Source organism: Kordia sp., from assembly GCF_965283645.1.
Lineage (GTDB): Bacteria > Bacteroidota > Bacteroidia > Flavobacteriales > Flavobacteriaceae > Kordia.
Window position 1 is genome coordinate 4,967,231 of sequence record NZ_CBDIPG010000001.1, and the last position, 57,671, is coordinate 5,024,901.

At 32.7% G+C, this 57,671-nt stretch carries 59 protein-coding genes (2 of these 59 running past the window's edge); 26 read left to right on the forward strand and 33 right to left on the reverse strand.

Features of this window, described 5'->3' with window-relative positions:
• On the forward strand, positions 1-157 hold the 3' portion of the coding sequence (locus ACQ654_RS21775; RefSeq protein WP_430412455.1) for a hypothetical protein. The gene continues 800 nt to the left of window position 1, outside the view; 157 of the gene's 957 nt are visible here — the last part of the coding sequence; its start codon lies off the left edge, out of view; the stop codon is at positions 155-157.
• A 1-nt stretch (position 158) separates the two neighbouring features.
• On the opposite strand, the gene ACQ654_RS21780 is transcribed toward ACQ654_RS21775, so the two are convergent.
• The 3 genes from ACQ654_RS21780 to ACQ654_RS21790 form a co-directional block, all read right to left on the reverse strand.
• Positions 159-749, reverse strand: a complete 591-nt coding sequence (locus ACQ654_RS21780) for a hypothetical protein (protein WP_430412456.1) — start codon at positions 747-749, stop codon at positions 159-161.
• A gap of 215 nt (positions 750-964) precedes the next feature.
• Positions 965-2,035: a glycosyltransferase family 4 protein gene (locus ACQ654_RS21785; RefSeq protein ID WP_430412457.1), complete on the reverse strand. Its 1,071-nt coding sequence runs from the start codon at positions 2,033-2,035 to the stop codon at positions 965-967.
• A gap of 4 nt (positions 2,036-2,039) precedes the next feature.
• Positions 2,040-2,795 carry a glycosyltransferase family 2 protein gene (locus ACQ654_RS21790; protein WP_430412458.1) on the reverse strand — a complete coding sequence of 252 codons (756 nt, stop codon included), beginning with the start codon at positions 2,793-2,795 and terminating at the stop codon, positions 2,040-2,042.
• Between the two features lie 150 nt (positions 2,796-2,945).
• On the opposite strand from ACQ654_RS21790, the gene ACQ654_RS21795 reads away from it, so the two are divergent.
• Positions 2,946-3,668 (forward strand): polysaccharide deacetylase family protein, encoded by a 723-nt coding sequence (locus ACQ654_RS21795; protein WP_430412459.1) that lies wholly within the window; start codon positions 2,946-2,948, stop codon positions 3,666-3,668.
• A 188-nt stretch (positions 3,669-3,856) separates the two neighbouring features.
• Here ACQ654_RS21795 and ACQ654_RS21800 read toward each other — a convergent pair whose 3' ends face one another.
• Entirely contained in the window at positions 3,857-4,633 is a 777-nt protein-coding gene (locus ACQ654_RS21800; protein ID WP_430412460.1) for a glycosyltransferase family 2 protein, read from the reverse strand.
• 147 nt (positions 4,634-4,780) lie between these two features.
• Here ACQ654_RS21800 and ACQ654_RS21805 point away from each other — a divergent pair, with 147 nt between their 5' ends.
• Positions 4,781-5,614: a glycosyltransferase family 2 protein gene (locus tag ACQ654_RS21805; protein ID WP_430412461.1), complete on the forward strand. Its 834-nt coding sequence runs from the start codon at positions 4,781-4,783 to the stop codon at positions 5,612-5,614.
• A gap of 261 nt (positions 5,615-5,875) precedes the next feature.
• Here the strand turns inward: ACQ654_RS21805 and ACQ654_RS21810 are convergent, their stop codons facing one another.
• Both ACQ654_RS21810 and ACQ654_RS21815 read right to left on the reverse strand, forming a co-directional pair.
• On the reverse strand, positions 5,876-6,445 hold the full coding sequence (locus ACQ654_RS21810; RefSeq protein ID WP_430412462.1) for a class I SAM-dependent methyltransferase: 570 nt from the start codon (positions 6,443-6,445) through the stop codon (positions 5,876-5,878).
• A gap of 1 nt (position 6,446) precedes the next feature.
• Entirely contained in the window at positions 6,447-7,511 is a 1,065-nt protein-coding gene (locus ACQ654_RS21815) for a glycosyltransferase family 9 protein (RefSeq protein WP_430412463.1), read from the reverse strand.
• A gap of 156 nt (positions 7,512-7,667) precedes the next feature.
• On the opposite strand from ACQ654_RS21815, the gene ACQ654_RS21820 reads away from it, so the two are divergent.
• Complete coding sequence (locus ACQ654_RS21820) at positions 7,668-8,423, forward strand: lipopolysaccharide kinase InaA family protein (protein ID WP_430412464.1); 756 nt, start codon at positions 7,668-7,670, stop codon at positions 8,421-8,423.
• A 202-nt stretch (positions 8,424-8,625) separates the two neighbouring features.
• On the opposite strand, the gene ACQ654_RS21825 is transcribed toward ACQ654_RS21820, so the two are convergent.
• Positions 8,626-9,441, reverse strand: a complete 816-nt coding sequence (locus tag ACQ654_RS21825; RefSeq protein ID WP_430412465.1) for a 2,3,4,5-tetrahydropyridine-2,6-dicarboxylate N-succinyltransferase — start codon at positions 9,439-9,441, stop codon at positions 8,626-8,628.
• Positions 9,442-9,979: 538 nt separating this feature from the next.
• Here ACQ654_RS21825 and ACQ654_RS21830 point away from each other — a divergent pair.
• Complete coding sequence (locus ACQ654_RS21830; protein ID WP_430412466.1) at positions 9,980-10,195, forward strand: class I lanthipeptide; 216 nt, start codon at positions 9,980-9,982, stop codon at positions 10,193-10,195.
• A 201-nt stretch (positions 10,196-10,396) separates the two neighbouring features.
• Complete coding sequence (locus tag ACQ654_RS21835) at positions 10,397-10,624, forward strand: class I lanthipeptide (protein WP_430412467.1); 228 nt, start codon at positions 10,397-10,399, stop codon at positions 10,622-10,624.
• Between the two features lie 138 nt (positions 10,625-10,762).
• Here ACQ654_RS21835 and ACQ654_RS21840 read toward each other — a convergent pair whose 3' ends face one another.
• Positions 10,763-10,948 (reverse strand): hypothetical protein, encoded by a 186-nt coding sequence (locus ACQ654_RS21840; protein WP_430412468.1) that lies wholly within the window; start codon positions 10,946-10,948, stop codon positions 10,763-10,765.
• A gap of 86 nt (positions 10,949-11,034) precedes the next feature.
• Positions 11,035-12,207, reverse strand: coding sequence for an acyltransferase family protein (locus ACQ654_RS21845; protein WP_430412469.1), 1,173 nt, complete (start codon positions 12,205-12,207; stop codon positions 11,035-11,037).
• A gap of 202 nt (positions 12,208-12,409) precedes the next feature.
• On the opposite strand from ACQ654_RS21845, the gene ruvX reads away from it, so the two are divergent.
• The 3 genes from ruvX to ACQ654_RS21860 all read left to right on the forward strand — a co-directional run bounded on the left by ruvX (position 12,410) and on the right by ACQ654_RS21860 (position 13,915).
• Positions 12,410-12,817 carry a Holliday junction resolvase RuvX gene (gene ruvX / locus ACQ654_RS21850; RefSeq protein WP_430412470.1) on the forward strand — a complete coding sequence of 136 codons (408 nt, stop codon included), beginning with the start codon at positions 12,410-12,412 and terminating at the stop codon, positions 12,815-12,817.
• A 7-nt stretch (positions 12,818-12,824) separates the two neighbouring features.
• Positions 12,825-13,415 (forward strand): peptide deformylase, encoded by a 591-nt coding sequence (gene def / locus ACQ654_RS21855; RefSeq protein WP_430412471.1) that lies wholly within the window; start codon positions 12,825-12,827, stop codon positions 13,413-13,415.
• Between the two features lie 86 nt (positions 13,416-13,501).
• Positions 13,502-13,915 carry a DUF5606 domain-containing protein gene (locus ACQ654_RS21860; protein ID WP_430412472.1) on the forward strand — a complete coding sequence of 138 codons (414 nt, stop codon included), beginning with the start codon at positions 13,502-13,504 and terminating at the stop codon, positions 13,913-13,915.
• An 81-nt stretch (positions 13,916-13,996) separates the two neighbouring features.
• On the opposite strand, the gene ACQ654_RS21865 is transcribed toward ACQ654_RS21860, so the two are convergent.
• From ACQ654_RS21865 to ACQ654_RS21875, 3 genes are all read right to left on the reverse strand, one after another.
• Positions 13,997-14,476 (reverse strand): hypothetical protein, encoded by a 480-nt coding sequence (locus tag ACQ654_RS21865; protein WP_430412473.1) that lies wholly within the window; start codon positions 14,474-14,476, stop codon positions 13,997-13,999.
• Positions 14,477-14,674: 198 nt separating this feature from the next.
• Positions 14,675-15,118, reverse strand: a complete 444-nt coding sequence (locus tag ACQ654_RS21870; protein WP_430412474.1) for a DinB family protein — start codon at positions 15,116-15,118, stop codon at positions 14,675-14,677.
• A 47-nt stretch (positions 15,119-15,165) separates the two neighbouring features.
• A complete protein-coding gene (locus ACQ654_RS21875; protein WP_430412475.1) occupies positions 15,166-15,573 on the reverse strand; it encodes a hypothetical protein in 408 nt (135 codons plus the stop codon).
• Between the two features lie 176 nt (positions 15,574-15,749).
• On the opposite strand from ACQ654_RS21875, the gene mazG reads away from it, so the two are divergent.
• Complete coding sequence (mazG, locus tag ACQ654_RS21880) at positions 15,750-16,523, forward strand: nucleoside triphosphate pyrophosphohydrolase (RefSeq protein ID WP_430412476.1); 774 nt, start codon at positions 15,750-15,752, stop codon at positions 16,521-16,523.
• A 230-nt stretch (positions 16,524-16,753) separates the two neighbouring features.
• On the opposite strand, the gene ACQ654_RS21885 is transcribed toward mazG, so the two are convergent.
• From ACQ654_RS21885 to ACQ654_RS21915, 7 genes are all read right to left on the reverse strand, one after another.
• The gene (locus ACQ654_RS21885) at positions 16,754-18,829 is read right to left on the reverse strand and encodes a DUF349 domain-containing protein (RefSeq protein WP_430413042.1); all 2,076 of its coding nucleotides are present in this window, start codon (positions 18,827-18,829) and stop codon (positions 16,754-16,756) included.
• 123 nt (positions 18,830-18,952) lie between these two features.
• Positions 18,953-19,714, reverse strand: coding sequence for a shikimate dehydrogenase family protein (locus tag ACQ654_RS21890; RefSeq protein ID WP_430412477.1), 762 nt, complete (start codon positions 19,712-19,714; stop codon positions 18,953-18,955).
• The gene (locus tag ACQ654_RS21895) at positions 19,689-20,705 is read right to left on the reverse strand and encodes a DUF368 domain-containing protein (RefSeq protein ID WP_430412478.1); all 1,017 of its coding nucleotides are present in this window, start codon (positions 20,703-20,705) and stop codon (positions 19,689-19,691) included. The genes ACQ654_RS21890 and ACQ654_RS21895 overlap by 26 nt, the downstream gene beginning before the upstream one ends.
• Before the next feature lie 19 nt (positions 20,706-20,724).
• On the reverse strand, positions 20,725-21,666 hold the full coding sequence (locus tag ACQ654_RS21900; RefSeq protein ID WP_430412479.1) for a DUF368 domain-containing protein: 942 nt from the start codon (positions 21,664-21,666) through the stop codon (positions 20,725-20,727).
• A gap of 96 nt (positions 21,667-21,762) precedes the next feature.
• A complete protein-coding gene (locus tag ACQ654_RS21905; protein ID WP_430412480.1) occupies positions 21,763-23,163 on the reverse strand; it encodes a tetratricopeptide repeat protein in 1,401 nt (466 codons plus the stop codon).
• Between the two features lie 197 nt (positions 23,164-23,360).
• Positions 23,361-24,542, reverse strand: coding sequence for an aspartate aminotransferase family protein (locus ACQ654_RS21910; protein ID WP_430412481.1), 1,182 nt, complete (start codon positions 24,540-24,542; stop codon positions 23,361-23,363).
• Positions 24,543-25,055: 513 nt separating this feature from the next.
• The gene (locus tag ACQ654_RS21915) at positions 25,056-26,780 is read right to left on the reverse strand and encodes an OstA-like protein (protein WP_430412482.1); all 1,725 of its coding nucleotides are present in this window, start codon (positions 26,778-26,780) and stop codon (positions 25,056-25,058) included.
• Between the two features lie 277 nt (positions 26,781-27,057).
• On the opposite strand from ACQ654_RS21915, the gene ACQ654_RS21920 reads away from it, so the two are divergent.
• The 9 genes from ACQ654_RS21920 to ACQ654_RS21960 all read left to right on the forward strand — a co-directional run bounded on the left by ACQ654_RS21920 (position 27,058) and on the right by ACQ654_RS21960 (position 36,729).
• Positions 27,058-29,910: a M16 family metallopeptidase gene (locus ACQ654_RS21920; RefSeq protein ID WP_430412483.1), complete on the forward strand. Its 2,853-nt coding sequence runs from the start codon at positions 27,058-27,060 to the stop codon at positions 29,908-29,910.
• A gap of 301 nt (positions 29,911-30,211) precedes the next feature.
• On the forward strand, positions 30,212-30,982 hold the full coding sequence (locus ACQ654_RS21925; protein ID WP_430412484.1) for a ParA family protein: 771 nt from the start codon (positions 30,212-30,214) through the stop codon (positions 30,980-30,982).
• A 5-nt stretch (positions 30,983-30,987) separates the two neighbouring features.
• Complete coding sequence (locus ACQ654_RS21930; protein ID WP_430412485.1) at positions 30,988-31,893, forward strand: ParB/RepB/Spo0J family partition protein; 906 nt, start codon at positions 30,988-30,990, stop codon at positions 31,891-31,893.
• Complete coding sequence (locus tag ACQ654_RS21935; RefSeq protein WP_430412486.1) at positions 31,883-32,488, forward strand: DUF5683 domain-containing protein; 606 nt, start codon at positions 31,883-31,885, stop codon at positions 32,486-32,488. Before ACQ654_RS21930 ends, ACQ654_RS21935 begins: the two co-directional genes overlap by 11 nt.
• Before the next feature lie 32 nt (positions 32,489-32,520).
• On the forward strand, positions 32,521-33,222 hold the full coding sequence (gene dapB / locus ACQ654_RS21940; RefSeq protein ID WP_430412487.1) for a 4-hydroxy-tetrahydrodipicolinate reductase: 702 nt from the start codon (positions 32,521-32,523) through the stop codon (positions 33,220-33,222).
• Between the two features lie 96 nt (positions 33,223-33,318).
• Positions 33,319-34,884: a signal peptidase I gene (lepB, locus tag ACQ654_RS21945; protein WP_430412488.1), complete on the forward strand. Its 1,566-nt coding sequence runs from the start codon at positions 33,319-33,321 to the stop codon at positions 34,882-34,884.
• Positions 34,885-35,116: 232 nt separating this feature from the next.
• On the forward strand, positions 35,117-35,749 hold the full coding sequence (locus ACQ654_RS21950) for a WbqC family protein (RefSeq protein ID WP_430412489.1): 633 nt from the start codon (positions 35,117-35,119) through the stop codon (positions 35,747-35,749).
• Positions 35,750-35,751: 2 nt separating this feature from the next.
• Positions 35,752-36,060, forward strand: coding sequence for a DUF6122 family protein (locus ACQ654_RS21955; protein WP_430412490.1), 309 nt, complete (start codon positions 35,752-35,754; stop codon positions 36,058-36,060).
• Positions 36,061-36,120: 60 nt separating this feature from the next.
• Positions 36,121-36,729: a hypothetical protein gene (locus ACQ654_RS21960; protein WP_430412491.1), complete on the forward strand. Its 609-nt coding sequence runs from the start codon at positions 36,121-36,123 to the stop codon at positions 36,727-36,729.
• Between the two features lie 69 nt (positions 36,730-36,798).
• Here ACQ654_RS21960 and ACQ654_RS21965 read toward each other — a convergent pair whose 3' ends face one another.
• From ACQ654_RS21965 to ACQ654_RS22000, 8 genes are all read right to left on the reverse strand, one after another.
• Entirely contained in the window at positions 36,799-37,011 is a 213-nt protein-coding gene (locus ACQ654_RS21965) for a hypothetical protein (RefSeq protein ID WP_430412492.1), read from the reverse strand.
• A gap of 257 nt (positions 37,012-37,268) precedes the next feature.
• Positions 37,269-38,306, reverse strand: coding sequence for an endonuclease/exonuclease/phosphatase family protein (locus ACQ654_RS21970; RefSeq protein WP_430412493.1), 1,038 nt, complete (start codon positions 38,304-38,306; stop codon positions 37,269-37,271).
• 3 nt (positions 38,307-38,309) lie between these two features.
• On the reverse strand, positions 38,310-39,188 hold the full coding sequence (locus ACQ654_RS21975; RefSeq protein WP_430412494.1) for a rhomboid family intramembrane serine protease: 879 nt from the start codon (positions 39,186-39,188) through the stop codon (positions 38,310-38,312).
• 1 nt (position 39,189) lies between these two features.
• Complete coding sequence (locus ACQ654_RS21980; protein ID WP_430412495.1) at positions 39,190-39,984, reverse strand: rhomboid family intramembrane serine protease; 795 nt, start codon at positions 39,982-39,984, stop codon at positions 39,190-39,192.
• A gap of 3 nt (positions 39,985-39,987) precedes the next feature.
• Positions 39,988-41,853 carry a DNA mismatch repair endonuclease MutL gene (mutL, locus tag ACQ654_RS21985; protein WP_430412496.1) on the reverse strand — a complete coding sequence of 622 codons (1,866 nt, stop codon included), beginning with the start codon at positions 41,851-41,853 and terminating at the stop codon, positions 39,988-39,990.
• A 3-nt stretch (positions 41,854-41,856) separates the two neighbouring features.
• On the reverse strand, positions 41,857-42,156 hold the full coding sequence (locus ACQ654_RS21990; protein ID WP_430412497.1) for a hypothetical protein: 300 nt from the start codon (positions 42,154-42,156) through the stop codon (positions 41,857-41,859).
• 235 nt (positions 42,157-42,391) lie between these two features.
• Positions 42,392-43,663: an adenylosuccinate synthase gene (locus ACQ654_RS21995; protein ID WP_430412498.1), complete on the reverse strand. Its 1,272-nt coding sequence runs from the start codon at positions 43,661-43,663 to the stop codon at positions 42,392-42,394.
• Positions 43,664-43,690: 27 nt separating this feature from the next.
• On the reverse strand, positions 43,691-44,128 hold the full coding sequence (locus tag ACQ654_RS22000; RefSeq protein ID WP_430413043.1) for a Fur family transcriptional regulator: 438 nt from the start codon (positions 44,126-44,128) through the stop codon (positions 43,691-43,693).
• Positions 44,129-44,413: 285 nt separating this feature from the next.
• Here ACQ654_RS22000 and ACQ654_RS22005 point away from each other — a divergent pair, with 285 nt between their 5' ends.
• From ACQ654_RS22005 to ACQ654_RS22020, 4 genes are all read left to right on the forward strand, one after another.
• Entirely contained in the window at positions 44,414-44,665 is a 252-nt protein-coding gene (locus tag ACQ654_RS22005; protein WP_430412499.1) for a hypothetical protein, read from the forward strand.
• A 20-nt stretch (positions 44,666-44,685) separates the two neighbouring features.
• Positions 44,686-44,925 carry a hypothetical protein gene (locus tag ACQ654_RS22010; protein WP_430412500.1) on the forward strand — a complete coding sequence of 80 codons (240 nt, stop codon included), beginning with the start codon at positions 44,686-44,688 and terminating at the stop codon, positions 44,923-44,925.
• Between the two features lie 238 nt (positions 44,926-45,163).
• Positions 45,164-45,388: a hypothetical protein gene (locus ACQ654_RS22015; protein ID WP_430412501.1), complete on the forward strand. Its 225-nt coding sequence runs from the start codon at positions 45,164-45,166 to the stop codon at positions 45,386-45,388.
• Between the two features lie 22 nt (positions 45,389-45,410).
• Positions 45,411-45,617 (forward strand): hypothetical protein, encoded by a 207-nt coding sequence (locus ACQ654_RS22020; RefSeq protein ID WP_430412502.1) that lies wholly within the window; start codon positions 45,411-45,413, stop codon positions 45,615-45,617.
• Between the two features lie 182 nt (positions 45,618-45,799).
• Here the strand turns inward: ACQ654_RS22020 and ACQ654_RS22025 are convergent, their stop codons facing one another.
• Entirely contained in the window at positions 45,800-46,402 is a 603-nt protein-coding gene (locus tag ACQ654_RS22025; protein ID WP_430412503.1) for a hypothetical protein, read from the reverse strand.
• 341 nt (positions 46,403-46,743) lie between these two features.
• Positions 46,744-48,957, reverse strand: coding sequence for a RelA/SpoT family protein (locus ACQ654_RS22030; RefSeq protein WP_430412504.1), 2,214 nt, complete (start codon positions 48,955-48,957; stop codon positions 46,744-46,746).
• 171 nt (positions 48,958-49,128) lie between these two features.
• On the opposite strand from ACQ654_RS22030, the gene ACQ654_RS22035 reads away from it, so the two are divergent.
• Positions 49,129-49,308, forward strand: coding sequence for a hypothetical protein (locus tag ACQ654_RS22035; RefSeq protein ID WP_430412505.1), 180 nt, complete (start codon positions 49,129-49,131; stop codon positions 49,306-49,308).
• A 5-nt stretch (positions 49,309-49,313) separates the two neighbouring features.
• Here ACQ654_RS22035 and ACQ654_RS22040 read toward each other — a convergent pair whose 3' ends face one another.
• Entirely contained in the window at positions 49,314-50,120 is an 807-nt protein-coding gene (locus ACQ654_RS22040; protein ID WP_430412506.1) for a TrmH family RNA methyltransferase, read from the reverse strand.
• A gap of 275 nt (positions 50,121-50,395) precedes the next feature.
• On the opposite strand from ACQ654_RS22040, the gene ACQ654_RS22045 reads away from it, so the two are divergent.
• Complete coding sequence (locus ACQ654_RS22045; protein ID WP_430412507.1) at positions 50,396-54,370, forward strand: T9SS type A sorting domain-containing protein; 3,975 nt, start codon at positions 50,396-50,398, stop codon at positions 54,368-54,370.
• Between the two features lie 132 nt (positions 54,371-54,502).
• The gene (locus ACQ654_RS22050) at positions 54,503-55,306 is read left to right on the forward strand and encodes a DUF6503 family protein (RefSeq protein ID WP_430412508.1); all 804 of its coding nucleotides are present in this window, start codon (positions 54,503-54,505) and stop codon (positions 55,304-55,306) included.
• Positions 55,307-55,388: 82 nt separating this feature from the next.
• On the opposite strand, the gene ACQ654_RS22055 is transcribed toward ACQ654_RS22050, so the two are convergent.
• The 3 genes in view from ACQ654_RS22055 to ACQ654_RS22065 are tightly spaced (at most 48 nt apart) and all read right to left on the reverse strand, a layout consistent with a single transcriptional unit that may run on beyond the window.
• Positions 55,389-55,802 (reverse strand): hypothetical protein, encoded by a 414-nt coding sequence (locus ACQ654_RS22055; RefSeq protein ID WP_430412509.1) that lies wholly within the window; start codon positions 55,800-55,802, stop codon positions 55,389-55,391.
• A 48-nt stretch (positions 55,803-55,850) separates the two neighbouring features.
• On the reverse strand, positions 55,851-57,149 hold the full coding sequence (locus ACQ654_RS22060; RefSeq protein WP_430412510.1) for an amidohydrolase family protein: 1,299 nt from the start codon (positions 57,147-57,149) through the stop codon (positions 55,851-55,853).
• A gap of 11 nt (positions 57,150-57,160) precedes the next feature.
• On the reverse strand, positions 57,161-57,671 hold the final stretch of the coding sequence (locus ACQ654_RS22065; RefSeq protein ID WP_430412511.1) for an amidohydrolase family protein. The gene runs 2,462 nt beyond the window's last position; the window shows 511 of its 2,973 coding nt (coding positions 2,463-2,973); the start codon falls outside the window, past its right edge — the gene reads right to left on this strand; its stop codon occupies positions 57,161-57,163.

Below are 57,671 nucleotides of genomic sequence, written 5' to 3' on the forward strand. Positions count from 1 at the left end.
CTTTTACCATCCACAAAATATTTTGGTTGTAGACGAACACAATATTGAAATTCCAGCAGATTTTGTCATGTCGCCGTATTTAGAAATTGACGAAAAAATTCTATCGAAATACAAAATTGAACATTGGATACAACCTATATTTGGAATTGAGAACTAGTTTACTGTCTTGTATACGTAATGATCACATTGCTTTGAAAAACCGCTACAGTGCCATCAGCGTTTAATATATTATTGTTGTTAAAAAAGTAGTCTTCGTAGTCAAGGTTAAATGTAATTGTTTGTTCATCCGCAGCAAGTGTGGCAGTAAATGCTAATTCTCCTGAATAACAAAAAGAGATCACATTGCCATCTTGTGTATAATTAGGAAAAATTCCATCTCCAATTAGGCAATCAACGGTTTGTGAAAGATTTCCATTTCCATCATCATCAACATCAAGAAAAAAGTTATTAAACATTGGATTGTTAGCTGTAAAATCATCTCTAAATTGTAATACAGCTGTTCCGCAGGTCGATTCAACCATTAAATCATTTGAGAAAATTCCATCTCCATTTCCGTCTATATCATTTTCGATGATAACGGTCGTTCGTAACCAAGTTGTTCCTAAAACGGCAGGCGGATTACTTGTGTCAATGACACATTCTAAGTCTTCTGTCTGTAGATTAGTAGAATTTATCTCAATAGTTTCTTCTTCCACAGTACAAGCAGTTAAGAGTCCTGCTAAAATTGTAAATAGTATTATCTTTTTCATAGCAATTGGTTTTAGTTAATATATATACAGTAGATGTGTATTCACTAAAAAGGTTGCGTCAAAGAAATTTTAAATAATTTATTAGTAGTGGGATGTTAGTATTAAGAATTGAGATTTTTTTTAAAAAAATTATGAGTTTTGAGTCGAAAATCAAAAACTGAATTTTGAGAAAATAGAGTATAGAAAATAGATTTATAATAGCGCTTTGGCGCGATCTAAAACAACAAACTTCTATATACTTCTTCATACTGTTTTGCAGTGACATTCCAATCGAAACTTGTAGCACGTTTTATGTAGGCTTGCGTGTAGATTTCTTTGTTTGTTTCAAACGTATGCATGCCTTTTTCGAAAACGTCTGCCATATATTTCGGATCGTAATGTTCCCAAAAAAACGCATGTTCGCCACCAATTTCTGGCAACGATGTATTGTGCGATAAAAAGACAGGTTTTCCAAAACGCATGGCTTCAATTGGTGGAATTCCAAAACCTTCACGTAAGGATGGAAATACAAAAGCTGTACAATTTTGCAAATAATATTGTTTGTCTACATCATCAATTTTTCCTGTAATGATCACACGATCTTGCAAGTTGTGTTTTTGAATCGTTTCTGAAAGTTTCCCATGTGTATATTCAGTATTGTTATTTCCCGAAAGGATTAAATTGAAATCGGGTAATAAGGCTAACATTTCCACTAACGTGTGAAAGTTTTTACGTGGCGTAAATTCACCAATACTAAATAAAAATGGTTTGTTAGAAATTTGCTTCGGTTTGTGATTTTTAGGAAGTGTCACTTCACGAATTGGGTTTCCGTTGTAAATTACATATTCAGGAACATTTGGCACATCAAAATGCTTGTGCGTGGATGCTTTAGCGAAGTTTGAAATATAGGTAATTGCACTACTGCGAGCTAACTTTTCACGAAAACGCACATTGCGTTCATGATTCATGTCACTTGATTCTTCTTCAATGAAATTCACATCATGAACCGTCAGTAAATATGGAATATCATGATACGGTTCTATCTTTATATTTTGATTCAACGAATGCCATAAATCGTACTTTTTACGAATACGAAGCATTGGATAGCGACGAAATGATTGATATTTCTTATAGTCAAAATAAGTTCCAAATTCGCCTTGTAACTTGCTGAGGTTTTTCGCGTGAAGCGTCATTCTAAAGTCATCAATATTTGCTTGATGCAATCCTTTTATCAAATGATAATTGAACTGACCAAACCCAAAATGTAGGTTTTTAATATTATGTGATTCTAAAAAAACGTTTTTCATAAAATTATTCAATTTTCCGATACATCGTCCACAATTGTAAATAGCGTTTAAATACTGAAAACGCATGTACATAACACAAAATAAATCCTTCTTTTCCGTCTAAAAAACCCAAACGTAAAACGTACTGATGTAAAAAACGATAAAAAGGTCTAAAGATGAAATGATAGGCATTTGGACGCACATTTTTTTTGTACAAAGCTTCTGCTTGCAAACGACTGTAATGACTTAATTTTTGATTGTAATTATCAAAACTTTTATACGTTTGATGCGCCACAGGATGTTGCAATATGCCAATATTTTCAGTGGTTTCAATGGTTTCGTGTACAGGTTTTCCGTTGTAACGACAATATTGTTTATGAAACAATCGAACGGAAATATCTGTTTGAAAACCACTATATTTCATGCGTTTTCCCATAAAATGAAAATCGCGTTTTACATGATATGCTTTCTCAGGATTTGTAGCATTTACCGTTGCAACAATTTCGTCAGCGAGTACTTTTGGAACTTCTTCGTCTAAATCAAAAAAAGTAATCCAATCATTGTTGGCTTGATCAATAGCAAAGTTTTTTTGAGATGAAAAATCATCAAATTTGCGTTGAATCAAAGTGACGTTGTGTTTTTTGGCAAGTGCAACTGTTTTATCAGTACTAAACGAATCTACAATGATAATTTCGTCTGCAAACGAGAGCTGTTCAATATATTTTTCAATATGATCTTCCTCATTAAACGTAATCGCTAAAGCACTAATTTTTGTGTTCATATATAAATGAAGCTACTTTTTTGCTGTGAAAAGTTATACAGTTGCGACAAAAGTAATAATTTTATGAAGATTAAGAGATTTAAGAATTAAATCATTGAAAGATTGTTATTTTTGAATCGTTTAATTATTTAACTTTTCAATTATACAAACATGCCAAGTTTACCTATTTTAATGTATCATGGAGTTTCTAAAAACACTTCTGATAGCAAAGGATTAACGATTTCAACTGAAAATTTAGAAGCGCAATTTCGGTATTTAAAAGACAACGGATATGTAAGTTTGCATTTTTCAGAATTACAAGCATTAAAAACGGATGCAGATTACCCTAAAAAAACAGTCATAATTACGTTTGATGACGTATATGTAAATCAACTCGAATTGGCATATCCGCTGTTACAAAAATATGGTTTAAAAGCAAGTTTTTTTGCGCCTTTTCAATATATTGGTGGTGTTGATGAATGGAATACTGGCAATGAAAAATTGATGTCAGTCGCACAATTGAAAAGTATGGACGAAGCTACAATTGAACTTGGTTTACATTCGTTTTCTCACAAAAAATATCCAGAATTATCTCCTGAAGAAATTAACGAAGATTTTGAAAAGTGTAAACAATTCATCATTTCCAATCGATTGAATGTGAGCAATGTTTTGGCGTATCCGTATGGAAAATATCCTCGAAAGAATCCTGAGCAAGATGCTTTTTTCAATCAATTAGTAAAACATCAGGTTGCGTATGGCTTGCGTATTGGAAACAGCGTAAATCGCTTTCCGTTTAAAGATAATTATCAAGTACAACGTATTGACATTAAAGGAGAAGATTCGTTATCGAAATTCAAATTTAAACTGCGTTATGGGAAGTCATTATTTTTTTAATTGCTATCTATTATTAGAGGCAAAAGAGTTCTTAGGGAAGAACTCTTTTGGTAGTAAATAAAAAGGGGTAATGCATTTTTTCAAATACATTATTCAAAACTACTAGTAAATTGTTTTCGAATTTAATTTTTTAGATAAATGAAAGGGGTTTCGTAGACGAATAGTAATAAAAAGTTCTTGAATATAACTTATCGTATTCCTTTTTGAAGCAAGATCAGTTTTACATATCTTGAAAAAACACCATATGCATTGATGCCAGCTACGGCTAAACCAGGAACGCCGTCCATAAAACCACGTTTCACAATATATTCATGGAAAAAACGGTATAATGGTTTAAAAGCTAAATGAAAATAGGTTGCTTTTTTACCTTTTTCAAGCATACGTTCCGCCTGAAACCACGCGTAACTATCTTTTTTACTTATGTAATGCAACAAACCTTTATAGGTGTAATGAAGTACTTTGTTCTTAAGTTTTCCAACTGTTCCATCAACAATCAATTTTTCATGTACATTTCCTTCAAAATGACACTTTTCACGTTTAACCAATCGTGTGACATCATTATTATGAAAATACAAAAAGCGATTCATATAAAAGTGTGGAAAATTCAATTTATACGCCGTGTGTTTTTCGGAATTCATAGCGGTACTAATCTCTTTTTGAAGCTGATATGTAATGCGCTCATCACCATCTAAAAACAATACCCAATCGCACGTTGCAAATTGTAATGCATGATTTTTTTGATTCGAAAAATTATCAAACTTTCTAGAAATTACCTTACAACCATGCGCTTCTGCAATCGCGACAGTTTCGTCTGTACTGAGCGAATCTATCACAATAATTTCATCTGCAAATTGCACCGAATACAAGGCATCTTTAAGATACAAAGCTTCGTTATACGTAGGAATGATGACTGATAATGTTGGCATGATAAATTTAAAGCACAAAAGTACATATAATTTTTTCATTAAAAACGTTATGGAAAGCCAATGAAAAAAATATGTGCATTAATGAAATATTTCTTGATGCAAAGCTAAATTTTGTATTCTTTTTTTGTTTCAAAATTTAGCTCTTGCAGAAGAAACTTACTAAAAAACTTTATCTTTACAGTCTGTATGACAACAATAGACACTTCCATAATTATAAGTACGTACAACTCACCTGAGTGGTTGGCAAAAGTTTTACACGGTTACAACAATCAAACCTATCGTTTGTTTGAAATCGTTATTGCCGATGATGGTTCCAAACAAGAAACCATTGATTTGATTAAAGAAATCAGCAAAGAAGTCTTTTATCCAATTGTACATGTTTGGCATGAAGACAACGGTTTTCAGAAGTCTCAAATTCTCAACAAAGCCATTGTAAAATGCAGTTCACCGTATATCATTATGTCGGATGGCGATTGTATTCCACGTGCCGATTTTGTAGAACATCATGTAAAACATCGTGAAGAAGGTTTTTTCCTTTCGGGAGGATACTTTATGCTACCAATGAATATTTCGGAGCTTATTACAAAAGAAGATATTTACGACGGCAATTGTTTTGATGTTAAATGGTTGAAGCAGAACGGCTTAAAAACTTCCTTTAAGAATAATAAATTGACATCTGCTGGATTGAAATCACGCTTTTTAAACGCAATTACACCTACAAACGCAAGCTGGAACGGACATAATGCTTCTGGCTGGAAAAAAGATATTGTAGGCATTAACGGATTCGACGAACGTATGCAATACGGTGGACAAGATCGTGAATTGGGCGAACGTTTATTCAACTACGGACTAAAAAGTAAACAAATCCGCTACAGTGCTGTTTGCATACATTTAGATCATCCAAGAGGTTACAAAAACCAAGAATCTATTGATAAAAACCTTGCCATCAGAAAAACAACCAAAGACGAAAACAAAAAGTGGACGGATTTTGGAATTGTGAAAGGTAGTAGTGAGATGTGAGTATTGAGTAATGAGATGTTAGAATTGAGATATCAATTAGATAAAAGAACCAAGAATATAGAACATAGACAATTTTTAGAAACTTCAAAATTATAATTTCTAACGTCAAACTAAACAATAAGTTGAACTTTATTCAACTTCTCATTCAATCTTTGTGAGATTCTAAATCAAGTTTGGAATGACAAAGAAATAGCTTTCACGTTTCTAGTTTACCTCAAAACCATCTTAATTCTAGTAGCGAAGCGGTCTAACATCTAACATCTATTTTTTATACGCTCCAATTTTCCAATACGTTTTTTCTTCTTCTGTTTTTACAATAGTGTAATCGAGTTGCTGTAGTTTTTCAAAATATTCCCAACAACCAATTCCTTCTCGATAAATAGAAACGATCAAAATTCCATCATCATTTAAATGATTCAACATTCTGTCTAAAACGTGTTGCTTTTCAGAATCATGTACATAATAAAAGGCTTCATTAAAAATAATGACATCAAATTTTTGACTTGGCGTAAACGTATGAATATCAGCAGTAATGAATTCTGTTTTTGGAAATTTACGCATTTTAGCTTTTTCAATAGAAACCTCAGAAAAATCCATTCCTAAGAAATAACTAAACATTTCATCATCTAAATATTCATTCAAAACACCTTCTCCAGCACCTAAATCAAGAATGCTAGGATTCACTTTACCATGCGAATTTATAAACTTAAGAATTGTGTAATATCGTTCTGCTTCAATAGGTTTGCGCAAATTGTCCCAACGACCATTGCGGTATTGTTTATTCCAACGTAGCTTTCTGCGCCAATTATGAAATTTATCTATAATATTCATGCTATTTCTTTATGTGTAAAGCTAAAAATTGTTCCAACTTTGGAATGATCATTTCTGGCGTTAATTTTTTATATAAATCGTGTGGATTCTCCTCAATTTTTTTGCGTTCTTCAAACGTAAATGTATCAAATAAATCGGGTTTTTCTTCTAATAAATGTATAGATTCATGTTGTTTTCCATCTTCAAAACTTGCCCAATGATCTTTGTTCACATACGGTGAAAATATCGTAAACGTTGGCTTGTTGAGCGCTTTTGCAATATGAACAATGCCACCTTCATTCGCAACCATTACATCACATGCATACATAAGCCGTACAAATCCGCGAATACTATCTTCATAAATATCTAAAATGATACTTTCCTTGTTGGTACACATTTTATAAATTTTATCAGCTTCTGCCTGTTGATGCGGCGCATAATTAAACAAAATATGAACCTTATAATTTGACGTGATATAATCTACAATTTGAGCTATATATTCATACGGCATCGATTTTTGTGGCGTACTTCCTAAAATTCCCAACATTACTACAGGATGTTTGTAAGCGTCCAGTTTCGGATACACTTTTTCTTCTTCTTGTAACGTAATTTTTGGCTCATAATCAGGATTTTCTAACGGGAAAACAGAAGTAATTAAATTGATTCTATCTTCAATCGCTTTTCCACAAACTTGTGTTTTTTCATCTAATAAATTAATCGGATGTGAGTAAAAGGAAAGCGGTAATTTTTTATGTTTTCGTTTATTACCTATGCGATATGCCGCTTTAGAAAAATAACAAATTAAACGACTTTGTAATTTAGAATACGGATCAAAAATAATGTCATATTGTTCTTTTCGTACTTTACGAATCATTTTGATCAAATTTGGAATCTTTTTCAATTCCTTTTCACTAATTGGAATAATTGTATCAATATTTGGATTGTGTTGAATAACGCCTATCGTAAAGTCGTATGCCATAAAATCTACGCGACTTTCAGGATAGAGTTTTTTAATATTATTAGCAATTACAGAACTAATCAAAACATCTCCGATTCGTTTATTCTGTATAATTAATATTTTTTTCATGCAATCTTGTTATAAATACAGGCTCTTGTTGCAAAGTATTATTTTTTCGGGGTTTATTAAAATTTCAATTCATCTATTTGATTTTTTGTCTTCAAAAATTAAAAAAATATGTTATTTACGGTCATTTCACATATCTTTGAAAAATAATCACCATTTATGCAAATTGTACACATTCACCCTAGTTATGAAGCTAAAAGAGACGAATTACTTACTTTTATTGCGGCTTTTGATACCAAAGGTGAGTATGTGACGAAAGGTGAACGAAACGTGATTAAATCATTTGATTTAACTGGTGAAACCGTTAATATTAAATCGTTTCGTGTGCCGAAAGCTTTGAATGGATTTGTGTATAAATTTATACGACCTTCCAAAGCAAAACGTTCGTATGAATATGCAGAACGATTGACTGTAAATGCTATCAGAACGCCTGCGCCAATTGCGTATGTTGAAAATCATTCTATTTTAGGTTTAAAAGAAAGTTACTACATTAGTAAACACATTGAGTACGATTTTGATTTTCGTGCGTTAATTCATGATCCGTTATTTGAAGATCGAAGAATTATTTTAGAACAGTTTGCTGAATTTTGCTTTCAACTACATGAAAATAATGTCAATTTCTTAGATCATTCTCCAGGAAATACACTTATTGTAAAACGTGACAATCATTATGATTTTTATTTAATCGATTTAAATCGAATGCGTTTTGAATCGTTAAACCTTGATCAACGCATGGAAAACCTAAAACGATTGTGGTTATCCAAACAAATGATTCATATCATTAGCAAACGTTACGCTGAATTGGCAAATAAAGAATTACATGAAGTCCAAGATTTACTGTTAAAACACAGCACGGCATTCAAGCGAAAAATAAATCGTAAAAAGTATTTTAAGAAAAAGTATCTTAAGAAGTAGTTGGCTTTTTGATCGCTTCGCTTGGTTTTTAGCCACCGATTCGTCACTTCGCGTGAAATTTTAGAATAAAATTTTGTATCGAGAAGTATTCAAAAACGAAAAAAGCGGACTTCAAGTAATATCTCAGTCCGCAATTATGTCATTCCTGTAAAGACAGGAATCTATTTTATCTCTCTTAATACAACACTCCAAGAAGTTTAGATTAAACCGCTACATCATGTTCGCGCAAAGCGTCATTTAAGGATGTCTTTTTGTTGGTACTTTCTTTACGTTTTCCAATAATCAACGCACATGGAACTTGATATTCGCCCGCTGGAAATTTTTTCGTGTAACTTCCAGGGATCACAACTGATCGTGCAGGAACTCTTCCTTTCATTTCAATTGGTTCATCGCCTGTAATATCGATAATTTTTGTGGACGCAGTTAATACTACATTAGCGCCTAAAACAGCTTCAGTTTCTACTCTAACACCTTCAACCACAATACATCTCGATCCTATAAACGCGTTATCTTCAATAATAACTGGAGCCGCTTGTAATGGTTCCAACACGCCACCAATTCCAACACCGCCAGATAAATGTACATTTTTACCTATTTGCGCACAACTTCCAACAGTTGCCCACGTATCAACCATGGTGCCTTCTTCAACATATGCACCAATATTTACATAACTAGGCATCATAATCACACCTTTAGAAATGTACGCACCATGACGTGCAATTGCATGTGGCACTACACGAATTCCTTTTTCGGCATAACCGCGTTTTAACGGAATTTTATCATGAAATTCAAAAATACCAGCTTCCAACGTTTCCATTTTCTGAATTGGAAAGTATAAAACTACCGCTTTTTTAACCCATTCATTCACTTGCCAACCGTCTGTAGTTGGTTCGGCAACACGCAATTCTCCAACATCTAACAAATCAATTACTTTTCTAATAACAGCTTGTGTATCTTCATTTTTTAACAATTCTCGGTTTTCCCAAGCATTCTCAATAGTTTCTCGTAATGCAATCATGTTTTTATATTTTCTAAAATCGTATTCTACTAATTTTTTGGGTGTGCCCAGTTTTTACAAATGTTATGCTTTGTAAAAACTCGTCAGGCTATTCGCTATATCTTTTTAAAAAAAGCAGTCATTGCGAGAATTTTTAGATAATTCAAGGCAATCTGTTACAACATACAAACAGATTACTTCGTCGTTTCTCCTCGTAATGACGTTTCAAAGTTTTAAAAAGGATGCCGCTACTATCCTTCACACAAATTCTACGTCAATTGACAAGCACAAATATAAAATCTTCTAATGGATTTTTTACTAAAATTTACAGATCTAACAGAATTTTATAAATAAAACAAAAAACTATGTTTTATAACTATTTTAATGATAAGATGAATACTTGATTAAGGTTGTAAGTATTTGTTTTTAAGTTTATTAAGTAATCTGTAGTGTTGATTAAAAATGAAGAACAGATTTATAAATACAAAGAAGCATAAATTGTAAAACCGGATAAGGTTGCATACTATTGATCAATATTAAATTACAAAAACTTACTATTATGAAAAAAAGAGGTATCAAAAATTTAAACTTAAACAAAAGATCAATTTCGAACTTGAGCAACAAACAAGCTGGAAAAATTAAAGGCGGAACAATAACAACGGCAACAATCGTTTCTTGTTGGTCATGTCTTTCTTGTCCGACAATTGATTGTACAGAAGGAGAAATTTGCTCTTCTTTAAAGTGTTTAAAAGAAGTTCTGGAAGATGTACAATAATCTTAAACAGAATACTATACAAAAAGGGTACGTATATGCGATTCCTTTTTTTTAATCAAAAAAATAGAGTTAAAATATTGATTTACAATATTTTATATTTTAAAAGTAAACTCTAGATTTATAAAAACCGAGAATCATTCATTGGAAGATTAATAGGTATCATATATCTTGAAATACGTTTAACAACAAAAACTTAGTATCATGAAAAAAAGAAACATCAAAAACTTAAACTTAAACAAAAGATCAATTTCTAATTTAAGTAACAAGCAAGCAAAAGGAATTAAAGGTGGAACAGCTACAACATTTACGGCAATTTCATGTTGGTCATGTTTATCTTGTCCAACAATTGACTGTACGGATACATGTACAGATGGAGCTGTGTGTTCTTCATTAAAATGTATTAAAGACGTTTTGGAAGACGTGCAATAGTCATTCACATTCACATATGAAATTGAAAAAAGGTGAGTAAACATGCTTGCCTTTTTTTATGTCAACAAATGAAGTTTTAGTACGTTGCGAAAATTAGGAAGGGAAAGCAAAAAAGCGAACCGAAGTTCGCTTAGACTATTAGTTTGTAGTGAAGCTACAAAAAGATGCAAAAGTTTCGCAAATTCTTCCACCTCCATCAGTAAACCATTCATGCTCATCTGGCTGTGGTCCAGCATCATTAGAAGGCGTTCCAGGTAATGCACCTCCAAAAAGCGAAATAGAAACTTTGTTAAGCTTCAACGAATTTAAATTCTTTTTTTTCATGATATAAAATTTTATGATTTATACACTACTGTTAATGAAAGACAAGAATGTTACCCGAAAAAAAGAGAATATTTTCAAAATAGTTACTATTTCTGGCTTTTTGGATATTTTCTTCCGTTCAAAAATTTACCAATAGACGTATTCCGAACGAAAAAATGATACGTTACAAAACAAACAATTGTTGTTCCTAGTACGACCAATAAAAATTTTAAAATTGCGCCAATTGGCAGTTTCCATACCAGAATTGGAAATAATGCTGTTAGTGGTAAATGAATTAAATATACCCAATAGGAAGCATCTGAAATGTAACGCATTCGTTTTGAATAATGACTTCCATAACGAATAAAAAGTCCTGTAATTCCAAAAATAAGTAACCAAACAATAAGTGCGCTAAACGCAATTAATAGAGAAGAATTGCTAGTTGGTGTTAACTCAAGGTTTGAAAATTGAATTATAAACCCTTGAAGTATAACCAATAAAAACCCTAAAATAGTACAAAGCCAATCGTACTGCATAAGTGTTTGTAAGTGTTGTTTCGATTTGTATAAAATCCAACCTGTTAGATAGAAAAACACAAAATAAACAAAAGTGTTTGTATCAAGAATCAGAGAAGTTGAAGAAGCAACCATTGGTGTTTTTAGAATAGAAAGAACTATAAATGTAATTCCTGAAAAAAATAGAATTCTAACAACTGGTTTTTGAAAAATCCAGTTGAACAACATATTAATTTTGGAAGTTACTTTTGGAAATTTTTTCAATATAAGTGCAACAAGTACTGAAAACCCTGTGATATAAATTAAATAATATAAAAACCACAAATGTGAAGTGCTTTTTGGAATGTAAAAGTAAAATTCAGAAAATGGTTCTAAAGCATCAGCTAACGGATTTGGAAATTTACGTAATATAGCACCAGAATACGTAAAAGAAAACGAAAGAATAGGCGCAAGCACACATAAAAACACACCAAATGGAAATACAATTCTGGAAATTCTATTTCGAATCATTTTTAGAGGTTGTCGCTCATAAAACAGCATTGCTCCAAAAAAACCTGCGATTAAAAAGAAGATTGGCATTCGAAATGAATGAATTAATAATACTAAAAAATCAGTTGCAATATGTGTAGATTCAGGATCTTTTAAATTCCAAATATCACCATGATTTGTAACATTATATGTTAATGCGGAATGCAATACCAATCCAAGCATCATCATAATTGCGCGTAAAGAATCTAGGGAATGTATGCGTGTTGTTTTTTCCAATGAATTTAGCTTGAAATTTAAATTTTGTGTCAAGTTCTTATTTTTTCTTTACAATGAATAGTTTTAAGTAAAATTAATAGGAATATATAATTTCAATCTAAAAATAAATAACACAAACAACGTAAATCTCTATCATTACAGTAATAATTCCGCAAATTTTATTCACATTGAAATATAAATCTTATTTTTGCCAAAATTTTGTATGGCTCGCATTCTAGCAATTGATTATGGAAAGAAACGAACAGGTATTGCCGTTACGGACGAAATGCAATTAATTGCGTCTGGATTAACGACAGTTCGTACGCACGATTTAATCAATTTTTTGAAAGAATATGTTGCCAAAGAAAATGTAGAATTGTTTTTAGTTGGAGAACCAAAACAAATGAACTACGAACCTTCAGAAAGTGAAGTGTTAATTAAGGAGTTTATTCGGTTGTTAACGAAAGCAATTCCAACAATTCCAATAAAACGTGTAGACGAGCGTTTTACCTCAAAAATGGCGTTTCAAACCATGATTGATGGCGGATTGAAAAAGAAACAACGTCAAAATAAAAGTTTAATAGATGAAATAAGTGCAACTATCATTTTGCAATCTTATCTATACAAATAATACGAATATGATATTACCAATTGTCGCTTTTGGCGATCCAGTTTTACGAAAAGTAGCAGAAGATATTACACCTGAATATCCAAAATTAGATACGCTACTTGAAAATATGTTTGAAACTATGTACAATGCCTATGGCGTTGGTTTGGCGGCTCCACAAATAGGATTGCCAATTCGTTTGTTTATGGTAGATGCTACTGGATTTGCTGAAGATGAAGAACTTGACGAAGCACAAAGAAAACAACTTCAAGGTATGAAAAAAGTGTTTATCAATGCCAAAATTGTTGAACGCGACGGTGAACCTTGGGTTTTTAATGAAGGTTGTTTAAGTATTCCAGATATTCGAGAAGATGTATTTCGTCCAGAAAGTATTAAGATTGAATACATGGATGAAAACTTTGAAAAACAAGTAGAAGAATATGACGGGTTAGCGGCTAGAGTTATTCAACATGAGTACGATCATATTGAAGGAATTTTGTTTACAGACAAACTATCTCCACTAAAACGTCGTTTATTAAAAGGAAGATTGGCAAACATTTCACGCGGACGCATCAAAGTAGATTACAAAATGCGTTTTCCAGATGCCAAAAAAATACGATAATTAGAAAAAATAAAATAACGTTAAAAAAAGTGATGCAATATGTACAATATGTATATTTGCTATCCTAAAGTTATAAAAAATACACTATGAGTTTAGAAAAAATATTAGCGATCTCTGGGAAACCAGGACTTTATGAATTAAAGACACAAACCCGTAATGGTTTTGTTGCAGAATCTTTATCTGATGGAAAGAAAATTTCAGTAAGCTTACGTCACAATGTAAGTTTATTATCTGAAATTGCAATCTATACAAACACAGAAGAAATTCCGTTAGCAGAAGTACTAGAAAAGGTAAAAGCAAAAGAAAATGGTGCGGCAACGTCTGTAAACCATAAAGAATCGAAAGCGGTATTAGCAGATTACTTTGAAGAAGTATTACCTGATTACGATCAAGATAGAGTATATCCAAGTGATATTAAAAAAGTAATTCAGTGGTATAATTTATTACATTCAAAAGGAATGACCGATTTTACTGCGGAAGCTTCTAACGAAGAAGAATAGTATCAAAATAACAAGTTTAGTCATAAAAAAATCCAGCAATTTGCTGGATTTTTTAGTTCTATGAGGTAGTGTGTATTTTTACTACTTAATGATAGAGTTAGCGGCAGCTTTAATAGCATCAACATACTTTTTATCAGCACCTTCTTCTGCCATTCCGATAAACATAATACATGTGTTTTCGTCATATTTTACGCAGTAAATAGTATTGTTTAATGTAACGCCTTCCGCTTCACTTGTTCCTTCCATAAACAAAACGTTTACACCGTTAACTTTCTTTTCACCTTTTTTGGTAACCTTGAATTTGTCATTCATTTCGGTATCCATCTTCTTTTTTGAAGCTTCATACGTTTCAGGAACCATCATTGCCATAATTACAGCTTTCGGACTTTCAGAAACATAGGTGTTTGCTGTTACACCCATAAAAAGCTCTGTATCAACGGTCATCTCTACTTTCTTAGACATTAACTCCATTGCTCTCGCTTGCTTTTGTTCGTCTGTTTCTTGTGCTTGCACGTTAAATCCTATGCATAGAAAACAAAGTGCGATCAATAATTTTTTCATCGTTATTAAAGTTTTTTATAATATTTCAAAAATACGGAATTCTATGATAGCATTATCAAAAATCCGCGTTATCTATTCTCTATAGGCATAAAGCGTGCCATGTTTTTTTAGTAGTTTATGAGTTCTGAATTATGAATTATGAATTCTCAAACTAACAAAACACGAATTAACAAACTCCGTTTTCAAACACCCAACAATCTAGCTATCCAACAATCGTCTATGATAATTAATTTGTCCAACATGATAACTCAAATGCCAAAACAAATGCAGTAACATATATTCTGTGGTAACCGTTTCTCCGTTTTTTTCAATAGGATAGTTTTCTTGTAATTTTCCTTCCGGGAGATTTGTCAATGTTGTAATCACCATTTGTTTTGCTACGTCAATTTCTTGAAGTAAGATTGCTTTTGAAACATCTGTTGTGGAAAATTCAGCGTCTCGTTGCCGTACATAATCTGTGTTTCCTAAATGTTTTCCAATAAAATGATGCAGATTTCCAACAAGATGTAAACATAAACTTCCACTAGAATTAGAAATATTCATAGCCAGTTTCCAAAGAGAAACTTCGTGTTCATACAGTTCAATTTCTGAAGCAAATCGGTCTAATTCTCTTGTATATAATTGTAATAAAGAAGATTTCATGAGTTGTGTTAAATAGAATTATCAGTCAATTTAAAATGTAATTAAAATTACTTGTTTTTCGCTTTTACCAAGCGTATAAATACATATATAAAAAATATACAAAAAAGTAAATCGTTTACTCCGTAAATGGCGTAAAATATTCCTGCCATTGCGCTTTCTTCATACACTTCCGAAACACTCGAAGTTGTAATCCATTGAATCCAGTTATATCCGTAAATTAATTTTTCAATCGCAAAAACTAAAACGAGCCATCTCACTTTATCATATACTTTTTCAACTGAAATGTACGCCAATCCCCAAATTACAATCATTAATAATCCAAAATTTGACATTACATCTGGATCATATTTAGAAATGACTGGATTGGTAAAATAATTTGAAAAAATCAAAACACTCATATTCATGAGTCCTGCCAAGATGAATCCTCTAGAAATAAACTTGTGTGAAATAGTCATATGATAATTTTTTATGTGAAATAATACGCTTTGCGCGATCAAACTTAAATTCAATCTAAGGTAGCAAATAGATACTGAATCAACAGAAAATGTAAATAGTATTTACGTTCCACAATGAAAATAGGGGAGATTGCGACTGAAATTAGTAGTTTTGTCAATCTTGATACAAAACACCTATGAATTCCAGAAAAACACAACTAGAAGCCTTTGATCGTTTACTCACTATCATGGACGAATTGCGCGAGCAGTGTCCGTGGGACAGAAAACAAACACTGCAAAGTTTACGTCATTTAACAATTGAAGAAACCTATGAATTGGGTGATGCAATTTTGGAAAACGATTTGGATGAAGTCAAAAAAGAATTGGGCGATTTATTATTGCATATCGTATTTTACGCCAAAATAGGAAGTGAAACCAACGATTTTGATATGGCAGATGTTGCCAATGGAATTTGTGAAAAACTCATCAATCGTCATCCGCATATTTATGGTGATGTTGAGGTACATGATGAAGAAGATGTAAAACGAAACTGGGAAAACTTAAAATTAAAAGAAGGGAAAAAATCTGTGTTAGAAGGTGTTCCGAAAAGTTTGCCAGCGTTGGTAAAGGCAAATCGTATTCAAGATAAAGTTGCTGGTGTAGGTTTTGATTGGGAAGAACCACAACAAGTTTGGGAGAAATTACAAGAAGAATTAGAAGAGTTTCAGGTAGAAGTTGCAAAAGACGACAAAGAAGCGATGGAATCCGAATTTGGTGATGTATTATTTTCTATGATAAATTATGCACGTTTCCTCAAAATAAATCCTGAAAATGCTTTAGAACGTACCAACAAGAAGTTTATCAAACGTTTTCAATATTTGGAGCAAAAAGCTGCTGGACTTAACAAACCATTGGTGGATATGACACTTGCCGAAATGGACGTTTTTTGGGAAGAAGCGAAGAAGTTATAGATTTTCACTTCACTCATAGAATTTTAGAAACGCTTCGCTGTTAGCTATATTTCTATTTTCTTTATTCTCAGTTTGTAATTAAATAATAATTCAACATCCAAAACAACGAATCAACAAATTAACAAACACTCAAAAACAAAAAAGCCACTTAGTTTCCTAAATGGCTTTCATATATTATATGACACTTTTGAAATTTCTGAATACTAAAATCTCAATACTCATTTCTAGTTTTACAACGAACGCAATTGCTGTAATTTCGCTTTCCAAGTATCCAATGCTCTTTTGTGCTTTTCAATATCTTGGTGTACTTTTTTCAACATTGGACTGTTTGACGATGAGTTAGAGAAAAACTGTAAATTATTTTCTAACTGACGAATTTCAGCCTTAATATCATCAACTTTTCTGCGAATGAAAATTCGTTCCGAATTGATTTTATCCGCATCCAAATTATCCAAGCGGTTGCTGTATTTAATCAACTCCGATTCTTGCTTGTCAATATTCAATTTCTTGAACAATCCGTCAATTACTTTGTTGAACTTGTTATCGATATTTTTCTTGTTATAAGGAACTCTACCGATCGTTTTCCATTCGGCAATTTTTTCCTTAATCGTTTCAATATCTTGTTTTGTATCACCTGATAATTCAAATGCTTCCGTAGCTTCCAAAAAGGCTTCTTTTTTCTCTAAAGCTTCTAATTCGCCTTCGTTAGCTTTGTTTTTCTGTGCATGTAGTTTGTCAAAATAACTATTACAAGCATTCTTAAATTGTTTCCAAATCTTATCAGAAATTTTCTTTGGCACATGACCAATTTTCTTCCAATCAGCTTGTACTTTCTTCATTTTTGGAGTTGTGTTTGCCCAATCGTCACTATCTTTTAACGATTCAGCCAACTCAATTAATGCTAGTTTTTTTGCTAAATTATCTTGTTGTTCTTTCTTTAACGATTTGTAAAATGTGTTTTTATTTGCGTTAAATTCACGAACAGCTTGCTTAAACTTTGCCCACGTAGCTTCATTCACTTTTAGTGGCACTTTTCCAGCATTGAAAAACGCTTCACGCAACTTTTCAATCTCTTTAATTTTATTTTGCCATTGATTATGAACATTGTAAGTTCCTGCAGAAATTTCTTTTATTTTTTCAATAATTTCTTCTTTTACGACCAAATTTTGCTCGTAAACCTTATCTATATTTTTGAAATATTCCTGACGTCTGTCATGAATAAGTTTTGTAGCGGCACTAAATTGATTCCAAATGTCTTCACGTAATTCTTTTGCAACCGGACCAATATCTTCTTTCCAGATTCGGTGTAAATTTTGCAACTCACGAAACGCATGAATGACATCATCTTCTTGTGCCAATTCTTCCGCACGGGCTACAATTTTTTGCTTTTCAGCATAATTATGTTTGAAATCTAAATCGCGTAAATCTCTATTTAAATGCAAAAAGTCATAAAAACGTTCTACATGATGGTGATACGTACGCCAAACATTGTTGTATTGCGTTTTCGGAATTGAACCTGCACTACGCCATTCTTCCTGAATTTGCTTAAAGTGTTTGTAGGTTGTATTGATGTTTTCTTCAACATTTAACAAACCTTTGAGTTCTTCAATTAAGGACAAACGCTTTTCTAAGTTGGCATTTAAATCTCTTTCTAAACTCTTATAATAATCCGAACGTTTTGTACGATATGCATTGTACGCAACATTAAACTTTCCTTTTATTGGAAGTGAAAAATTGAAGTCAATACTATTTCCGCCTTCTGCTATAAATTCTTCTTTACGTTGCTCTAAAACTTCACTAAATTTTAAATTGAATTCAGTTTTAATACCGTCAACGTGATCTTTAATAGCTTGCACTTTTTCGTTCTGAACTAGTTTTTCTAATTCAGTTACAAGTGCTTCCATCGTCATTGTATGATAATCTAACACAGGAATTTCATGACGTTCATTCGAACTTTCATCTTCCGCATCTTCCGCAACATTTTCATGCACTTCGTTTACAGCTTCTTGATGTTCTGACATCGTCTGCTCTGAGTCATCTACAACTTCTTCAACATTTTCATCTGTTTCCAACACAGTTTCTTCTACAGTAGCTTCAACTTCAACAGCTTCTGTAGTATCTTCTTCAATTTCTTCTGAAGCAGTTTCTTCAACAGTGTTTGCAGTTTCTTCTACAACTTCTTCCGTAGCGTTCACTTCTGTTTCGGCTTCAGCTTCAATTTTAGTTTCAACTTCTTTCGCTGGAGTTGGTTGTGATTCTAAATTTCCTGCTGCATCTTGCAGTTCATCATTTTTGTCTTCTAACATCATAAAAATGTTTGGGTTCGTTCTTTTTCTAGCTTTAAAGTCCGAATATACTAACAAGAAATAAAAGAACAAAGTTTTACAGATGAGAAACTGTATTAAATAGACTAAAAAAGAGGTGTTTTTTTAAGAATTCCAGATTTTCCAAGCTTTTTCTGCTTGAAACTCTAACATTTTATAGCCATTTGCAATTTGTGCACCTTGCAATCGACCGAGTTTTAAAAAGGTAGTTTCTGACGGATTGTAGATTAAATCGAACAATAAAAAATCTTTAGACACATATTTATAGGGAATATCTGGACATTCTTCAATTTTCGGAAATGTTCCTAAAGGTGTGCAATTCACGATAATTGGATGCGATTTCATGAGCTTTTCGCTCAAATCTTGATACGAAATTGTGTGCTCATTTTTGGGTTTTCTGGAAACGAATTTATAATCAATATCCAATTCTTCAAAAGTGAAAGCAATGGCTTTTGATGCGCCACCAGTTCCAAGAATTAGTGCTTTTTTGTGATGTTTTTTTAGATAGGGTTTAATTGCTTTTTTAAAACCATAAAAATCTGTATTGTAGCCTTTTAAAGTTCCGTCTTTTTTGATTTTAATCGTGTTAACAGCGCCTATTTTTTTTGCTTTTCTGTGTAAATCGTCTAAGAAAGGAATCACGGCTTCTTTGTAGGGAATCGTTACGTTTATACCTTTTAAATTTGGATATTTTTTGATGATGTCCGGAAAGTCTTCAATCGAAGGAATATCAAAGTTTGTATAGTGATGATCTTGAAGCTTTAAAGCTTTAAATTTATCTTTAAAATAACCTCTAGAAAACGAATATGCAATGTGTTTTCCGAGCAATCCGAAAAGTGAATTATAGGTTTCGAGTTCTTTTTCCATACCAATCTAAAGCTAATACTATTGAAATTCCAATCAGAATAAAGAAAATAGCTGTCCACGTTTCGCTGTTGGCAAAATCAGGAATTAAACGTCTATAATTCTGAATGATTTGTTTGTTATTTGAATCGAGTAAAAATATGCCAGCTTCATCTGTTTTATAAATGGTTTCTTTCCAAGGCCAAACAACGCCAAGTGAACCTGAAATAAATCCGATAATGATTGCAGTTGTACTATTTTTATAGTGTTTTAAAACATAGTTTAGTAGGTGGGAAAGTGTGACCAATCCGACAGTGGAACCTGCTGTAAATACGGCTAAAATTTTTAAATCACGAATGCGTTCAGGGTTGCTCGCAAAAGTGAAATCGCCTCGTAGCATATCTGCAATTGTATCATACAAAGCATTTACAGAATCAACCAAAAGCAACACGTAATTTCCAAGAAGAATTAAAATAAACGAACCTGAAAGTCCGGGTAATGTCATGCCTGAAACACTTATAATTCCACAAAGAAAAACAAAAGCTAAATGATCATTTTCTTTGGCAGGATTCATCAAGCTAATCGCGATTCCAATTGCAATTCCAATCAATAAACTCAGTATTGTAGCACGATTCCAGTGTTTGAAATCTTTTCCAATGTAATAAATAGAGCCGAGAATCATTCCAAAAAAAGCCGCCCACACATAGAGTTCGAAATGCTGAATGAAATAATCGAGAATTTTGGAAACACTAAAATAACTAATTAGCATTCCTAGAATGAGTAATCCTAAAAATTTCCCGTTAATGTATTGATAGAAACTTCTAAAACGTCCGTTAAAAAGTAGTTTGAATGCTTTTCCGTTGATACGTTGTAACGAATAGATAAATTCTTCGTAAAAACCTGCAACAAATGCTACAACGCCACCAGAAACACCCGGAACTTTGTTTGCCGCGCCCATTGCTAACCCTTTAATCATAAGAAAGATTTTATCTTTTAGCGTTCGAGTGCTTTGCATGTGTTTTAGCGATTGAGCATTAGTTAGACTGTTTTTTGTTCGCGAATTTTTCCATTATAAAAATAGTCAGAAATCCGACAACCATCAACACAATTGCAAAAAGAAGTTGAGAATCTAAATTATTTGTAGTTTCAAATGTATTTGGTAAGATACTTTTTCCATATACATTTACGGTATCTCCGTGCGAATCTACACGTGTTCCCGTAATGATTTTCCAAGGCCATATTTTGTTTAATGAACCTAAGATGAATCCTGATAAAACTGCCAATGTTATGTTGTTGTAATTACTAAACAACCATTTTAATATTTTCGAAAATGATAACAATCCGACAATTGCTCCAACGGCAAAAATGGCAATTGTTTTGAAATCTTTATCGTTTATAGCGCCCAAAACAGTTTCATACGCACCTAAAAGTACCAAGATGAACGCTCCAGATATTCCTGGAAGAATCATTGCGCAAATTGCCAATGCGCCAGCTATGAATATAAACCATGACGAACTCATATTTTGATCGCCACTTGGTAATGTTGTAATGTAATAGGCTACTATCGCGCCAAGCGTAAAACCAAGAATCGTTTTCCAGTTCCACTCTTTTATTTGTTTTCCGATGAATAGAATACTTGCAATAACCAATCCGAAGAAAAACGCCCATAGTAATACAGGTTCATTGTTTAGTAATGATTTGATGAGTTTTGCTAAGGATAGAATACTGATTGCAATTCCAATAAGTAACGCGAACAAGAAGTTTCCGTTGAGTTGTTTCCATGCGGCTTTTATACCATCGTTTTTCAACGTTTTTAGCAAGTCTAAATTTACATTATTGATGGACGTAATGAGTTCTTCATATATTCCAGATATAAAGGCAATCGTTCCGCCAGAAACACCTGGAACTACATCTGCCGCGCCCATTGCGAGTCCTTTTAGCGTGATTATTACGTAATCGAATAGACTTCTATTCATGTGTTGTTGTGTATTGTGAGTTTTACTTCATTCAAAACTGTAGCAATAATTTAAGGTTATTTCTAAGAATGAATGTACACGCAAAAGTATGGAATTTTATGTGGACGATTTTTTAAATTGTGAAATAATATTTTTTACAGAAACACGCATAAATACATTTGGAAATAGTTCTTGAAATAGTAAATGTTTTTTGAAATTGTTTCGCAATGCATTTTTTAGATGAAATGTTCCTTTGTTTTGTTCGCCAAGAGTGAAATAAACACCTGCCAATCTGTATTCTATTCGTGCATGATCTGGATAAAATTCCAATGCTTGTAATAGAACATGAGTTGTGTTTTCGTATTCACCTAAAAGCTTTAATATATCTGCCCAAGCAATCCAAGTTGAAAGCTCATAATTACCAAGTTCAACCGTTTTTTGATACGCAATGTCTGCTTCTTCATAAAGTTGTAATGCTCTATGAATTTCCGCAGAACGTTTCCAGTATGAAACATTTTCTGTATCAATATTGATCGCTTTGTTGATGTAATACAACGCTTTTTGAAAGTTTTCTTGCTTTACATAAAAATCTGTAATGGCTGTCCAGCCTTTGTCTAGTAAAGGATCTTCATGAACCGTTTTGTAATAGAATTTTACTGCTAAATCATTTTTACCCAGTTTTTCGTAGCATTTTCCCATACGCAAATATGCAAACGAAGTCGGATCGTCCAATTCGAGTGTTATTTGATAGTTGTGAATTGCTTCTTTGTATTCGCCAAGTTTTTCGAGTACTTTTCCTTTTTCAAGATATGCACCAATGAAACGATCGTCTGCAATAATTGCAAAATCAAAAGCGGCTAACGCTTCTACGAACATTTTTTTGATGAAGTATTGTTTTCCCAATTGATGCCACGCAACTTCCGAATATGGATTTTTGTCGATGTATTCGTTTAAATAGTTGATTGCACCATCAATATCTTCCAGAAATTCAAAACAATAAATGGTATTGTATAAAGAAGAATAGTCGTCAATATCAATTTCAATACACTTCATAAAGTGTTTTTTGGCTTCTTTGAAATCGTCTATAAATAGATATTCCATACCAATTAACGAGTTTACATCTGCTAAATCAGTACTGTATTCTAATGACATTTTCAACAATTCAATAGCTTTGTAATGCTGATCTCTTTTAGAAAGAATATTTGCTTTTTGGATATAAACTTCTGCGTTTGTAGTTTCTAATATGTACAAAGCGTCCAGCAACTTTTCGGCTTCGTCAAGTTTATTTTCGAATACCATCAGTTCGATTTCCATGAGTTTTAAACTCACAGAACTCGGATGTTGTTCTAGTCCTATTTTGATGGCTTTTTTTGCCAAACCTACTTTTCCAGAATCAAGATAGTGATGAATGATATCTTCAAATTCAGCAGAATCGAAAAAGAAAACATTATTGGTTTTCAACATCGATTCAAATCTCGATAAAGCAAAGTTTTGATCTTCATTAGAGCTAAATAGCATAGGCAATACGCGTTTTTAGTTTTCTATTACATTAAATGTAGTCGAACATTCTGTTGTTTTGAAACGAATTTATTTTTGTTTTCAACAAAATAATCAACAATAATTATAGTTGTAAATTTGACAACTATTTGATTTTTAGCGGGTTGTTTTTTAGCGAGGTTGGCAGTGTTAGTATTTATAACGAATACGGGACTTATTTAGTCTTCAATTGTGTTTAAAACTTTCATAATTATAGCGCAACCTTGCCTTATTTCTGCTGATGAAATCGTTAATGGCGGCGTAATTCGAACCGCTTTTGGTTCAAAAAGGAGCCAAAATAGAATTAAACCTTCTTCTTGACAACCTAGTATTATACGATTTGCAATGGCTGAGTTTTTCATAATTAGCGAAAGCATTAAGCCTTTTCCGCGAATTTCGTCAATGTATTTGTGATGTAATAATGATCTAAATAGTTTTTCTTTTTCTAAGGTTTTCGGCATTAAATCACTTTCCGTAATTTCTCGTAATGTTGCCAAACAAGCTGCGGCAATTACAGGATGACCACCAAATGTTGTAATGTGTCCAAGTTTTGGTTGATCTTGTAAAGAATCCATTAGTTCTGCTGAAGCTGTAAATGCGCCAACAGGCATTCCGCCGCCCATTCCTTTTCCCATGACAACAATATCCGGAACACTATTATAGTTTTGAAAACCAAATAGTTTTCCTGTACGCCCAAATCCAGGTTGAATTTCATCTAGTATTAGTAATGCACCAACTTCTTCGCAACGTTGTTTTACTTTTTTTAAATAGTCGTTTTTAGGTTCGATAAATCCTGCGCCACCTTGAATCGTTTCTAAAATGACACCAGCCGTTTTTGTGGTAATTTTTGCTAAATCGGCTTCATTATTGAATTCAATAAAATTGATAGCTGGTAATAAAGGTCTGAAAGCACTTTTGCGTTCTTCAAAACCCATAATGCTCATTGCGCCTTGTGTATTTCCGTGATATGCGTGCTTTGCGGCAATTAATTCAGAACGACCAGTTACGCGTTTGGCAAGTTTCATAGCACCTTCAATGGCTTCTGTTCCTGAATTTGTGAGATATGTTTTTTCTAACGGATTTGGCAATTGCGAAGCTAATAGTTTTGTGAATTCTACAGCAGTTTTTTGCACATATTCACCATATACCATTACATGCAAATACTTGTCTAATTGTGCTTTTATTGCATTGACAACTCTTGGGTGTTTGTGGCCTAAACTACACGCAGAAACGCCTGCAACAAAATCTAAATAGGCTTTGTTGTTGGTATCGTAAATATAACTTCCGTCTGCATGTGATATTTCCATGGCTAACGGATGCGGCGTTGTTTGTGCTTGGTATGTGAAAAAATCTTCTTTCATGTAAAAATCTCCTTCAAAAAATATGTGTGCAAAGATACGAAGTTATATGCTTAGAAATTGAAAAATTAAATGATTGAAAGGTTGAATGTTTACGGTTTTGGAAAGTGAATTGGAACGACTAATTTTTTGGTTTCTTTAAAACGCTAAAAACAATCTTTTTATAATTTGAAAAGAAATTAGTAAAAAATAATAATTCTGTAAGAGAATCTTAAAATTCTGTAAAACACGATAATGAGTTTTGTTGCATCTTTGTAATGTAATAAAAAATAAAAAATTACATAATAATAATAATAAGTTAAGAAATATAAAGTTTTGGTTGGTTGGTTACAAAAGAGGATAACATCTACAAAGGTTATCCTCTTTTTTTATACGATTAGTTTTGATTCAGAAGATTCATGAATTCAATGTTTTAAGTTTTTGGAAAGTTAACTTTTGATATTGAATGCCCAATTTTAAATAAAAAGTTGTTTATGTATGATTTAGATTTCAGTACAGCTCATATAAAATCTAAATTTACTGCTCTTTTACTGTAGCTTTCGATTTCGGTTGTGCAACCAATTTTTTCTTTTTCTCGAAGACTTTTTTCTTTTTTGGAGGAATTGCTTTTGCCTTCGTAACTGTTTTGTCTTTTTCTTCGTCAGGATTTTGTTCTTCTTCCAACGGATCCATAGCGTTATTTACACCACGAATTACGGGCAAGATAATGTTGTTGTCATCTTCATCAAAAATATCATCTTTGGAATACATGCGCTCGTCGCCACGCCAAATGAAACCACGTAGTTTGCGGGCATTTTTTGGTAAATCTTTATCAGGATAAATGATACCATCAGGTCGTGTAAAGAAGGTGATATCTTCAATTTGATTTTCGTTCAAAGTTAAGTTGATTGCGCTACAAATTGTTTTGTCAATTCCGATAAATTCATTTTTATCATTGTACATGAAATAAACAACTTCTGTATTTTTAACCACATCTACTTCATATAACTTGTTATCTTCAAATTTCCCATATAAGTTTTTTCCTTTTACCTGATTGTAGCCTTCGCCAAGCGTATCTTTTTGAACAATAAAAGCATTGTTTATTACTTTTAATGAATCTAGTTTTTCCGTTTTTACATTCGAAATTAAAAAGATTGTATCGCCAGTCATTTGACTGTCACCATTCCATAGAATTGGATTTCGCACCATTTTTGTAATTCCAGATTTGTTGTCTGCAAACAATGAATCGCATTTTCCGCTCATGTCTGTTTTGAAAAATTTCACATTTCTGTAAGCTCTGATTACTCTGTTTTCGGCTGGACCAGTAACTAACAATCGATCTCCGTGAATGTACATAGAATCTTCTTCCACCAAACTAATAGCAACCGCACGTTTGGTAATAAAAGCAGAATCTTTTGCTTTGTAAACTTCCCCATAATGACCTTTTAGAATCATGTTATTTATGGTATCCGTAATTTTTATATTGTTGGTGGCTGACGCAAATTCAGTACTTTTTTCAAAGTACAAACTATCACCATTTATGATTCGGTTGTCGTAATCAATCCGTGATTCTTTTATAAAGTATCCTTTTTCCGTAATTGTATTGTAAAATCCGCGCTTGCAAAATATAGTATATTCTTCACCTTTTATAGTAGACGGGCCATACATGTACGCGTGTTTTGAATCTGTGTAATAATCTAATTGTGTAGAGTTTACGGTATATTCTGGATTTGTAATTTTTACATCTTTTAAAAACTGATACTTGTTTTTTTCCATAAAATAGCGACCTTCAATACTTGTAAGCGTTGTGGCGCTATCTTTTACAACTCCTTTTGTGGTAAAATAGGCTTCTTGCAAGTTTCGATCAAAATACAAAGTATCGGTCGTAAGTTCCATGTCTGTATTTTGCAAGCGTACATTTCGTTTTGAAACGGCTAATTTTGTATCGCCATCATATTCAATGTATTCACTAGACATTTCAACAGAATCGCCTTGTTGAATAAATACATTTCCGTAGGCTTTTACCCAATTTCTATCTTGAAAAAGTACAGCTCTATCACACCATAAATCCATTCCTTCATGCTCAAATCGGACTTGACCAGTTTCGGTTTTAGAAAAGACTTTTGCTCCAGGATATTTATTTTCATCCACCTTTAAATCACCACCATATATGATTTTGATGACAGTTTCTCCTTTTTTGGATGTTGGATTTTGTCCAAATGCTATCTGTACTAAGAAAAATAAGATGAATATTTTTTTCATAAAAGCGCTACTCTAGTAATGATATTAATCGTATCTTTTTAACTTCGTACGATTAAAAATTCGATCAAAAATAATCTTTTTTGTAAGGAATGCTTAAAAATTATGAATTTTTAACTTCGAACGTTTTAGAACTACTTATTATAGAATAAAATAGACATTATGAAATGTAAATAGTAGTCTTAAACTCACAATTTAATGTTAAAAGTTTAATATTTAAAAATTATGTGTGTAACATTAACTGTAATTTTAAATACACGAGATAATTAAAACCACAATCATGAAAAAACAAATACTTCTCTTTGGGCTTATATTTGCCATTAGTCTGGGTAGTTCATTTTATGCAACTGCACAACCAAAACAAAACGATACGGAGGATATAAAAACCACTTTAATTGGTGGAACTGAAATTCCTGTAGATCCGAATGTGAAAATGGGTAAACTTTCCAATGGATTAACCTATTATATTAGAAATAATGGAAAGCCTGAAAATAAAGTAGAACTCCGTTTGGTGGTAAATGCAGGTTCAATTTTGGAAGATGAAGGCCAACGCGGATTGGCGCATTTTATGGAACATATGAACTTTAACGGAACCAAAAACTTTAAAAAGAATGAGCTCGTTGATTATTTGCAAAGTATTGGAGTGAAATTTGGTGCACATTTAAATGCCTATACAAGTTTTGACGAAACAGTTTATATTTTACCAATACCAAGCGACGATCCTGAAAAACTTGAAAAAGGATTTCAAATTATTGAAGATTGGGCGCACAATGCATTATTAACCGATGAAGAAATTGATAATGAAAGAGGTGTTGTATTGGAAGAATATCGTTTAGGAAAAGGTGCAAATGAACGCATGTTGCAAAAATACTTGCCTAAAATTATGTATGGTTCTAAATATGCAAAACGCTTGCCAATTGGAACAAAAGAAAACTTAGAAAACTTCAAATACGAAAGCTTACGCAGATTTTACAAAGATTGGTACCGACCAGATTTAATGGCAGTTATTGCTGTTGGAGATGTAGATGTTGCCGTTCTGGAAGAAAAAATAAAATCACACTTTGGAAAAATTCCTGCCGCGGTAAATCCAAAACCAAGAGTGACATATGATGTGAAAAATCATGATGAAACATTTGTAGCTATTGAAACTGACAAAGAAGCATCTTTTACGCAAGTACAAATAATGTTTAAAGATTTAGGAACTCCTGAAAAAGTGAAAACTACAGACGATTACAGAGAACAAATTGTAAAAAGTTTGTTCTCACAAATGATAAATAATCGTTTAAGTGAATTGACAGAATCTGAAAATCCACCTTTTGTTTTTGGATCTAGTTATCATGGTGAAACTTGGGCACGAACCAAAGAAGCTTATCAATCTACAGCAATGTCTGCTGCTGACGGACAACTAACAGCATTATCAACCTTACTTGAAGAAAACGAACGCGCTCGTAAATACGGATTTGGAAAAGGTGAATTTGAACGCGCTAAGAAAAATGTTTTAGCACGACTTGAAAAATCATATAAGGATAGAAATAAATTAGAATCGAACCGAATTGTCGGACAATATGTGAGTAACTTTTTATCAGGAAGACCAATTCCAGGAATTGAATGGACGTATAATTTTTATAACGAGCAATTGCCAACAATACAATTGGAAGAAATTAACAAAGTGATCAATGAATATTTACGAGATACAAATAGAGTAATTGTATTAACAGGTCCTGAAAAAGAAGACACACCTAAAATTACAGAAGCACAAGTATTGGCAGTTCTTAATGGTATAAAATCAAAAGATATCAAACCTTATGAAGATAAAGAAGTAGGCAGTTCTTTAATTTCAAAATTGCCGCCTGCAGGAACAATTGTTAAAAGAGATACAAATGATAAAATTGGTGTCACAACACTAACATTAAGCAATGGCGCTAAAGTAATATATAAGAAAACTGATTTTAAAAACGACGAAATATTATTCTCAGGATTTAGTTTTGGAGGAAGTTCATTATATACTGATGAAGAATTTAATACAATTGGTTTTGCAAATCAAGGATTAGCGGAAGCTGGCGTAAATGGATTCTCAAAAATTGATTTACGAAAAATGATGTCTGGAAAAATTGCACGTGTATCACCTTTTATTGGAGGATATACGGAAGGGTTTAATGGAAGTGCAACACCAAAAGACTTAGAGGAATTATTCCAAATGACACATTTATACTTCACAAAGTTGAACAAAGACGAAAAGGCATACACTTCTTTTATAACGAAACAAAAAGGATTCTTGACAAACATTATGAAAAGTCCTCAATTTTACTTTCAATTTAAAATGGGAGAATTCATGAATGGGAAAAATCCAAGATATCAAGGGTTTCCAACTCCTGAAATGATGGACGCGAGCGATTATAACTTAGCATACGAAAAATACCAAGAACGTTTTGCAGATGCAGGAGATTTCAATTTTTATTTTGTTGGAAATGTAGATGAGCAAAAACTTGAAGCGTTTGCTACAAAATATTTGGCAAGTTTGCCAGGTAAAAATTCGAATGAAAAACCAAAATTTTCAACGTTCCGCCCATTAACTGGAAAACATACGAAAGTTATTGAAAAAGGAGAAGATCCTAAAAGTTCTGTACAAATTGTATTCAACGGAGAAACAAAATACGATTCTAAAGAAGCAAGATCATTGCAACTATTAGGAGAGATATTAAGTATCAAACTTATCGAAAAATTACGTGAGGAAGAAGGTGGTGTGTATGGTGCTGGAGCTAGCGGAAACATACGTTCATATCCGTATGGTTGGTACAATTTCAGAATTACATTCCCATGTGGTCCTGAAAATGTAGACAAATTAAAAGATGCCGCTTTGGCAGAATTACAAACAATCATTGACAATGGACCAACGGAAAAAGATGTAAACAAAGTAAAAGAATCGAACCTGTTGGAAAGCAAAGAGCAAATCAAAAAGAATAACTTCTGGTTGCGTTATTTATCAAACTCTAATATGATGGATAGAGATGTAAACAGAGTATTAAAATTTGAAAGTGCTATCAATGAAATTACAGCAAAAGACATTCAAAATGTGGCTAAAAAATATTTAAATGGCGATTACATTTTAGGAATTCACAATCCTGAAAAATAAAATCAATAATTCAGATCAAAACCGCTTAGTTAGTTCTAAGCGGTTTTTTTAGTAAAACTCAATTTTGAGAATTCTGAAAAACGTGCTCAAAAGTAGCAATTAACTGCATCCATCTAAAAAGGGAAATAGCTAGTAACTACACCTTTAAACGCAAGTTGATTTGCACTATATTACACATGCATTGATGCTTAATGTCCTTTTAATTTAGTTTTAACGAAAGATTATCATAGTTGTTAATAATTTTCATTTTATTAACTCAATAATAATTGTATTTTTATCGCTTAAAATCCTCAAACAAAACATGGGCAAAATAATTGCTATTGCAAATCAAAAAGGTGGTGTAGGAAAAACTACAACATCTGTCAATCTAGCGGCATCATTAGGCGTTCTTGAAAAGAAAGTTTTATTGATTGATGCTGATCCACAGGCAAATGCAACTTCCGGTTTAGGAATTGATGTTGAAGCTGTTGAGAAAGGCACATATCAGTTATTAGAACACACCGTAAGTGCTGTTGAAGTAGTTATGGAAACGAGTTCACCAAACTTAAGTATCATTCCTGCACACATTGACTTGGTAGCAATTGAAATAGAATTGGTTGATAAAGATCAACGTGAATATATGCTGAAAAAAGCACTAAAGCCAATCAAAGATCAATATGATTATATATTAATAGATTGTGCACCATCGTTAGGATTATTGACGTTAAATGCATTGACAGCGGCAGATTCTGTCATGATTCCAATACAATGTGAATATTTTGCGTTAGAAGGATTAGGAAAACTACTAAACACGATAAAAAGTGTTCAGAAAATACACAATCCGTCATTAGACATTGAAGGGTTATTACTAACAATGTACGATTCGCGCTTGCGTTTATCCAACCAAGTTGTAGAAGAAGTACAGAAACATTTTAGCGATATGGTTTTTTCAACCATCATTCAACGAAATGTACGATTAAGTGAAGCACCAAGTTATGGAGAAAGTATCATTAATTATGATGCAGGAAGTAAAGGTGCAAGCAATTATTTAAGTTTAGCACACGAAGTGATTAAGAAAAATAGTGGTAAATAAGATTTATGGCGAAGGCAACAAAAAAACAAGCATTAGGAAGAGGATTGTCCGCATTACTAAAAGATCCTAAAAATGATATCACATCAGTTTCAGATAAAAATGCAGACAAGGTAGTTGGAAATATTGTAGAATTAGCAATTGATACAATTGAAGTAAATCCGTTTCAACCACGAACGAACTTCAATGAAGAATCACTTCGCGAATTGGCATCTTCAATTAGAGAATTAGGTGTTATTCAGCCAATTACAGTTCGTAAACTTAGTTTTGAGAAATTTCAATTGGTTTCAGGAGAACGTCGTTTTAGAGCATCTAAATTAATTGGACTCGAAACAATTCCTGCATATGTGCGCATTGCAAACGATCAAGAATCGTTAGAAATGGCGTTGGTAGAAAACATTCAACGTTCAGATTTAGACCCAATCGAAATTGCATTATCATACCAACGATTAATTGACGAAATTAGCTTAACACAAGAGCAAATGAGTCAGCGTGTTGGGAAAAAACGCTCTACCATTGCAAACTATCTTCGTTTGCTAAAACTAGATCCAATTGTGCAAACTGGTATGCGTGACGGCTTTTTAAGTATGGGACACGGGCGTACGTTGGTAAATGTTGAAAACACAAACGATCAATTAGAAATTTATGAAATGATTCTTTCCAAATCTTTATCTGTTCGCGAAACAGAAGAATTGGTAAAAAATTATAAAAAAGATAAAACAATTGAAACGCCAAAAAAGGAAACAGCTGATGTTCCAAAATTTGTCAAAAAAGGAATTCGTGATTTCTCTGAATATTTCGGACACAAAGTAGATGTAAAGGTTGGTACAAACGGAAAAGGAAAAATTACCATTCCATTTCATTCAGAACAAGATTTTTCACGAATCAAAAAATTACTAAAAAGTGGGAAATAAAATCATCATAGTATTATGTTGCTTATGTTTTGTAACCAATGCATGGTCGCAAACAGAAGAAGAGAAGGAGAAAGAGAAAACGGAAACTCAAACGGAAGAATCTGTTTTAAAAATTGAAAACGCAACAGTTGTTGAAGAAAAAAAAGTTATCGATCCGTTATCGCCGTCAAAAGCAGCGTTCTATTCTGCAATTTTGCCAGGATTAGGGCAAGCCTACAATAAAAAATATTGGAAAATCCCTATCGTATATGCGGCATTGGGAACAGGCGTATATTTCTACATCAGTAATAACAAGCAATACAATCGGTACAGAACTGCCTACAAACAACGTTTGGCAGGTATGAAAGACGAATTTAGCATCGTTGTACCTGATGCAGATGCACTAATTGACGCGCAAGAATTTTACCAACGCAACCGTGATTTATCGTTATTACTAACGGTTGTTGCGTATGTGTTAAATATTGTTGACGCCAATGTAGATGCGCATTTATTGCAATTTAATGTGAGTGATGATCTTTCGTTTCGACCACATATAGATCAAAATGAAATTGATTTCAATCGAAATTTAGGGCTTACGCTCAATTTCAAATTTTAGCTTCTTCAACGTAGCTTCAAAAAATACAAGGTATGAATATTGCATTGCTCGGTTATGGTAGAATGGGGAAGGAGATTGAAAAAATTGCACGTCAACGTGGACATACAATTATTCATAAAATTTCAAATGACATAGAAAGCTACGACTTTTCTACGGTAGATGTAGCAATCGATTTTAGCATTCCGTCAGCCGCTTTTCAGAATATTTCACACTGTGTCAAACAACAAATTCCTGTCATCTCAGGAACTACGGGTTGGTTAGATCGTTATGCAGAAATTGTTTCTTTGTGTAAATCGGAAAAAGGAGCATTTATGTATGCTTCTAACTTTAGTTTAGGCGTAAATATTTTCTTTGAAATGAACGCATATTTGGCAAAAATGATGTCGCAGTTGGAAGATTACAGCGTAAACATTGAAGAAATTCATCATACCAAAAAACTAGATGCGCCAAGTGGAACAGCAATTACGTTAGCCGAAGGAATTATTGAACATACAACATATACAGACTGGAAACTTGAAAAAGGAGAAACCGTTACTGAAATTCCAATTGTAGCAAAACGTATTCCTGAAGTTCCTGGAACACATCAAATTACATACACTTCAACCATTGATACCATTTCTATTCAACATGAAGCACACAATCGTCAAGGATTTGCACTTGGAGCTGTTGTTGCGGCAGAATGGATTCAAGACAAAGAAGGCGTTTACACAATGAAAGACGTGTTAAACATTTAATAAACATAAAAATAGATTAATTTTCACAGTATATATTTGTGAATAACCAACAAGATTCAGTATTTATGCAGTACTGAATTATAAAAAATACAACAAATGACCTTTACACAAGCATTCTTACTATTTTTCTTATTCGTTCAAGTAGTTCATTTTTTGGGAACGTGGAAGCTCTATGTGAAAGCAGGTAGAAAAGCTTGGGAAGCGGCAATTCCTATATATAATGCGTATGTTTTAATGCAAATTATAAATAGACCGAAAGAATGGTATTGGGTTATATTATTATTCATTCCAATCATTCAACTGATAGTTTTTCCTGTACTTTGGGTAGAAACCATTCGTAGTTTTGGTCGTACAGAACGTTTTGAAACTGTCGCTGTAGTATTAACTTTAGGTTTTTACATTTACTATGTAAACTATATGTTAGATGTGGAATATGTGGAAGACAGAAGTTTAAAACCAAGAACTTCCGCAGGCGAGTGGATTGCTTCTATACTATTTGCAGTCGTTGCCGCAACATTAGTACATACTTATGTAATGCAACCTTTTGTAATTCCTTCTTCATCATTAGAAAAAACATTATTGGTTGGTGATTTCTTGTTTGTGAGTAAAATACATTACGGAGCAAGAACACCAATGACAGCTGTTGCAGCGCCAATGGTACATGATGCAATTCCTGTTTTAGGAATGAAATCATACATGTCAAAACCTCAATTACCATATTTTAGATTTCCAGGTTTTGAAACCATTAAGCGTAATGATATTGTGGTGTTTAACTGGCCAGCAGATACACTCAGTATTATAGATGTAGGAAATAGTCCAACGTTATACAAACCACTAGACAAACGCTCTAACTATGTAAAACGTTGTGTTGGGTTGCCAGGTGATAAATTTGAAGTTCGTGATGGTTTTGTATATACAAATGGAATTCAAAACGATTTGCCAGATAGAGCGAAGTTGCAGTTTAGCTATTTAGTGAAAACAAAAGGAGCTCGATTCAATGATCAAATTTTACATGACCGTTATGACATAACAGATGGTTACATGAATATTGATACCAATGGAACTTGTCTTTTTCATGCCGTTACAGAAGAAGCGGCGGAACGTTTAAAAAATCATCCAAATGTACTCTCAGTAACAAAGCATACACTGCCAAAAGGCACACGTGACAAGACTGTTTTTCCACATTCAAAAAATTACAACTTCAATAATAGTAACTTCGGACCAATTACCATTCCTGCAAAAGGCGCCACAGTTGCGTTAACAACAGAAAACTTACCATTATACAAACGTGCTATTTCGGAATATGAAGGACAAAACTTAAAAGTTGAAGGCGATCAAATTTTAATAGATGGAAAAGCAATAACCTCATATACATTCAATCAAGATTATTATTGGATGATGGGAGACAACAGAGGAAACTCGCAAGATTCTAGAAGTTGGGGATTTGTACCGTTTGATCATGTTTTAGGAAAGCCTGTATTTGTTTGGTTTAGTTGGGATTCAAAAGCAACAGGAATCAATAAAATACGTTGGAATCGATTATTTACAACGGTAAGTGGAGAAGGTTCGCCAGTTTCATATTTTAAGTATTTCTTAATCTTATTGGCAGGTTGGTTTGTATTCAATCATTTTAGAAAGAAAAAGAAAACAGCAAAAAAGTAAGTCAAATATACTGATGCAACAATAAAGTAATGTGTTAATTTGATAATGAGATAATCTTAATCTTGAGGTGTTAGTATTAAGTATTAAGATTTTTTTATTACTTGAAAATATTCGTGAATTCGTGACAAAAAAAATGAGATTCTGAATCAAGTTCAGAATAACGAAAGATTAAAATTAAAGAACTAATGTCATACCGAGCGAAGACGCGATAAACCCAAAATCCAAAATCCAATTGAAAACACTTCTCCATCCAACATATTTTCCAAGTATTGCGCAGTATGTAATATTTGCAAAATCGGAGCATTTAGTGTTTGAAGTGGAAGGCAATTTCCAAAAACAAACCTATCGCAATCGAACGTATATTTATGGTGCGAATGGAAAGTTGATGTTTACTGTTCCTGTGCGACATGTTAAAGAAACAAAGCATCAAGAGTATAAAGAAATAAAAGTTGCAAACGAAACACCTTGGCAACGTTTGCATTGGAGATCCTTAGAATCTGCTTACAGAACGTCTCCTTATTTTGAATACTATGAAGACGAATTACGTCCATTATTTGAAAAGCGATATGACTTTTTAATGGATTTAAATTTAGATACCATTCAACTCATTAACGAATGCTTACAGTTAGAAGTAGAAACATCCAAAACAACAACGTACGAGCCAATTATCACAAATACAGCTATTCACGATTATAGAAAATTGGCAATCGTAAAAAAAGAACCAGATTACGGTTTTGAAACCTACACACAAGTATTTGATGATAAACAGGGTTTTTTGCCAAACCTTAGCATTTTAGATTTACTGTTCAATGAAGGTACAAATGCGCTTACATATTTAGAAAGGCAAACAATTTCAAATTCATAGTCTTGTTACGAACCTGCATTCATTACGGTTTACATTTCATCTTTCCATTACTCATTGCTTTATTCATCTTTCGAAAACAATGGAAAACAGTCTATTTTATATTCATCTTAGTCATGTTCATCGATCTTGATCATCTGTTAGCAACGCCCATTTTTGATCCGAATCGTTGTAGTATCAACTTTCATCCGTTACACAGTTATTACGCAATTGCTGTCTACATCGGATTTTTAATCTTCAAAAAAACACGTATTCTAGGAATTGGTTTATTACTTCACATTTTTGCAGATGTTGTAGATTGTTGGATGATGTAATCATTTTTCGAATACCTATGTAAGTTATAATTGTGAATATTTTTTTACATTTATGACAAAATGAAAAAACAAATGATTTCATACACTTTAATCGGAATTGTTGCCATACTAATTATAGTATTTTTGCTAGCTAGGAATAGTTCTTCTAAAAAAGATACAACTCAAAAAGCAACAAATAATAGTGAAAAATCGAAAGAAACGACACTAAAAGACAATCCTTATTTAGACATGCGAAATATGGCATTATCTATAACTTCAGAACAACTAGGTTTGCCAGCTTCAGAAGACGCTGCAAAAGTATTTGGTGTTGTTGCAGATTTAGATATGACAGGCGCAACAGTAACGTTAACTTCATATATTACAGGCGACACGAGTCTTTATTTAAGCACTGGTGGCGGATTTATTGGTGCTGGACAACATGAAGATGTTCAAAAAGTAGTAAAGAAATTCATAGAAAAAGCACAAACATATTCAAGTAAAGGCAAACAGTATGAATCTACCGAATTGCCAAAAGCTGGAACTGCAAATTTCTATTTTCTGTCGGATAGTGGAAATACTAAAATAGTGGAAACTCTCTCAAACTTAGAAAGTGGGAACTCTGAATATTCAGATTTATTCTATGAATTGAATCAGGTGATGACAGCAATTCGTTTGCAAAGCGGAGACTAATCACATGAAAATATACAGTTCTAAATGTTTTGGAAAAAGAAAACGAACCGAAGTTCGTTTTTTCCTTTTTTAAAATGCTTCACAAAACCTTGGTTCCGTTACACAAGCGTCATACGTAACTGTACAATCTTGATAAAGTTGAGAAGAACAACACTTCGTTTTACAAAATCGTTTACTAGTAAAATGCAGATATTTAATAGTGTCGCCACCTAAAACATGCGTGTTTTCCAAACTGGAAATAGACTTTTTGTTAAGCATTAATGATGTAATTTTCTTTTTCATAGCATTGAGTTTTAATGTTATTAATAAACCAAATGAATGAAATAGTAATCTGGGAAAAGTGAAATCCGATAAAGTATTACTTAAAAGATAATTGTTTCTTTTTAAGCTTTTTTGACAACATATATTGAATAAATAGTATGTGAAGTAGCAAGTGAATGATTTCAGCTATTTGAATCTTAGAAACTGGCTTTTCAATGGTTGAGAAATCAATGAATCAACGAATACTGAATTTGTTCAATCGTTGATTTTTTTAATTTTTAATTATCTAAAGAAATTACACTTTTTATCGCGAAATGATCGGAATAATGTTCTGAAAATGTTTTAAATTCATTTATAATAAACGTTTCATCGGTTAAAATAAAATCGATTCGCATTGGGAAATATGAAAAATCTAAGGTCTTTCCAAAACCTTTTCCAGCTTCCACAAAAGCGTCTTTCATATTGCCTTTAATGGTTTTATACACATTTGAGAATTGTGTATTATTAAAATCGCCCAAAATAATTTTCTTATAATTACAGTTCTTTCGATTCAATTCGAATAATTCTGCTTGCGACTGTTGCATTTTGAATGTATTTGCCATACGTTTCAGCAAACGTTCTGAGTTTTCTTGTGAAAATTCTTCTTCTTTCGGATTAATTCGCAACGATTCTAAATGCAAATTATACACGCGTATTGTATCATTTTGCTGAACAATATCTATATAAATAGCATTGTTTGGTGTCTTTGAGAATTGAAGCGAACCCTTGTGAATAATAGGGAATTTTGAAAAAATAGCTTGTCCCGTTTTTTTATTTCTTCCTTTTAACACAACATATTTATATGGATAAAAGCTAAAAGCGGCTTCTTGTTTCTTGTGAAATTCTTGAAACGCAATAATGTCAGGAGCTTCTGTGTGTACTAAATCTACTATTTTTTGATCAACAGCATCTTCTTTCAACCATTTATAAATATTAAACAATCGTACATTATAACTCATTACGGAGATTGCATTTTGCGAAGGTTCTGTGGTATTTCCTGAAAATTTATACAAAGAAGTAACATGCGAATAGCCTAAAATCAATACCAAAAGTGACAGTAGAAATTGTTTTCGGACATTTAAAATCCAATAAATCAAAAAGATAAAATTGATAATAATAAAAACAGGTACTAATAAACTTAAAACTGAAAGAATTGGAAAGCTTTTCGGAACTGCATATGGTAAAATGTACGACAGCAATAAAAGCGCGGCAAATACCGAATTGAAGAAGAAGACAATTCTATCAAAAAAACCTAATCTTTTCTTCTTTTCAGCCATATATTAATTTTCCTTTCCAGCTTTAAACAGAAAATCTTTTTCTTCCTTTGTTAAACTTTCATAGCCAGATTTGCTTATTTTATCTAAAATACCATCAATTTTGCGTTGCTTTTGAGTTGGTGATGACGTAGCAGTTTTAGCAGTACTTGTTGTTTTCTTGTTTTTGTATACAGTTTTTAATGGCGATTTCTTTTTTGGTGTAAAATAACTCACAATTGTATCCATAAATTTTTCAAAACCGCTACCAATGTCGCTTCCTTTCTCAAGTCGTTTTGCATAAATATAACCCAATAACGCGCCACCTAAATGTGATATAAATCCACCAGCGTTAGCGCCGTCATTCATTGGAATTCGGATTAAATCTAAAATCACAAAAAATGCCCCAAACTTCCAAAGTTCAACACCATAATTAAATATATACACACGCATTTTGGCACGAATGGTAGCCGTAAATATCAATATTGCCATAATTGCTGCAGAAGCACCAACCAATGGTGGAGTTCGTTGAATAAAGGCAGGAAATATGTTGTAGCTTAATAAAAAGAAACAACCACCAACAATTGCTCCTAAAAAGTATACATTTAAAAAGCGTTTTTCAGAATAGATCGATAAAAAAAGACGTCCAATATAATACAAACCGATCATATTAAAAGCAAGATGCAGTAAGTCGCCATGTAAAAAGGAATATGTTATAATTGACCAAGGTTGCATGAAAAAATCTCCAAATGCCTTTGGGAGATATAGCCAGCGCGTAATGATATTGTTTTGAAATAAATATTCAATTAAGTATAGAACAATGAATAATGCGGAATTTATAGCAATTAGTTTCCCTAAAAACCCCAATCGTGTATATCTATATTTTATATCTTCAAGTAAACTCATATTATCTATCCCAACGATTTTTATTAAATTGTGTTTTGTTCCAATACCACATGAGCAAGAATCCAAACAATGCACCTCCTAAATGTGCAAAATGAGCAATATTTCCACCGTTAAATAATCCTGTACTTCCTGCAACTCCAGAAATGAAATCATAGGCTAATAATAGCGGAATGAAATATTTTGCTTTTATAGGAATCGGAAGAAATAGCAACATCAATTCCATGTTTGGATATAGCATTCCAAAAGCAACTAAAACACCATACAAAGCTCCAGAAGCTCCTAATGCAGGCACATAATACGAAGTTCCATTGTCATAAATCGCTTGAACATTCTCTAAGAAATGTCCATTAAAATATTGCTTATTCAGCTGTCCAACAAACTCTTCATACGGCAATTGAAACAACTGGTTTACATCTGCAACTGTCAAACCACTTTCAAACAAAAGATTTTGTGCTGTCTGGAAATGATAGTAATTAACCAAGGTATGTATTAAACCAGCGCCAACACCCGTAATCATATAGAAACTGAGGAATTTTATTTTTCCCCATCGCATTTCTAATGACGAACCAAACATCCATAAACCAAGCATGTTAAATAAAATATGCATTGGACTTGCAACAGAGTGCATAAACATGCTTGTGATTGGTTGCCAAAATCGGAATGAATCATTTTCTGGGTAATGCAGCGCAAATAGCTGAACAAGGTCAATTCCTCTATCAGCCAACGCTAAGGTAGCGGCCCAAAGTATGACATTGATGATGATTAAATGTTTGACCGTTTCCGTAATTCGCATCATAACTTATATAAATTTTTTGTCTAAATCATCTACGCTAAGTGTGATGAAGATAGTTTTTTGAAAAGGTGAAACCATTGGTTCTTTACAAGCAAAAAGATTGTTTACCAACGCTTCTTGTTCTGCTATTTCTAATTTTTTTCCAGTACGAATTGCCATGCTTTTTGCCAATGATTTTACTAAAACATCTGTTTGACTGAATCCAGTATCGGGAATTTCTCCTTGAAAATCGTTTAGCATTTGCTCAATAATAATTTGTAATTCACTTTCGGAAATGTTGGATGGAATTCCAGAGAGTTCAATGGTATCATCAGTAATGTTGCTAAACATGAATCCAATGTTTTCTAAGCTTTCTTTCACTTCTTTCAGTAATGCAATTTCACTTGTAGAAAAGCTAAATGTTACCGGAAACAACAATTGTTGACTCACAGCCTCACTTACCGTAATATTTTTTAATAATTGCTCATACAACACACGCTGATGCGCTCGGTGTTGATCTATAATTACAATTCCTGATTTTATAGAACTTACCAAATATTTTCTGTGTAATTGGTAGGTAAGCGTTTCTCTTGGTTCATCATTTGCAAATAATGAACTTGTTACTTCTTCTGATTCAAACTCGATACTTTCGCCTGAAAAACGTGTGGTATTGTTTGAACTTGATTCCAATCCGACATATAAACTTTCCCAACCTTCGGTAGATTCTTTTTTGTAATTCTGATATCTAGGTGCAGTTGTTGTGTTTCCAGAAATTCTTTTTTCATCTGCAAACGGATTAAAGCTTGAATCGACTTGAATTTTCGGAATTGCCGCTTGTTTATTTTTGTAATCGTATGGTGTATCTAAGTTTGAATCACGATCAAAATCAAGTACAGGAGCAATATTAAATTGTCCCAAACTGTGTTTTACCGTTGCGCGCAACATTGCATACAATGAATGTTCGTCGTCAAATTTAATTTCAGTTTTTGTTGGATGAATGTTGATATCAATCGTTTCAGGATTTACATCTAAGTAGATAAAATAACTTGGTTGCATCTTTTCTTTCAGTAAACCTTCAAACGCGGCATTGATAGCATGATGTAAGTACGGACTTTTTATGAATCGGTTATTTACGAAGAAGAATTGTTCGTTTCGACTCTTCTTTGCAAATTCGGGTTTCCCCACAAAACCATTAATCTTAACAATGTCCGTATCTTCCGTTACAGGAACGAGTTTTTCATTGGTTTTTCCACCTAAAATATTAACAATACGTTGTCTGATATTACTTTTTGGAAGATTAAACAATTCATTTCCATTGTGATATAATACAAAAGCAATGTCCGAATGTGCCAACGCAACACGTTGAAATTCGTCAATGATGTGGCGCAATTCGACCGTGTCAGATTTTAAAAAGTTACGGCGTGCAGGAATGTTATAAAAAAGATTTTTAACAGCAATTGAAGTTCCTGTCGGTGTTGTCACAACTTCTTGCGAAACTACAGTACTACCTTCAATTTTTATGCGTGTTCCAAGTTCGACAGCTTCTTTTTTCGTTTGCAATTCTACATGTGCAATTGCCGCAATAGAAGCTAAGGCTTCACCACGGAAACCTTTTGTATTTAAATTGAATAAATCTTCGGCGGCTTTAATTTTAGACGTAGCATGACGTTCAAAGGAAAGTCGTGCGTCAGTTTCACTCATTCCGAAGCCATTATCTATAACGTGTATTAGTGTTTTTCCAGCTTCCTTTACAATTAGTTTGATTTCGGTAGCTTGTGCATCAATCGCATTTTCAAGTAACTCTTTTACCACGGATGCAGGTCGCTGCACAACTTCACCAGCTGCAATTTGGTTTGCAACATGATCGGGTAAAAGCCTTATTATGTCTGCCATGTATTATCTTCCTCTAGTAAATATTGATAGGTCAAAGTCAATAAAATACAAGAAGGCTAAAATGAGTACCGCAATGATTACGATTAACCGAATGGATACTTCACGATTTCCTCTGTTTCTATTGGCTTTACGTGCTTCTTTCCAATGTCCTCCAAAATCGTTTGCATTTAGACTTTCTCTGTGTTTCACAAATCTAGACTCAATCTCATAAACGTTTCCAGTTTCTTTACCTTCGTAATAACGTGGTGTATAATTGAATCGTTTGTTCTTTCTTAGTTTAAATGTATTTCCTTTTAAAAACATAGGTGTAGAATTATATCAAAGTTACCTAAAATCAAAACAAAAACCATTCCTAAAGCTATAAAAAATGTTAAAATGCTGGAGTATACGAATAAAAAGAAGCGATCTATAAAGTAATAATAAGCGTCATTCTGAATTTAGTTCAGAATCGCATTACAATGATTTGCAATGATTATGAGAAACTGAATCAAGTTCAGTTTGCCGTTTTTTCAACTTTTTAGATCACTTCTATTGTATTTTATCTGTGTATTGTTTGTGTTCTATCAGGACCGACAGAAACGATTTTAATTGGTATTTCAAGTTCCTTTTCTAAGAAATCGATGTAATCATTTAATTCTTTTGGGAATTGAGAAGGCTCTGACATTTTTGTTAAATCTTCTTTCCAACCTTTGAAATCCGTATATATTGGTTCAATATTTTCTGGTTCAATATTGTATGGAAGATGTGAAATTGTTTCTCCTTTGTATTTGTATGCTGTACATACTTTTAAGGTTTTAAAACCAGAAAGTACATCACCTTTCATCATCATTAGTTGCGTTACACCATTTATTTGTGCGGTATATTTTAAAGCGACTAAGTCCAGCCATCCGCAACGTCTTGGTCTTCCAGTTACAGCGCCAAATTCGTGTCCAATTCGTGCCATATCTGAACCAACTTCGTCAAATAATTCCGTTGGAAAAGGTCCTGAACCTACACGTGTTGTGTATGCTTTGAAAATTCCGAAAACGTCTTTTATTTTGTTTGGAGCAACTCCTAAGCCTGTACATGCACCAGCGGCAGTTGTAGTAGAAGAAGTTACAAACGGATACGTTCCAAAATCAATATCTAATAATGAACCTTGTGCACCTTCAGCTAAAATAGTTTTTCCGCCTTTTTGTGCTTGGTGTAAATATTCTTCACTATCAATAAATTGTAATGATTTTAAAACTTCTACAGCTTCAAAGAATTCAGTTTCCATTTCTTCTAAATCATACTGAACATCTACATTGTAGAAATTAATCATCGCTTCGTGCTTGTTGGTTAGCGCACGATATTTTTCTTTCCAATTATCCAATTCTAAATCTCCAACACGAATTCCGTTTCTTCCTGTTTTGTCCATATACGTTGGTCCAATACCTTTTAACGTAGAACCAATTTTCGCTTTTCCTTTGGATGCTTCAGAAGCGGCATCTAACAAACGATGTGTTGGAAGAATTAAGTGTGCTTTTCTTGAAATGATTAATTTGGCTTTTAGATCGATATTAAATTTTGCCAAACCATCTAATTCCTTTTTAAAAACTACAGGATCGATTACGACACCATTTCCGATAACGTTGGTTGCTGTTTCGTGAAAAATTCCAGATGGAATTGTACGTAATACATGCTTAATTCCGTCAAATTCGAGTGTATGTCCTGCATTTGGGCCACCTTGAAAACGAGCAATAATATCGTAGTTAGCGGTCAATACGTCAACAATTTTCCCTTTGCCTTCGTCTCCCCATTGAAGTCCGAGTAGTAAATCTACTGCCATTGTAATAATTGAGTTAGTGTGTTGTTGTTAGTTGTTTTTCTTAGTTGCGTAGAAATATAATGAATGATTGTGAATATCAATATCAAAGATTTCTTCTATTGTTTTTTTGATACTTTGAATTCGTGGATCACAGAATTCCATCACTTCTCCTGAGTCTGTTAAGATAATGTGATCGTGTTGTTTATCAAAGTATGATTTTTCGTAGTGTGCCTGATTTTGTCCAAACTGATGTTTACGAACTAAGTTGCTTTCTAATAAAAGTTCTATAGTGTTGTAAAGCGTGGCTCTACTTACTCTATAGTTTTTATTTTTCATTTTAATATATAACGATTCTATGTCAAAGTGTTCTTCGCTTTCGTAAATTTCTTGTAGTATAGCAAAGCGCTCTGGAGTTTTTCGATGTCCGTTATCTTCTAAAAACTTTGTAAAAACGTTTTTTACAATATCTTGATTATTTTCCTCCATTTGTTGTTGCATCTTGGCTGAAGATTTAAATGACAAAGTTACACTTATTTTTCAAATTTAAGGATACAAAAATGCATTGGAATTTAAAACTAATTGAAAAGGGCAATGATTTTAACAGATGACAATTGGATAACGTTTGCTTTTTTATAATTAATAATGTACTTTTAGTGAGTATAAATCTGATTTTCAGAAATATATATTCTCCTAAATATATGAAATAGCATTGCAGTATACACCTAGTTTTGGTGTGTTTTTGAATGCAATTAACTCACTATTTTATATATCATGAAAAAACAAGAATTTAAGAATAGACTTATTTTAGGAAAGAAAGTTATTTCTAATTTACAACAAAATCGTCTTTACGGAGGAACAGATGTTGTTTCCGATCCAATTAAAATTACAACGATTGTATGGACAGATAAACGTATTTGCACAGGTGGAAATACAGAAGATGTCTGCCCAGTTGATCCAACAAGAGTGACGACAATTCCACCAACATGTATGGACGCTTGTCATACAGAAGCATGTAGTAATTAAACCATAAAAAACCAATATTCATGAAAAAAAGAGAATTTAACAACAATCTTAAATTAGGAAAAAGAGTAATTTCCAATTTACAAGAACACAGTATTCAAGGTGGAACTGATGCAATTACTACAGGAACTTATATTATTGTAACCACTATTAAAATTTTAACGGAACATATTACAAATCCGCGTATTTGCAGATCAGCAGATACTGAGTGTACACTCACAACAGTAACAACATCAACACCTGTGCCTGATACAACTGGATAAATGACGATGCAAAAATGGGTTGTTTAAAAAGACGTCATTGCGAATGAAATGAAGCAATCTGTAAAATTTAAATTATTGACTAACAGATTACTTCGAAATTAAAAACTTCCCGTAATGACAGTATTAGTACCTTTTTAGACAATCTCATTGTACAGTTTTTATTTTTTAAATAACAAGTTAATTAATCAATACTAAAGACTACATATATGAAGAAAAAGAATTTAATTCGAAATTAAACTTGAATAAAAATATTATCTCTAGTTTACAAAAGGATAGTCTTCACGGTGGAACCGATATTATTGTATATGCAACAACATATGTAATTGTCAATACTATTAAAATTATAACTGAGCATTTTACAAAACCAAGAGTTTGCCCAGAAGAAACAAAATACGGTTGTCCATTATCACATGATTGTACAACAAACCCACCAAGTTGTGTTCGAACTGCCTGTTTTTGTTAACCGTTTAAAAATCATAATTAGTATGAAAAAAAAAGATTTTAATGGAAAATTACTATTAGGAAAAAAAGTAATTTCCAATTTGCATAGTAAAAGTGTACAAGGAGGAACTGAAATTACAATGCATAGTCCAACTACAATTGAAAGAACTATTAAAACAAGGCAAGATGCATGTACTATTATACCAACATGCTATTGCTCGTTAACATGCCCTGAAAAATGTGGCGGATAATAAATTAAGTTACTACTAGTTATTGTAACTCGAAGGCTGTCTAGATAATAAAACTATCGTTCGACAGCTTTCTTTTTTTGTATGTATTTTAATTTGAGAAAGAAAACGAACTTCATGAAAACTTATGAGGTTTTACGAGTATGTACGGAGCAAACGATTAACTTTATCGGTGTTGAATATAGTTACTGCTTAGCTCTTTTATACCTGCCAATTAAGATTGGAATTGCTTTGTAAACCCAAAATTCTTTACTGACAACGCCACCAGATATTCCACTCTGACTATATTTTTCAACATAGAAAGTTTTATGTTCATCAATTGGAATAACGGATTTTCCAGTTAATATTATAATTGTATCATAAATCAATTGTTCAAATTGTTCTACTGTTTCGGGTAATTTGTAATCTTTAAAATAATTGAATAATTCACGCCATAATTCTTTGTCGCCACGAAGACCATATTGACGAGGTCTATCTGCAAATAAATCGCTAATTGAATTATTTTTCAACTTTTTGAAATAGTCATAAATAATAGTGAAATTTTCTTTATTCTTATGGTTGTATAAAATGACTAAATCTTCTATTTCTTCAGATAAGATTGAGTTTCTTTTTCTCAATTCATAGATATTTTGAATAATTATGATTTGAGGATGATCTTTTTTCGGGTTTTTAATGAAATCCAAAATCCGACTCCAATTACCAGTTTTATAAAAATCAGGACGTTGTAAACTGAAGAATCTATTTGGTATATTATCTCTAACGTCAAATATTTCTATGGTACGACTCATGATTGTGGAAAACGTGTCTGTATGTGATTAGTAGCTTGGTTAAGTAAAAAATAAAACTAACTAGAAAATACGTTTACTTGATATACTTTTTTAATGTATTAAATACTGTAATTATGTCTATTTCTTTTGATTCAATTGAAATGCGATAAAAGAATGTAGTTTGTTTGGTAATTACATATTCATAAAGACTTTTAAATCCCCGTTTTCTAAAAGGTAATTTTAGGTTTTAAGAGGTTTGTATTTAGGTAGTTCGGATAAAAACATATTCGTTGTAATATCTTCTTCAAAATGAATTATAAGAGACTCTTTTTCCTTTAGTAAAATTATTTATTGAACTTTATCTAGGCACGTGTTACTTTCTCAATTCCGTTGATCTTTTTAAGATTTGTAATTAAGCGTTTTAAAATTGAATTATTTTTTACAATTACAGTAATTCTACCAGTAAATATGCCATCATTGGTTTCAAAACTAATGTTTCGAATGTTTACGTGCATATTGTTTGAAATGATTTTTGTGACTTCATTTACCAATCCCATATTGTCAATTCCGGTAAATTCGAGCAAGGCTGTAAATTCTTCTTGAGAAGAATCAATCCACTTTGCAAGCATAATTCGGTATGCATAATTTGCCTGTAAGCTTACCGCATTTGGACAATCTTTTTTATGTACTTTTATACCTTCATTTACGGTTACAAATCCAAAAACAGGATCGCCAGGAATAGGATTGCAGCAGTTTGCCAATTTGTAATTTAGTTTTTCTTCTTCTTTTCCAAATACAAGTAAATCATAGCGATTTGAAACTTCGGGCTGATTGATTTCCTCATTTGGAATGTTTGGAGATCTTCGTATTTTATTCTTAAAGAATTTAAAAATACTATTGCTACGTTGTGATGCATATTCTTTTAACTTTTGGTTGTCAATTGTGCCAATTCCTATGCGATAGAATAAGTCTAAACTTGTTTTTAGTTTAAAATGACTCACCAATTCATTAATCGATTTTTCATCAAGCGCAATTTTTAACTGTTTTAACTTACGACGTAAAATTTCTTTTCCGTCTTCAGCAATGCTTTTCTTTTCTTCTCGTAAGGATGATTTTATACGAGATCGTGCACGTGAAGTTGTTGCATAATCGAGCCAGTTAGCATTTGGTTTCGATTTGTCAGACGTAATAATTTCAACCTGATCACCACTTTTCAATTCGTGACTTAGCGGAACTAATTTCCCGTTTACTTTTGCGCCACGCGTATGGTATCCAACTTGCGTGTGAATGCTAAAGGCAAAATCTAGCGGAGTAGCACCTTTTGGCAACGATCGTAAATCTCCTGTAGGTGTAAACACGAATATTTCTTTTGCATACAAGTTGAGCTTAAATTGTTCTACAAAATCAACAGCATTTGTTTCTTGATTTTCGAGTGCTTCTTGTAATTTATTTAGCCAAGGTTCTAAGCCTTGTTCTTTTTGTTCACCTTGTTTGTATTTAAAATGTGCCGCATAGCCTTTTTCTGCAATTTCATGCATACGATGTGAACGAATTTGTACTTCAACCCAACGCCCTTTCGGACCCATTACGGTAATGTGTAAAGCTTCATAACCTGTTGATTTTGGGGAAGATATCCAATCGCGTAAGCGTACAGGGTTTGGTCTAAAATGATCCGTTACAATAGAATATATTTTCCAAGCTAAAAACTTTTCATTGTCTGGTGTTTCTGTTTCATATATAATTCGGATAGCAAATTTATCATAGACTTCATCAAAAGTAACTGCTTGTTTCACCATTTTTCTACGAATAGAAAAAATAGATTTAAAACGTCCTTTAATATCGTATTTGAGTTCTTCTTTGTCTAACGAATTTTTTATGATAGAAGCAAAGTTGTCAATATATTCTTGTTGTTCTTCTTTGCTTTCTTCAATTTTATTTTGAATGTCATTAAAAACTTCGGGTTCTGTATATTTTAAGCCTAAATCTTCTAATTCAGTTTTAATATTATACAAACCTATTCGGTGTGCTAACGGAGCATAAATGTATAAGGTCTCCGAAGCAATCTTAACTTGTTTATGTGCTGGCATTGAACCCATAGTTTGCATATTGTGCAAACGATCGGCAATTTTGATAATAATTACACGTACATCATCGTTGATTGTCAATAGCATTTTACGGAAGTTTTCCGCTTGCATTGATACGTCTTTGTCTTTCTTTAAATGTGAAATTTTGGTCAGACCGTCAACAATTTTTGCAACGGTAACTCCAAACATACGTTCAATATCTTCTAAGGTATACTCAGTATCTTCTACCACATCATGTAGTAGTGCGGCAACAATGGAAGTAGCATCTAGTCCAATTTCAGAAGCTACAATTTTGGCAACAGCAATTGGATGAAAAATATACGCTTCTCCACTTTTCCTTCGTTGTTCCTTATGCGCATCAACAGCAATATCAAAAGCCTTTCGAATGATTTTCTTGTCTTCATCAGAAAGTATTTGATAACTAATGCGCAACAATTCTTTGTATTGCTTTGCAATGGCTGCATTTTCTTTTTCGATATCAATCTCTGTCATAGAATTAAAATTAAGCTAAAGAAATGGAAGAAACAAGTATGAGGAATGAATTTAAAAAATAAAATGATGCTTCTGATTGTAATGTATTCCCGTAGTGATCTTATGTGTTTGGTTTATCAATACAATGAATGTATGAAGTATCTTATTGTTTAATCTTTTAATTAAAAAATCATGAACACTATTTTAAACATTTCGGAAGTTAAAATTTTAAGTAAAAAAGAACAACGTGGCATCACGGGTAGCGGTGGATTTGGACCGTGTTCGCAAACATCAGATTGTGGTCCTGCAAATTGTTGGGTTTGTGTACAACCAATTGGTCGATGTTTGCTTTTGTTTAGTTGTCCTTATTAGTAATATTACTTAAAATCTCTTTGTCGTTTTGCTTCAAAGATTAAAATAGCAGCAGCAACAGAAACATTCATAGAATCTATTTTTCCTTGCATAGGAATGATGATATTTTGGGTGGAATTTTTCAACCATTCATCACTCAAACCTGTAGCTTCTGTACCTACAACAATGGCTGTTGCTTTTTTAAAGTTTTGTACGTGATAATTTTCAGAAGCTGTTAATGCGGCACAATAAATTGAAATTTCTTTTTCACGTAAAAATGAAATGATTTCAGCAGTATTTCCCATAGCTATTTGTGTAGTAAATACACAACCGACACTTGATCGTACTATGTTTGGATTGTACAAATCGGTTTTCGGATTGGCAATAAAAACGGCATCTACATTTGCGGCATCCGCAGTTCTGAGCAACGCACCAATATTTCCAGGTTTTTCAGGTGCTTCCGCAACTAATATTAAAGGTGTTTTGTTGTGAAAAGTAATATTTTTCAGCAAATGTTCTTTCGTTTGCATGACAGCTATTACACCTTCTGTACTTCCTCTGTAGGCAATTTTTTGATACACTTCTTTCGAAATCTCAATACATTCAGGAGTGTTTTTTGCTTTTTTTAGAAGTTCCTGTATACGTTCATGTGCGCAAATTTCTGGGTAAAACAAGAGTGTGTCAATGGTATAATCTCCATCTAGCGCAAGTGTTAATTCACGCAAACCTTCTAAAATACATTTTCCTTCTTTTTTACGACTTCGCGATTTTTCTTGAAGTTGTAAAATATGTTTTATGGTAGCATTTTGAGTGCTGGAAATCTGTTTGTACATGTTGCAAATATAGCAAAGCTATTTTATAAATATTCAGCAGTTTTTCAAGAGAAATAAATTACTTCTAAAGCTAATTATTCACAACATATCATTTTGTAGAAAACTAGTGCTAAAAGTCAAGGATGTAAGTAGTGTAGTATGATTATAAAAAGAATATCTGTAAATATGCTCAAATCAGCTTTTTTTACAACCTTTAATTCGATAATCATGGATTGCTTTTCTTTTATTATTTATACGTTTGAAGTATTTTTGACAAAATTTAAACCGATTCATATATGAAAAAATTAATACTATTTGTATTTATAATGTTTACCAGTATTATAAATGCACAAGTGGCAAATCAACCCAGTGATTTTGAAGTTTGTGATAACAATAACTTTACTCCTGGCAGTCCCATTGATGCGAATGATATTAACGACGGATTGATGTGTTTTGACTTAAGCCAAAAAAACCCCGAAGTTTTAGGAACTCAAAACCCTGCCGACTTTACTATTACATATCATGTGTCGCAAACAGATGCAGATATAAGCATGAATGCTTTGTCAATACCGTTTTGTAATACCAGTAATCCGCAAACTATTTATGTTCGATTGGAATCTATTATCACAGGAGATTTTGATACAACAAGTTTTATGTTGAATGTAATTTCAAGTCCATCAGTGCCAGATTCTGCTGCGATTGATATTTTTAAATGTGATGAACCTAATAGTATTGACGGATTTACAACATTTGATTTGACAGTTTTTGAATCTTATATTTATGGTTCGCAGTCAACAACAGATAATACATTACGCTATTTTGAAACAGAAGCAGATGCTATTGCTGATATGAATGCAATTACAAATTTGACATCGTATACCAACACTGTAATAGATCAACAGATCTATATCCGTATGACAAATATTACGACAGGTTGTTTTACAATAGGTTTCTTCATCCTTTTTGTAGAAGAGCCAGCAACTTTAATACAACCAACATCTTTAGATGCTTGCGATTTTAATAATAGTGAAATTGCTGTTTTCGATTTAACAACTAGGGCTTTAGATATTACAAATGGTGATACATCAATTGAACTACAATATTATGCTTCAGCAGCTGATTTAAATAACAATACACCAATTGTAAACCCTACAGCATATTCGAATACAGACAATCCGCAAACCATTTTTGTGAGAGCAATAACAGGTGATTTTGATTGCCCGTCAGATGTTACACAAACTATTCGTGTATTACCAGCGCCTTCAATACCTTCTAGTGTAACTCCAATACTTAGTTGTGATGATGATAATGATGGATTAATAGTTGTTGATTTATCAAGTCGTGAAACCGAGATAATTGATACAAATACAGATGTTGTCGTTAGTTATCATGAACAATATTCAGACGCTATTTCAGGATCTAACCCAATTTCAAATCCAACAAATTTCTCAATAAGCACATCTAATTTCTCTAATAGTGGAATCACTTCAGTGATTGCTAGAATAGAAAGTACATTACAGGTTGCAAGTGATAATACGCCTTGTTTTTCTATCGTGTATTTACAAGTTTTTAATACTAATCCTTTATTTACGAATACTTCATATGATTATAGAACTTGTGTTGATGATACAAGTTATGTAGGAACATTTAATTGGGATACAATTACTGATGAGTTGTCTTTTTTAAATAGCCCTCAGATTGTTGGCGACTTTTTAATTAGTTACCACCTTACAGCGACTGATGTAATAACAAACAATAATCCATTGGCCAATGGGTTTCAGAATACAACAAACCCGCAAACAGTATATATACGTGCTGAAAATAGTATCACTGGATGTGTAGAAACTGAAAATATTCCAACATTAACTTTAGATGTACAACGCACACCTATTATTAATGAAAATCTTACTCCTATAGAAAAGTGTGATCCTAATGGAAATGGTATTGCTCTTTTTCGTATAAGGAATGAAGTTGATAGCATCACAGATGACGAGTCTTTAAATATTACTTATTATGAAACACAAGAAGATGCTGAAAATGCAGAAAACGAAGTGAATGCATCTTTTTATTATAATACAACGCCAAATATACAGACTATGCATGTGCGTGCTGAGAATACTAATGGTTGTTACTCACTTACAACTTTAAATTTAGTAGTAAATTCTGAATGTTTACCTTTTAACAATATTATTGGATCCTATATTTGTGAGTATGATACTCCTGGATTGGGTTGTTTTAATTTAATGTCTAGAGAATCAGAAGTATTAGGGAGCATTGATCCAAGTGATGCTATTGTAAGTTATCATTTATCTGATGAAGATGCGTTTTATAATACAAATGCCATATCAAATCCAGCAACATTTTGTACTACGGAGGTTGATAATACAATTTATGTTCGTGTAGAGGAAATTTCAACAGGGAATGTTTCCGCAACTGTATTTACGTTGGTTGGACTTGAATTACAATCCAATATCAACACGCCAACTCCATTGTTAGTTTGCGATCCAGAAAATGACGGAATTGCTGTATTCCCATTAGCTTCTAAAATTTTAGAGATTTTTGATGAAAATTCAGGTTATGGAATTTCATACCATGCTACGATGGCAGATGCTGAAATCAGCATTAATAGATTAGATTTATTGTATACGAATACAACACCATATTCGCAAACTATATATGCAAGAATAAGTGGGCATCCTTTATTTTATCCTAATGCAGAATGCTATGAAATTGTTCCATTAGAATTAGTAACGGAGCCTACGTTATGCAATGTTTCTTCTAATGAAAATTATGAAGTCACAACTATACCACATGCAATATATACTATTGAAGCAATACCATCAGGTAATATTGATGATACCTTTACATACAGAATAGACATTCCTTTTGAATTTGATTTTTTTGGTAAAACCTATAATGAATTTGTTATCGGAACAAACGGAATAGTTTCTTTCAATGAAAGTTATTCTAATGCGCCTTTTAACTGGTTAATGGATGTTTCACGTAGTATTCCAAGTGCAGAATTATACACAAATTCTATTTTTGGTGTGTATCATGATTTACTAAATAATGGTACAGGTAGCTTAGGCTATGGTGTAATTGGAGAAGCTCCTTTTAGAAAAATGGTAATTTTCTTTGATGAAATTAATCAATTTGGGGATACATGTAATGATCCATCAACAACACAGATTATATTGTATGAAACACTCAATGTAGTAGATGTTCAAGTAGAACAGAAAATATCTTGTAGTGATTGGAATGGCGGATTAGGTTTACTCGGAATTCAAGATGAATATGGATTGGAAGGATATTTTCCAGAAGGTAGAAATACAGGTGCATGGGATGCGATTGATGAAGGACATCGTTTTGCACCTATAACAACATATGAAAATGTATTTTCGATTTTATGTGATGATGGAGCAGATGGATTTCTAGAATTTGATTTGTCAACCATTGATAATGACATATTAGGAGACATTACCACTGGAACAGTTACGTATTTCAATTCTGAACAAGATTTATTAAATAATAGTAATCCTTTACCAACCTTGTATACAAATACACGTAATTCTGAAATAATTTATGCTAGAGTCTTAAATGGAACAACAAATGAGGCTACTATAAAAACAGTTACGCTAGCAGTAATTGATTGTAATATGGATACTGATTCAGATGGTGTTTCAACGATGGATGAAGATGTAAATGGTGACGGGAATTTAGGGAATGATGATACGGATGGAGATGGAATTCCTGATTTTGTAGATGAAGATGATGATGGTGATTATGTATTGACAAACGTAGAATTACTCAATACAGCTACGATAACTCCTCAAAATGGTTTCTTAGATACAGATGATGATGGAATTCCAAATCATAGAGATAATGACGATGATGGAGATGGAACCTTAACGGTAGATGAAGATTATAATGGAAATAATAATCCAGAAGATGATGACACAAATAATAACAATATTCCTGATTATTTAGATAATACTGTTTTCTTATTAAGTGTAGATGAATTTGAAACAACGAGTATACGTATGTATCCAAATCCTGCAAAAGATAATCTTACTGTTGAAGCAGCTGCAAGTGTGCGTATTCAAAGTGTAGAAATATACAGTGTTGATGGTCAATTGGTACACGCTCAAAAGCAAGCGATATCAACGAATAGTTTAACGATTGATGTAAGTAATTTTTCTTCAGGTTTCTATGTATTACGAATGAAAACACAAACAAACGCAACCATAACTAAACAATTTATAGTAGAGTAAATTTTAGTTTACAAATAAAAAAGAAATCCAATACTAACTATCATCGTTAGTATTGGATTTTTTATTTTAAATTAAATGTAATTATTTACAATTCATTTCGACTTAGGAAGAAATCTAAAACTAACATCAATAATGAAAAAAATTACTTTCTTGCTTCTCGCGACATTCACACTGGTAGCGTGTAACAACACTACCAAAAAAGAAGAAACGCCTAAAGAAGCTGTAAAAGAGGTCGTTACGACTGCAAAAGAATATCCAGAAGATATACAAAAAGTATTTGATGCGCATGGCGGAATTGACAAGTGGAACGAAGCACAAACGTTGATTTATGAAATGGTAAAACCAGATAATACTGAAAAACACATCACAGATTTACATTCGCGTAAAACACGTTTAGAAGGAAAAAATTTCACAATTGGATATGATGGAAAAGATGTTTGGTTAGCTCAAAAAGATACTACAGCTTTTAGAGGAAATGCACGTTTTTACCACAATTTATACTTCTATTTTTATGCAATGCCGTTTGTATTAGGTGATGATGGAATTACGTATACGAAGGCTGAAAGCTTATCGTTTGAAGGAGTTTCATATCCTGGATATAAAATTTCATATGGTAATGGAGTAGGAGATTCACCAGAAGACAATTACTTTATTTATTACAATCCTGAAACGTATCAAATGGAATGGTTAGGATATACTGTAACCTACTTCAATGGCGCGCCAAGTACAAAAGTTAGCTACATTCGTTATGGCGATTGGCAAAAAGTAAATGGTGTTGTATTACCAAAAGTATTAACTTGGTACAAAACTGAAAATAACAAAGTGAAAGAAGTACGTAACTCAGTAAAATTCACAAATGTAATTTTAACGAACAAAACCATGGAAGCTACAAAATATGCGCGTCCAGAAGGTGCTGTTATTGTTCCTAAAAGTTAAAAATATTAAAGAATTATATATAAAAAAGGAAAGCCTCTCTACGCAATGTAAAGAGGCTTTTTTTATAAGTAAATGTATTGTATTAATTTCCTGTTGTTTTGTGTGCGTCAGTCATATGTAACTGATTTGCATCAAAGCCAGTAAACATGATATTATTTAAAATGTTGCGTAACTCAAATCGTATTGGGCTTATATTAGGAAGTATTGAGTTTTCATTTGAAAAGTTTCGAATTGTATATGCTGTACTGTGTTCAAATGGAAAACTTCTTCTCAATTCTTTATCTACATATGCACCAATATTCGATAAGTCTGGTAACGATTCAAAAACTTTTGTGTAATCAGTAGCAATATCATTTGATAATTTAGAAAACGTTGGCAATTCAAAGTTTTCAATCTTTTCATCAAAAATAGGCGTTTCTTTCGTAGTTTCCTGTGCAGTACCTTGAAAGGCAACTCCTAAAAATAATACAAGAGCAAGTTTTTTTAAATTTTTCATAATATCAATTTTAATGTTATATATGTAGCAACTTTCTTTATAAAGTTACTATTTTCCTTCGAATTTATTCATATAACGTTTCCATAATTTAGTTTGATGCGTCTCTAAACTCAGCATTCGTCCTTGAATGAAGGCAAATGTTAAAATATTAGTTCGCATGTCTAAAGCATCACCTTCACTAATAAATAACGTTGCGTCTTTACCAACTTCCAAGGTTCCAACTTGATCGTCAATACCTAAAATCTTAGCTGTATTAGATGTAATTAATTGCAACGCTTTTTCTTTATCCATTCCATGTGCCGCTACAGTTCCAGCTAAAAATGGTAAGTTACGTGTATTCATACGTTCCATTTGACCACTGTTTTCCAATCCTACCAACACACCAGCATCCGATAATATTCTAGCTTTTTTATATGATAAATCATAATCTTCATCGTCCATTTCTGGAACAGAATGCGTTCTGTGTAATAACACAGGCACATTGTTCTGACGTAAGGTTGTTGCAACTTTGTGTGCATGATAACCGCCAACAACAACCAGTTTTAAATTATTCTTTTTAGCAAAAGCAATTGCATCTAAAATTCCTTTTTCAGTATCCACATGAACAAAAAGTTTTTGCGAACCATTTACCAATCCAGCCATTGCTTCAAATGGTAAGTGTTTTGCTTTTTTTGATCCATCTAAATAGCTTTTCGCATCATTAAATACATTTTGAATTTCTTGTAGTTGTTTTGCATAATTTTTATTTGGACGCAAACCTCTTGGTTCACCAAGCCACCAACGACCACGAGAGAAGTTATTTGGCCAATTCATGTGAATTCCGTCATCTATCTTAATAGCCGCATCTTCCCAATTCCAAGCATCTAATTGTACTACTGAGGAAGTTCCGGAAACGCGTCCGCCTCTTGGCGTTATTTGTGCAGTAAGAATTCCGTTTGGTCTGCAACTTTCTACAACTTTCGATTCTGTATTGTAGGCAATCAAACTACGAATATGTGGATTAAAACTACCAGTTTCACTTTGATCACGTGTTGCTCTTACGGCATCAACTTCTACCAAACCAAGTGTAGAATTTGGTGCAATAAATCCAGGATATACGTGTTTTCCTTTCGCATCAATTACTTTTCCAGCAGTTTGTGTAGTTCCTGCTGCTCCAATACGAATGATTTTTCCGTTTTCAAATACAATTACTGCATTTTCAATCACTTGTCCATTTCCAATATGTGCCGTTGCACCAACAATAGAAATTGTTTCTGTCTGCTTTGACGCAGGTGTTTGTTGTGCAAAACTTACACTGCTGTACAAAACAGTTAAGCATAATGTAAATATATAAATATGTTTTTTCATGTCTGTTTTGTTTAAAAGTTTACGGTATCACAATGATGATGAACTTTATCTTTCTTCTTTGCTGTTTGCGTTTTCATTCCTTTGTTTTTCTCTAACAACATCATGTTCATCAACTCGTTACGTTCTTCTTTAATTTGTCTACGTAATTGTTCATCACGTGCTAAATCAAAATAAATAGTTCCTTCAATCATTGTTTTTTCTGCTTTCGTATAGATTGACATTGGATGATCTGTCCATAAAACTAAATCCGCTTGTTTTCCAGTTTTGATACTTCCTACTTTATCATCAATATGTAATAATTTTGCAGGATTCAATGTAACAAACTTCCAAGCTTCTTCTTCAGAAACGCCACCATACTTTACAGCTTTAGCCGCTTCTTGATTCAATCTACGAGACATTTCGCCATCATCAGAATTAAATGCTACGACAACTCCTTGACTGTGCATGATTGCTCCATTATACGGAATGGCATCATTTACTTCGTACTTATATGCCCACCAATCTGAAAATGTTGATCCACCA

Bases quoted from the DNA above. Each gene is read 5' to 3' on its own strand.
- ACQ654_RS22060 (WP_430412510.1), bottom strand. From the start codon at position 57,149: ATGAAAAAACATATTTATATATTTACATTATGCTTAACTGTTTTGTAC.
- ACQ654_RS22000 (WP_430413043.1), bottom strand. From the start codon at position 44,128: ATGGAGGAAAATAATCAAGATATTGTAAAAAACGTTTTTACAAAGTTT.
- ruvX (WP_430412470.1), top strand. From the start codon at position 12,410: ATGGCTCGCATTCTAGCAATTGATTATGGAAAGAAACGAACAGGTATT.
- lepB (WP_430412488.1), top strand. From the start codon at position 33,319: ATGACCTTTACACAAGCATTCTTACTATTTTTCTTATTCGTTCAAGTA.
- ACQ654_RS21885 (WP_430413042.1), bottom strand. From the start codon at position 18,829: ATGTTAGAAGACAAAAATGATGAACTGCAAGATGCAGCAGGAAATTTA.
- ACQ654_RS21875 (WP_430412475.1), bottom strand. From the start codon at position 15,573: ATGACTATTTCACACAAGTTTATTTCTAGAGGATTCATCTTGGCAGGA.
- ACQ654_RS21785 (WP_430412457.1), bottom strand. From the start codon at position 2,035: ATGAAAAACGTTTTTTTAGAATCACATAATATTAAAAACCTACATTTT.
- ACQ654_RS21825 (WP_430412465.1), bottom strand. From the start codon at position 9,441: ATGATTGCATTACGAGAAACTATTGAGAATGCTTGGGAAAACCGAGAA.
- ACQ654_RS22045 (WP_430412507.1), top strand. From the start codon at position 50,396: ATGAAAAAATTAATACTATTTGTATTTATAATGTTTACCAGTATTATA.
- ACQ654_RS21790 (WP_430412458.1), bottom strand. From the start codon at position 2,795: ATGAACACAAAAATTAGTGCTTTAGCGATTACGTTTAATGAGGAAGAT.
- ACQ654_RS21860 (WP_430412472.1), top strand. From the start codon at position 13,502: ATGAGTTTAGAAAAAATATTAGCGATCTCTGGGAAACCAGGACTTTAT.
- ACQ654_RS21890 (WP_430412477.1), bottom strand. From the start codon at position 19,714: ATGGAAAAAGAACTCGAAACCTATAATTCACTTTTCGGATTGCTCGGA.
- ACQ654_RS21865 (WP_430412473.1), bottom strand. From the start codon at position 14,476: ATGAAAAAATTATTGATCGCACTTTGTTTTCTATGCATAGGATTTAAC.
- ACQ654_RS21820 (WP_430412464.1), top strand. From the start codon at position 7,668: ATGCAAATTGTACACATTCACCCTAGTTATGAAGCTAAAAGAGACGAA.
- ACQ654_RS21905 (WP_430412480.1), bottom strand. From the start codon at position 23,163: ATGCTATTTAGCTCTAATGAAGATCAAAACTTTGCTTTATCGAGATTT.
- ACQ654_RS22030 (WP_430412504.1), bottom strand. From the start codon at position 48,957: ATGACAGAGATTGATATCGAAAAAGAAAATGCAGCCATTGCAAAGCAA.
- ACQ654_RS21900 (WP_430412479.1), bottom strand. From the start codon at position 21,666: ATGAATAGAAGTCTATTCGATTACGTAATAATCACGCTAAAAGGACTC.
- ACQ654_RS21995 (WP_430412498.1), bottom strand. From the start codon at position 43,663: ATGGCAGTAGATTTACTACTCGGACTTCAATGGGGAGACGAAGGCAAA.
- ACQ654_RS21780 (WP_430412456.1), bottom strand. From the start codon at position 749: ATGAAAAAGATAATACTATTTACAATTTTAGCAGGACTCTTAACTGCT.
- ACQ654_RS22050 (WP_430412508.1), top strand. From the start codon at position 54,503: ATGAAAAAAATTACTTTCTTGCTTCTCGCGACATTCACACTGGTAGCG.
- ACQ654_RS21815 (WP_430412463.1), bottom strand. From the start codon at position 7,511: ATGAAAAAAATATTAATTATACAGAATAAACGAATCGGAGATGTTTTG.
- ACQ654_RS21965 (WP_430412492.1), bottom strand. From the start codon at position 37,011: ATGAAAAAGAAAATTACATCATTAATGCTTAACAAAAAGTCTATTTCC.
- ACQ654_RS21835 (WP_430412467.1), top strand. From the start codon at position 10,397: ATGAAAAAAAGAAACATCAAAAACTTAAACTTAAACAAAAGATCAATT.
- ACQ654_RS22055 (WP_430412509.1), bottom strand. From the start codon at position 55,802: ATGAAAAATTTAAAAAAACTTGCTCTTGTATTATTTTTAGGAGTTGCC.
- ACQ654_RS21970 (WP_430412493.1), bottom strand. From the start codon at position 38,306: ATGGCTGAAAAGAAGAAAAGATTAGGTTTTTTTGATAGAATTGTCTTC.
- ACQ654_RS21840 (WP_430412468.1), bottom strand. From the start codon at position 10,948: ATGAAAAAAAAGAATTTAAATTCGTTGAAGCTTAACAAAGTTTCTATT.
- mutL (WP_430412496.1), bottom strand. From the start codon at position 41,853: ATGGCAGACATAATAAGGCTTTTACCCGATCATGTTGCAAACCAAATT.
- dapB (WP_430412487.1), top strand. From the start codon at position 32,521: ATGAATATTGCATTGCTCGGTTATGGTAGAATGGGGAAGGAGATTGAA.
- ACQ654_RS22010 (WP_430412500.1), top strand. From the start codon at position 44,686: ATGAAAAAAAGAGAATTTAACAACAATCTTAAATTAGGAAAAAGAGTA.
- ACQ654_RS21915 (WP_430412482.1), bottom strand. From the start codon at position 26,780: ATGAAAAAAATATTCATCTTATTTTTCTTAGTACAGATAGCATTTGGA.
- ACQ654_RS21960 (WP_430412491.1), top strand. From the start codon at position 36,121: ATGAAAAAACAAATGATTTCATACACTTTAATCGGAATTGTTGCCATA.
- ACQ654_RS21795 (WP_430412459.1), top strand. From the start codon at position 2,946: ATGCCAAGTTTACCTATTTTAATGTATCATGGAGTTTCTAAAAACACT.
- ACQ654_RS21805 (WP_430412461.1), top strand. From the start codon at position 4,781: ATGACAACAATAGACACTTCCATAATTATAAGTACGTACAACTCACCT.
- mazG (WP_430412476.1), top strand. From the start codon at position 15,750: ATGAATTCCAGAAAAACACAACTAGAAGCCTTTGATCGTTTACTCACT.
- ACQ654_RS22005 (WP_430412499.1), top strand. From the start codon at position 44,414: ATGAAAAAACAAGAATTTAAGAATAGACTTATTTTAGGAAAGAAAGTT.
- ACQ654_RS21910 (WP_430412481.1), bottom strand. From the start codon at position 24,542: ATGAAAGAAGATTTTTTCACATACCAAGCACAAACAACGCCGCATCCG.
- ACQ654_RS21920 (WP_430412483.1), top strand. From the start codon at position 27,058: ATGAAAAAACAAATACTTCTCTTTGGGCTTATATTTGCCATTAGTCTG.
- ACQ654_RS21870 (WP_430412474.1), bottom strand. From the start codon at position 15,118: ATGAAATCTTCTTTATTACAATTATATACAAGAGAATTAGACCGATTT.
- ACQ654_RS21930 (WP_430412485.1), top strand. From the start codon at position 30,988: ATGGCGAAGGCAACAAAAAAACAAGCATTAGGAAGAGGATTGTCCGCA.
- ACQ654_RS21800 (WP_430412460.1), bottom strand. From the start codon at position 4,633: ATGAAAAAATTATATGTACTTTTGTGCTTTAAATTTATCATGCCAACA.
- ACQ654_RS21830 (WP_430412466.1), top strand. From the start codon at position 9,980: ATGAAAAAAAGAGGTATCAAAAATTTAAACTTAAACAAAAGATCAATT.
- ACQ654_RS21895 (WP_430412478.1), bottom strand. From the start codon at position 20,705: ATGCAAAGCACTCGAACGCTAAAAGATAAAATCTTTCTTATGATTAAA.
- ACQ654_RS21925 (WP_430412484.1), top strand. From the start codon at position 30,212: ATGGGCAAAATAATTGCTATTGCAAATCAAAAAGGTGGTGTAGGAAAA.
- ACQ654_RS21810 (WP_430412462.1), bottom strand. From the start codon at position 6,445: ATGAATATTATAGATAAATTTCATAATTGGCGCAGAAAGCTACGTTGG.
- def (WP_430412471.1), top strand. From the start codon at position 12,825: ATGATATTACCAATTGTCGCTTTTGGCGATCCAGTTTTACGAAAAGTA.
- ACQ654_RS22040 (WP_430412506.1), bottom strand. From the start codon at position 50,120: ATGTACAAACAGATTTCCAGCACTCAAAATGCTACCATAAAACATATT.
- ACQ654_RS22025 (WP_430412503.1), bottom strand. From the start codon at position 46,402: ATGAGTCGTACCATAGAAATATTTGACGTTAGAGATAATATACCAAAT.
- ACQ654_RS22035 (WP_430412505.1), top strand. From the start codon at position 49,129: ATGAACACTATTTTAAACATTTCGGAAGTTAAAATTTTAAGTAAAAAA.
- ACQ654_RS21980 (WP_430412495.1), bottom strand. From the start codon at position 39,984: ATGATGCGAATTACGGAAACGGTCAAACATTTAATCATCATCAATGTC.
- ACQ654_RS21975 (WP_430412494.1), bottom strand. From the start codon at position 39,188: ATGAGTTTACTTGAAGATATAAAATATAGATATACACGATTGGGGTTT.
- ACQ654_RS22020 (WP_430412502.1), top strand. From the start codon at position 45,411: ATGAAAAAAAAAGATTTTAATGGAAAATTACTATTAGGAAAAAAAGTA.
- ACQ654_RS21990 (WP_430412497.1), bottom strand. From the start codon at position 42,156: ATGTTTTTAAAAGGAAATACATTTAAACTAAGAAAGAACAAACGATTC.